At 63.7% G+C, this 55,663-nt stretch carries 58 protein-coding genes (1 of these 58 only partly in view); 36 read left to right on the forward strand and 22 right to left on the reverse strand.

Features of this window, described 5'->3' with window-relative positions:
• The 3 genes in view from GH663_RS16060 to GH663_RS16070 are tightly spaced (at most 14 nt apart) and all read right to left on the reverse strand, a layout consistent with a single transcriptional unit that may run on beyond the window.
• A protein-coding gene (locus GH663_RS16060) for a hypothetical protein (protein WP_153132702.1) crosses the window boundary here: on the reverse strand, positions 1–68 show its 5' portion. 76 nt of this gene lie to the left of the window's left edge; 68 of the gene's 144 nt are visible here — the first part of the coding sequence; it begins with the start codon at positions 66–68; its stop codon lies beyond the left edge, outside the window.
• 1 nt (position 69) lies between these two features.
• On the reverse strand, positions 70–1,077 hold the full coding sequence (locus tag GH663_RS16065; protein WP_153132703.1) for an inorganic phosphate transporter: 1,008 nt from the start codon (positions 1,075–1,077) through the stop codon (positions 70–72).
• 14 nt (positions 1,078–1,091) lie between these two features.
• Positions 1,092–1,730 (reverse strand): DUF47 domain-containing protein, encoded by a 639-nt coding sequence (locus GH663_RS16070; RefSeq protein ID WP_153132704.1) that lies wholly within the window; start codon positions 1,728–1,730, stop codon positions 1,092–1,094.
• 108 nt (positions 1,731–1,838) lie between these two features.
• Here GH663_RS16070 and GH663_RS16075 point away from each other — a divergent pair, with 108 nt between their 5' ends.
• From GH663_RS16075 to GH663_RS16085, 3 genes are read left to right on the forward strand one after another with little or no spacing between them, the layout of a single operon-like run.
• Positions 1,839–2,168 (forward strand): hypothetical protein, encoded by a 330-nt coding sequence (locus GH663_RS16075; protein ID WP_153132705.1) that lies wholly within the window; start codon positions 1,839–1,841, stop codon positions 2,166–2,168.
• A 27-nt stretch (positions 2,169–2,195) separates the two neighbouring features.
• Positions 2,196–3,245: an aldo/keto reductase gene (locus tag GH663_RS16080; RefSeq protein WP_153132706.1), complete on the forward strand. Its 1,050-nt coding sequence runs from the start codon at positions 2,196–2,198 to the stop codon at positions 3,243–3,245.
• A complete protein-coding gene (locus tag GH663_RS16085; protein WP_153132707.1) occupies positions 3,242–4,039 on the forward strand; it encodes a ferritin-like domain-containing protein in 798 nt (265 codons plus the stop codon). The genes GH663_RS16080 and GH663_RS16085 overlap by 4 nt, the downstream gene beginning before the upstream one ends.
• Here the strand turns inward: GH663_RS16085 and GH663_RS16090 are convergent.
• Positions 4,036–6,867 carry a response regulator gene (locus tag GH663_RS16090; RefSeq protein ID WP_153132708.1) on the reverse strand — a complete coding sequence of 944 codons (2,832 nt, stop codon included), beginning with the start codon at positions 6,865–6,867 and terminating at the stop codon, positions 4,036–4,038. The genes GH663_RS16085 and GH663_RS16090 overlap by 4 nt on opposite strands.
• A gap of 433 nt (positions 6,868–7,300) precedes the next feature.
• On the opposite strand from GH663_RS16090, the gene GH663_RS16095 reads away from it, so the two are divergent.
• A complete protein-coding gene (locus GH663_RS16095) occupies positions 7,301–9,109 on the forward strand; it encodes a DEAD/DEAH box helicase (RefSeq protein WP_153132709.1) in 1,809 nt (602 codons plus the stop codon).
• Between the two features lie 129 nt (positions 9,110–9,238).
• Here GH663_RS16095 and GH663_RS16100 read toward each other — a convergent pair whose 3' ends face one another.
• Genes GH663_RS16100 through GH663_RS16110 form a run of 3 tightly spaced genes read right to left on the reverse strand, consistent with a single transcriptional unit; the run spans position 9,239 to position 11,176 of the window.
• Positions 9,239–9,601 (reverse strand): cytochrome b5 domain-containing protein, encoded by a 363-nt coding sequence (locus GH663_RS16100; RefSeq protein WP_153132710.1) that lies wholly within the window; start codon positions 9,599–9,601, stop codon positions 9,239–9,241.
• Positions 9,598–10,851, reverse strand: coding sequence for a ferric reductase-like transmembrane domain-containing protein (locus GH663_RS16105; RefSeq protein ID WP_153132711.1), 1,254 nt, complete (start codon positions 10,849–10,851; stop codon positions 9,598–9,600). Before GH663_RS16105 ends, GH663_RS16100 begins: the two co-directional genes overlap by 4 nt.
• A gap of 19 nt (positions 10,852–10,870) precedes the next feature.
• On the reverse strand, positions 10,871–11,176 hold the full coding sequence (locus tag GH663_RS16110) for a hypothetical protein (protein ID WP_153132712.1): 306 nt from the start codon (positions 11,174–11,176) through the stop codon (positions 10,871–10,873).
• A 277-nt stretch (positions 11,177–11,453) separates the two neighbouring features.
• Here GH663_RS16110 and GH663_RS16115 point away from each other — a divergent pair, with 277 nt between their 5' ends.
• From GH663_RS16115 to GH663_RS16145, 7 genes are all read left to right on the forward strand, one after another.
• Positions 11,454–11,663 carry a hypothetical protein gene (locus GH663_RS16115; protein WP_153132713.1) on the forward strand — a complete coding sequence of 70 codons (210 nt, stop codon included), beginning with the start codon at positions 11,454–11,456 and terminating at the stop codon, positions 11,661–11,663.
• On the forward strand, positions 11,647–12,087 hold the full coding sequence (locus GH663_RS16120) for a hypothetical protein (protein ID WP_153132714.1): 441 nt from the start codon (positions 11,647–11,649) through the stop codon (positions 12,085–12,087). The genes GH663_RS16115 and GH663_RS16120 overlap by 17 nt, the downstream gene beginning before the upstream one ends.
• Positions 12,088–12,233: 146 nt before the next feature.
• Positions 12,234–12,500 (forward strand): hypothetical protein, encoded by a 267-nt coding sequence (locus GH663_RS16125; RefSeq protein ID WP_083518363.1) that lies wholly within the window; start codon positions 12,234–12,236, stop codon positions 12,498–12,500.
• 12 nt (positions 12,501–12,512) lie between these two features.
• A complete protein-coding gene (gene rpsD, locus GH663_RS16130) occupies positions 12,513–13,130 on the forward strand; it encodes a 30S ribosomal protein S4 (protein ID WP_153132715.1) in 618 nt (205 codons plus the stop codon).
• A 15-nt stretch (positions 13,131–13,145) separates the two neighbouring features.
• Positions 13,146–13,364: a hemin uptake protein HemP gene (gene hemP, locus GH663_RS16135; RefSeq protein ID WP_153132716.1), complete on the forward strand. Its 219-nt coding sequence runs from the start codon at positions 13,146–13,148 to the stop codon at positions 13,362–13,364.
• A 244-nt stretch (positions 13,365–13,608) separates the two neighbouring features.
• Positions 13,609–15,666 (forward strand): TonB-dependent receptor, encoded by a 2,058-nt coding sequence (locus tag GH663_RS16140; RefSeq protein WP_153132717.1) that lies wholly within the window; start codon positions 13,609–13,611, stop codon positions 15,664–15,666.
• Between the two features lie 85 nt (positions 15,667–15,751).
• Entirely contained in the window at positions 15,752–16,258 is a 507-nt protein-coding gene (locus tag GH663_RS16145; protein WP_153132718.1) for a hypothetical protein, read from the forward strand.
• Between the two features lie 17 nt (positions 16,259–16,275).
• On the opposite strand, the gene GH663_RS16150 is transcribed toward GH663_RS16145, so the two are convergent.
• Positions 16,276–17,997: a GGDEF domain-containing protein gene (locus GH663_RS16150; RefSeq protein ID WP_153132719.1), complete on the reverse strand. Its 1,722-nt coding sequence runs from the start codon at positions 17,995–17,997 to the stop codon at positions 16,276–16,278.
• A gap of 121 nt (positions 17,998–18,118) precedes the next feature.
• Here GH663_RS16150 and GH663_RS16155 point away from each other — a divergent pair, with 121 nt between their 5' ends.
• The 4 genes from GH663_RS16155 (at position 18,119) to GH663_RS16170 (ending at position 23,118) form a co-directional block, all read left to right on the forward strand.
• Positions 18,119–18,895 (forward strand): hypothetical protein, encoded by a 777-nt coding sequence (locus GH663_RS16155; protein WP_153132720.1) that lies wholly within the window; start codon positions 18,119–18,121, stop codon positions 18,893–18,895.
• A 121-nt stretch (positions 18,896–19,016) separates the two neighbouring features.
• Positions 19,017–19,856, forward strand: a complete 840-nt coding sequence (locus tag GH663_RS16160) for a phosphate/phosphite/phosphonate ABC transporter substrate-binding protein (RefSeq protein ID WP_153132721.1) — start codon at positions 19,017–19,019, stop codon at positions 19,854–19,856.
• 8 nt (positions 19,857–19,864) lie between these two features.
• The gene (locus GH663_RS16165; protein WP_153132722.1) at positions 19,865–22,273 is read left to right on the forward strand and encodes an ATP-binding protein; all 2,409 of its coding nucleotides are present in this window, start codon (positions 19,865–19,867) and stop codon (positions 22,271–22,273) included.
• A gap of 179 nt (positions 22,274–22,452) precedes the next feature.
• Complete coding sequence (locus GH663_RS16170; protein ID WP_153132723.1) at positions 22,453–23,118, forward strand: hypothetical protein; 666 nt, start codon at positions 22,453–22,455, stop codon at positions 23,116–23,118.
• 12 nt (positions 23,119–23,130) lie between these two features.
• On the opposite strand, the gene GH663_RS16175 is transcribed toward GH663_RS16170, so the two are convergent.
• From GH663_RS16175 to GH663_RS16190, 4 genes are all read right to left on the reverse strand, one after another.
• A complete protein-coding gene (locus GH663_RS16175; protein ID WP_083518365.1) occupies positions 23,131–23,403 on the reverse strand; it encodes a DUF3325 domain-containing protein in 273 nt (90 codons plus the stop codon).
• Positions 23,400–24,863: a PepSY-associated TM helix domain-containing protein gene (locus tag GH663_RS16180; protein WP_153132724.1), complete on the reverse strand. Its 1,464-nt coding sequence runs from the start codon at positions 24,861–24,863 to the stop codon at positions 23,400–23,402. The genes GH663_RS16175 and GH663_RS16180 overlap by 4 nt, the downstream gene beginning before the upstream one ends.
• Positions 24,860–25,132 (reverse strand): hypothetical protein, encoded by a 273-nt coding sequence (locus GH663_RS16185; protein WP_153132725.1) that lies wholly within the window; start codon positions 25,130–25,132, stop codon positions 24,860–24,862. The genes GH663_RS16180 and GH663_RS16185 overlap by 4 nt, the downstream gene beginning before the upstream one ends.
• Before the next feature lie 78 nt (positions 25,133–25,210).
• Positions 25,211–27,184 carry a TonB-dependent receptor domain-containing protein gene (locus GH663_RS16190; RefSeq protein ID WP_170291443.1) on the reverse strand — a complete coding sequence of 658 codons (1,974 nt, stop codon included), beginning with the start codon at positions 27,182–27,184 and terminating at the stop codon, positions 25,211–25,213.
• Between the two features lie 147 nt (positions 27,185–27,331).
• On the opposite strand from GH663_RS16190, the gene GH663_RS16195 reads away from it, so the two are divergent.
• From GH663_RS16195 to GH663_RS16270, 16 genes are all read left to right on the forward strand, one after another.
• Entirely contained in the window at positions 27,332–28,345 is a 1,014-nt protein-coding gene (locus GH663_RS16195) for a helix-turn-helix transcriptional regulator (RefSeq protein ID WP_153132727.1), read from the forward strand.
• A 128-nt stretch (positions 28,346–28,473) separates the two neighbouring features.
• Complete coding sequence (locus GH663_RS16200; protein ID WP_153132728.1) at positions 28,474–29,781, forward strand: DUF2325 domain-containing protein; 1,308 nt, start codon at positions 28,474–28,476, stop codon at positions 29,779–29,781.
• Between the two features lie 87 nt (positions 29,782–29,868).
• The gene (gene hemP / locus GH663_RS16205) at positions 29,869–30,045 is read left to right on the forward strand and encodes a hemin uptake protein HemP (RefSeq protein ID WP_066883260.1); all 177 of its coding nucleotides are present in this window, start codon (positions 29,869–29,871) and stop codon (positions 30,043–30,045) included.
• 107 nt (positions 30,046–30,152) lie between these two features.
• Positions 30,153–30,791 (forward strand): energy transducer TonB, encoded by a 639-nt coding sequence (locus GH663_RS16210; RefSeq protein ID WP_153132730.1) that lies wholly within the window; start codon positions 30,153–30,155, stop codon positions 30,789–30,791.
• 2 nt (positions 30,792–30,793) lie between these two features.
• Complete coding sequence (locus tag GH663_RS21390) at positions 30,794–31,549, forward strand: MotA/TolQ/ExbB proton channel family protein (RefSeq protein WP_153132731.1); 756 nt, start codon at positions 30,794–30,796, stop codon at positions 31,547–31,549.
• Positions 31,550–31,969, forward strand: coding sequence for an ExbD/TolR family protein (locus GH663_RS16220; protein WP_066882980.1), 420 nt, complete (start codon positions 31,550–31,552; stop codon positions 31,967–31,969).
• Between the two features lie 124 nt (positions 31,970–32,093).
• Positions 32,094–32,639, forward strand: a complete 546-nt coding sequence (locus GH663_RS16225) for an iron transporter (protein ID WP_066882981.1) — start codon at positions 32,094–32,096, stop codon at positions 32,637–32,639.
• 2 nt (positions 32,640–32,641) lie between these two features.
• Entirely contained in the window at positions 32,642–34,114 is a 1,473-nt protein-coding gene (locus GH663_RS16230; RefSeq protein ID WP_153132732.1) for a carbohydrate porin, read from the forward strand.
• A gap of 8 nt (positions 34,115–34,122) precedes the next feature.
• Positions 34,123–34,455: a cupredoxin domain-containing protein gene (locus GH663_RS16235; RefSeq protein WP_066882983.1), complete on the forward strand. Its 333-nt coding sequence runs from the start codon at positions 34,123–34,125 to the stop codon at positions 34,453–34,455.
• 24 nt (positions 34,456–34,479) lie between these two features.
• A complete protein-coding gene (locus tag GH663_RS16240; protein ID WP_153132733.1) occupies positions 34,480–35,283 on the forward strand; it encodes an FTR1 family iron permease in 804 nt (267 codons plus the stop codon).
• A complete protein-coding gene (locus GH663_RS16245) occupies positions 35,276–36,673 on the forward strand; it encodes a 4Fe-4S binding protein (RefSeq protein ID WP_153132734.1) in 1,398 nt (465 codons plus the stop codon). Before GH663_RS16240 ends, GH663_RS16245 begins: the two co-directional genes overlap by 8 nt.
• A gap of 34 nt (positions 36,674–36,707) precedes the next feature.
• Positions 36,708–38,651 (forward strand): ferrous iron transport protein B, encoded by a 1,944-nt coding sequence (feoB, locus tag GH663_RS16250; protein ID WP_153132735.1) that lies wholly within the window; start codon positions 36,708–36,710, stop codon positions 38,649–38,651.
• A 2-nt stretch (positions 38,652–38,653) separates the two neighbouring features.
• A complete protein-coding gene (locus GH663_RS16255) occupies positions 38,654–38,911 on the forward strand; it encodes a ferrous iron transport protein A (protein ID WP_153132736.1) in 258 nt (85 codons plus the stop codon).
• A gap of 72 nt (positions 38,912–38,983) precedes the next feature.
• Positions 38,984–39,469 (forward strand): bacterioferritin, encoded by a 486-nt coding sequence (bfr, locus tag GH663_RS16260; protein ID WP_153132737.1) that lies wholly within the window; start codon positions 38,984–38,986, stop codon positions 39,467–39,469.
• A gap of 9 nt (positions 39,470–39,478) precedes the next feature.
• Positions 39,479–39,961 (forward strand): bacterioferritin, encoded by a 483-nt coding sequence (gene bfr, locus GH663_RS16265; protein ID WP_153132738.1) that lies wholly within the window; start codon positions 39,479–39,481, stop codon positions 39,959–39,961.
• A 151-nt stretch (positions 39,962–40,112) separates the two neighbouring features.
• Positions 40,113–41,222: a YeeE/YedE family protein gene (locus GH663_RS16270; RefSeq protein ID WP_153132739.1), complete on the forward strand. Its 1,110-nt coding sequence runs from the start codon at positions 40,113–40,115 to the stop codon at positions 41,220–41,222.
• 19 nt (positions 41,223–41,241) lie between these two features.
• Here the strand turns inward: GH663_RS16270 and GH663_RS16275 are convergent, their stop codons facing one another.
• A complete protein-coding gene (locus GH663_RS16275) occupies positions 41,242–42,468 on the reverse strand; it encodes a hypothetical protein (RefSeq protein ID WP_246181616.1) in 1,227 nt (408 codons plus the stop codon).
• A 248-nt stretch (positions 42,469–42,716) separates the two neighbouring features.
• On the opposite strand from GH663_RS16275, the gene GH663_RS16280 reads away from it, so the two are divergent.
• A complete protein-coding gene (locus tag GH663_RS16280) occupies positions 42,717–44,255 on the forward strand; it encodes an MltF family protein (protein WP_153132740.1) in 1,539 nt (512 codons plus the stop codon).
• Positions 44,256–44,313: 58 nt separating this feature from the next.
• Positions 44,314–45,084: a substrate-binding periplasmic protein gene (locus GH663_RS16285; RefSeq protein WP_153132741.1), complete on the forward strand. Its 771-nt coding sequence runs from the start codon at positions 44,314–44,316 to the stop codon at positions 45,082–45,084.
• Between the two features lie 81 nt (positions 45,085–45,165).
• Here the strand turns inward: GH663_RS16285 and GH663_RS16290 are convergent, their stop codons facing one another.
• The 9 genes from GH663_RS16290 to GH663_RS16330 all read right to left on the reverse strand — a co-directional run bounded on the left by GH663_RS16290 (position 45,166) and on the right by GH663_RS16330 (position 52,708).
• Positions 45,166–45,789 (reverse strand): rhodanese-like domain-containing protein, encoded by a 624-nt coding sequence (locus tag GH663_RS16290; RefSeq protein WP_211371181.1) that lies wholly within the window; start codon positions 45,787–45,789, stop codon positions 45,166–45,168.
• The gene (soxB, locus tag GH663_RS16295) at positions 45,786–47,507 is read right to left on the reverse strand and encodes a thiosulfohydrolase SoxB (protein ID WP_153132742.1); all 1,722 of its coding nucleotides are present in this window, start codon (positions 47,505–47,507) and stop codon (positions 45,786–45,788) included. Before soxB ends, GH663_RS16290 begins: the two co-directional genes overlap by 4 nt.
• A gap of 57 nt (positions 47,508–47,564) precedes the next feature.
• Positions 47,565–48,200: a sulfur oxidation c-type cytochrome SoxX gene (gene soxX, locus GH663_RS16300; protein WP_153132743.1), complete on the reverse strand. Its 636-nt coding sequence runs from the start codon at positions 48,198–48,200 to the stop codon at positions 47,565–47,567.
• Between the two features lie 12 nt (positions 48,201–48,212).
• On the reverse strand, positions 48,213–49,028 hold the full coding sequence (gene soxA, locus GH663_RS16305; protein ID WP_153132744.1) for a sulfur oxidation c-type cytochrome SoxA: 816 nt from the start codon (positions 49,026–49,028) through the stop codon (positions 48,213–48,215).
• A 69-nt stretch (positions 49,029–49,097) separates the two neighbouring features.
• Positions 49,098–49,409: a thiosulfate oxidation carrier complex protein SoxZ gene (soxZ, locus tag GH663_RS16310; RefSeq protein WP_153132745.1), complete on the reverse strand. Its 312-nt coding sequence runs from the start codon at positions 49,407–49,409 to the stop codon at positions 49,098–49,100.
• 36 nt (positions 49,410–49,445) lie between these two features.
• The gene (soxY, locus tag GH663_RS16315) at positions 49,446–49,913 is read right to left on the reverse strand and encodes a thiosulfate oxidation carrier protein SoxY (protein ID WP_066882996.1); all 468 of its coding nucleotides are present in this window, start codon (positions 49,911–49,913) and stop codon (positions 49,446–49,448) included.
• Positions 49,914–49,938: 25 nt separating this feature from the next.
• A complete protein-coding gene (locus GH663_RS16320; RefSeq protein WP_153132746.1) occupies positions 49,939–51,012 on the reverse strand; it encodes a c-type cytochrome in 1,074 nt (357 codons plus the stop codon).
• A complete protein-coding gene (soxC, locus tag GH663_RS16325; RefSeq protein WP_153132747.1) occupies positions 50,996–52,342 on the reverse strand; it encodes a sulfite dehydrogenase in 1,347 nt (448 codons plus the stop codon). The genes GH663_RS16320 and soxC overlap by 17 nt, the downstream gene beginning before the upstream one ends.
• Positions 52,343–52,375: 33 nt before the next feature.
• Complete coding sequence (locus GH663_RS16330) at positions 52,376–52,708, reverse strand: ArsR/SmtB family transcription factor (protein WP_153132748.1); 333 nt, start codon at positions 52,706–52,708, stop codon at positions 52,376–52,378.
• Between the two features lie 192 nt (positions 52,709–52,900).
• Here GH663_RS16330 and GH663_RS16335 point away from each other — a divergent pair, with 192 nt between their 5' ends.
• The 3 genes from GH663_RS16335 (at position 52,901) to GH663_RS16345 (ending at position 55,377) form a co-directional block, all read left to right on the forward strand.
• Positions 52,901–53,206, forward strand: a complete 306-nt coding sequence (locus GH663_RS16335) for a c-type cytochrome (protein WP_153132749.1) — start codon at positions 52,901–52,903, stop codon at positions 53,204–53,206.
• A 12-nt stretch (positions 53,207–53,218) separates the two neighbouring features.
• Positions 53,219–54,496, forward strand: a complete 1,278-nt coding sequence (locus GH663_RS16340; RefSeq protein ID WP_153132750.1) for an FCSD flavin-binding domain-containing protein — start codon at positions 53,219–53,221, stop codon at positions 54,494–54,496.
• Between the two features lie 401 nt (positions 54,497–54,897).
• Positions 54,898–55,377 carry a hypothetical protein gene (locus GH663_RS16345; protein WP_153132751.1) on the forward strand — a complete coding sequence of 160 codons (480 nt, stop codon included), beginning with the start codon at positions 54,898–54,900 and terminating at the stop codon, positions 55,375–55,377.
• Positions 55,378–55,663: the final 286 nt, after the last annotated feature.

Genomic DNA, 55,663 nt, shown 5'->3' on the forward strand with positions numbered 1-55,663 from the left:
AGCATCGGGAACTGCCAGACCACTCCTGCCAGCAGCGCCAGCAGGAGCAGATAGCGGAAAAATTTCAAATCAGAGAACCAGGCGGCCGATATACCAGGCAATCGCCGCCATCGCCGCGCTGCACGGGATGGTCAGGATCCACGCCCAGACGATGCCGCCGGCGACGCCCCAGCGAACGCGGCGGGCACCGCGCGTCGAACCGACCCCGGCAATGGCGCCGGTAATGGTATGCGTCGTCGACACCGGAATGCCGAGTGCCGTCGCCAGGAACAGGGTGATCGCGCCGCCGGTGTTGGCACAGAAACCGCGCGGTTGATTGAGCTTGGTGATGCGATTGCCCATGGTCTTGACGATGCGCCAGCCACCGAACATGGTACCGAGGCCCATCGCGGTATAGCAAGAGAACACCACCCAGCCCGGAATGGCGGCATGAGGGTCAGACATGCCGGCGGCGATCAGCAGCATCCAGATGATGCCAACCGTTTTTTGCGCGTCATTGCCACCGTGGCCAAGGCTGTAAGCCGCTGCCGAGAGTAGCTGGAAGCGGCGGAAATGCTTGTCCACCTTTCTGGGCGCAACGTTGCGGCAGATCCATGAAACCGCCACCATCAGGCCGCCACCGATCACGAAGCCGAGGAAAGGCGCGATGAAGATGAAAGCGATGATCTTCAGGACCCCGGCCGAAATCAGGCCGCCCACTCCGGCCTTGGCAATCGCCGCCCCGACCAGGCCGCCGACCAGCGCGTGCGAAGAGGAGGACGGAATGCCGTAGTACCAGGTGATGATGTTCCAGATGATGGCGCCGACCAGCGCCCCGAAAATCACGTAGTGATCGACGATGCTCGGGTCGATGGTGCCTTTGCCGATGGTGCTGGCCACCTTGAGCTGGAACAGGAAGTAGGCGAGAAAATTGAAGGCCGCGGCCCAGATCACCGCCTGATGCGGCTTGAGAACGCGGGTCGAGACGATGGTGGCAATCGAGTTGGCGGCATCGTGGAAGCCGTTCATGAAATCGAACAGCAAGGCAACGACGACCAGCGTGATGACCACGCCGAGACTGATTTGTACGGTATCCATACCGAGCTACCCGCTCAGGAGTTTTCTAGAACGATGGCCTCAATCGTGCCGGCGACGTCCTTGCAGCGATCGCTCACCGATTCGAGCAGTTCGTAGATTTCCTTCATCTTGACCACCTGGCGCACATCCGGCTCTTCGCGGAAGAGCTTGGACATCGCTTCGCGCAGCATGCGATCGGCGTCGGATTCAAGATCGTTGATTTCATGGCAGTGCCTGAGGATGGCCGGCGCGTTTTCCATGCTGTGCAGCAGCTTGACCGCCGACTGCACGCAGACGCAGCAACGCTCGGTGACATCGGCCAGCAGCTTCGCTTCGGCCGGCACGCTATGGACGTCGTAGAGGGCCATCGACTCGGCGACATCCTGAACGATGTCGAGAATGTCATCCATGCCGTTGATCAGCTGATGAATCTCATCGCGGTCGAACGGGGTAATGAATGAGGTGTGCAACTGCGCCAGCGTGCTGTGGGTGATTTCATCCGCCTTGCGCTCAATGACGTCGATTTCTTCGGCACGCTTTTCAGCATGCTCCGGCGCATCGACCAGCGCCCCGATCAACCCGGACAGCGCTTGGCCGCCCTGCACAATCAACTCGGCGTGCGCGTTGAAAAGATCGAAATACTTGCCCTCCCTGGGCATCAAGCGACCGAACATGACAGTCCTGTGAAGTTATTGTTACAGCCCGGCATTCTATCACGCGGGACTGATCGACCCGCGATCAAGCGCGTCGGCCGGGCATGCTTGCCGCTAAAATGTCGCACGATGAGCAACACCCTGCCGGCCGATACTTTCGGCGACCCCTTTCTTCTCGATGACCTGCCGCTGCCGCGCCAGCCGGCCGGCTACGCGGTCCAGCGGCTCGACACCGATACCCTGCTCGACCGCCATTCCGGCGCTTTCCTGCCGGTTCGTTCGCCCGAACTGGCGGGGCTGTTCCCGACCTTCGACGCCGCCCATGCCGCAGCCAGCGCCTGGGTCACGCAGCACTGCCCGCCGCCGGCCGACCACTGCCTGGCCATCGTCCCGGCCGGCTTCGACCCCTTTCTCAACCGCCACGTGCTGATCTACGGCGTGCTCTGCGGTCAACCCTGATTTCCGGCCCATTTTCGGAGAAACACCATGTCCCCATTCCAGCAACGCCCCCTTGGCAACAGCGACCTGATCGTTCCTGATGTCTGCCTCGGCACGATGACCTTCGGCGAACAGACCGCTGAAAGCGACGCCCACGCCCAACTTGATTACGCACTGGCCGCCGGCGTCAATTTCATCGATGTCGCCGAGATGTATCCAGTGCCGGCCCGCGCCGAAACCTGCGGCGCCTCGGAGCGCATCGTCGGCAACTGGCTGGCCCGCCAGGCCCGCGACAAGATCCTGATCGCCACCAAGGTAGCCGGCCCCAGCCGCAACCTGAGCTGGATCCGCAGCGGCCCGCCGGCCATGGACCGGGCCAATATCCGCGCCGCCATCGACGGCTCGTTGCAACGCCTGCGCACCGACTACATCGACCTCTATCAATTGCACTGGCCGGAACGCAACCAGCCGATGTTCGGCCAATGGCACTTCGATCCGGCCAACGAACGGGAATGCACGTCGATTCGCGAGCAACTGCAAGCCCTCGGCGAACTGGTCAAGGAAGGCAAGGTGCGCCAGATCGGCGTCTCCAACGAACACGCCTGGGGCTTGATGCAGTTCGTCCGCCTCGCCGAGGAAGCCGGCCTGCCCCGCATCGTCTCGACGCAGAACGCCTACAACCTGCTCAACCGGACCTACGAGACATCCTTGCTGACCGAAATCGGCCATCGCGAAAACATCGGCCTGCTCGCCTACTCGACGCTGGCCTTCGGCCACCTGACTGGCAAGTACCTGGCCAATCCGGACGCCCCGGGCCGGATCACCCAGTGGCCCACCTTCGGTCAGCGCTACACCAAGCCCAACGTCCAGCCCGCCGTCGCCGCCTACGCCGCGCTGGCCGCCAAGCACGGCCTGACCCCGAGCCAGCTCGCCCTCGGCTTTGTCCGCTCGCGCTGGTTCGTTGCCAGCACCATTGTCGGTGCCTCGTCGCTAACGCAACTGCAGGAAACCCTGCCGGCGACCCAGACCGCGATTTCTCCCGAACTGCTGGCTGAAATCGACGCCCTCCAGTTGCGATACACCAACCCGGCACCATGAGTCGTTCGCTGTTCGCCGCCTTGGCCGACGCGCTGGCCGCCACCGAAATCGAGCAAAAACTGGCGTTGACCGCAGGCATCGCCGCCGACTGGCAAGCCGGCCGGCTGGACTGGCGCGACCAGCCCGGGGTCGCCCTGCACTGCGGCCTTCCGGCCCGACCGGAACTGGTTTCACCCCGACGGGTGCCGAAACGCAATCCGAAAAGCCCGGAAGGTCGCGCCCGGCTGGTGCACGCCATCGTCCATATCGAGTTCACGGCGATCAATTTGGCGCTCGACCACGCGGCGCGCTTTCCCGGCATGCCGGCGCAGTATTACGCCGACTGGATCGGCGTCGCCGCCGAAGAGGCCTACCACTTTACGATCCTGCGCCAGCGCCTGCAGGCGCTCGGTCACGACTATGGCGATTTTCCCGCCCATGCCGGTCTGTGGGCGATGGCCGAGAAGACAGCCGGCGACGTCCTCGCCCGCATGGCGCTGGTGCCGCGCCTGCTCGAAGCGCGCGGCCTCGATGCGACGCCGCCCATCCAGCAGAAGCTGGCGGAATGCGGCGATGAGGAATCGGCTCGCCTGCTCGACATCATCCTGCGCGACGAGATCGGCCATGTCGGCCTCGGCGACCAGTGGTTCCGCCAGCTTTGTGCCGACCGCCAACTCGAACCGGAAAGCACCTATCGCCGCCTGCTCGACGACTACGAAGCGCCTTGGCCACAGGCGCCAATGAACGAAGCGGCCCGCCTCGCCGCCGGCTTCAGCACCGGCGAACTGGCCGAACTGGTCGCGGCCCGCGCCTAGCGGGCCGGCAGCCAGTTCAGCAAGGCGGCATAGAGCAGATCGGGATCGACCGGTTTGGCGACATGAGCGTTCATGCCGGCCTCCAGGCAGATCGCCACATCATCTTCAAAAGCGTTGGCGGTCAACGCCAGAATCGGCACGTTTTCATAGCCGGGCAGCCGGCGAATGCGCCGCGTCGCCTCCAGGCCATCAAGCACCGGCATCTGGACATCCATCAGGATCAGGTCATAACGCTCGCTGGCGGCGCGCGCCAGCGCCTCGGCGCCATTGTCGACCATATCCAGTTCCAGCTCGACGCTCGACAACAATTCGCTCGCCACCTCACGGTTGATCTCGTTGTCTTCGGCGAGCAGGATGCGCTGGCCGGCGTGGCGTTCAATCAGCAACCTACCGACCTCGGCCGCCCCGGCCACGGGCGCCTCGGGCGCGCGGCCACTCAGCCGCAGCAGGGTGTCGTACAGGCATGAGGCGGAAACCGGCTTGGCCAGTACGCCATGAAAACCGGCCGGCGCCCACAATTCACGCCCCAACTCGTTGTCGTAGGCGGTGACCAGCAGATGCAGCGGGCGATGCTGCAAAGGCATCCGGGCCAGCGCCGCAGCCGCCTCCAGTCCATCCATGCCCGGCATACGCCAGTCGAAGAGGACGATCTCGAATGGCTCACCGAGGCGGTCGGCCTCGGCGATCATGCCCAGCCCCGCCTCGCCACTGGTCGCTTCCGTCGCCCGCATACCCTGCTGACGCAGCATCTCGACCAAGACCAGGGCGGCTTCCGGATGATCATCGACCACCAGCGCCCGCCGACCAGCCAGTGCAGAAAGTGCCGGGCGTGGCGCCAGCTTGCTACCGTCGCGCCCGAGTCGGGCGGTAAACCAGAAAATACTGCCTTTTCCGGGCGCGCTTTCAACGCCGATCTCGCCGCCCATCATCGCCGCCAGCCGCCGGCTGATCGCCAGGCCCAGCCCCGTCCCGCCATACTGCCGGGTGGTCGAACTATCAGCCTGCTCGAAGGCCGAAAACAGACGCGGCAAAGCCGCTTGATCGATACCGATGCCGGTATCGCGCACCTCGAAGCGGGCCAGCACCTGTCCATCCCGCTCCTCGACGACTGCAGCCCGGATGACGATCGAGCCCTGCTCGGTGAATTTCAGGGCATTGCCGGTGAAATTGAGCAGGATCTGCCCGAGGCGCAGCGCATCGCCCTGGAAGGTACCGGCCAGCGCCGGCGCGACATCGCGAATCAGTTCGACACCCTTGGCACTGGCCCGCTCGGCGGTCATCGCACAGACGCCATCGAAGACCGTGTCCATGTCGAAGCTGCTGTACTCGAGGTGCAGCTTGCCGGCTTCGATCTTCGAAATATCGAGAATGTCGTTGATGATCGACAACAGGTGATGCGCCGCATCATTGATTTTCTTCAGACGCTCGACCTGACGCGGGTCGCTCAATTCCTTCTGCAACAGATGGGTCAGGCCGACGATGGCATTCATCGGCGTCCTGATTTCGTGGCTCATGTTGGCCAGGAAAGAACTCTTCGACTGGTTGGCCCGCTCGGCCGCATCGCGCGCCATGGCCAGGGCGTCGTTGGCTTCGGCCAGGTCGCGGGTGCGCTGCGCCACCTTGAGATCGAGTTCCTCGCCCCAGCGCCGCAAGGCACCAGTCTGCTCGCCGATGGTGTCGAGCAGTTGATCGAAGAGCTGGCCGAGCGCCACCAGCTCGTCATCCCCCGGCATTTCGCCGACCCTTGCTGCAAGCTCGCCCTGACTGACCGCCCGCATTGCCGTATCGAGCCGCGCCAGCGGATGCAGGATGCCGCGCGCCAGGCGCCAGGAGACCCAGGTCGCCAGCATCGCGGCAATCGCCAGCGACAGCATCAACAGGCCGATGGCACGCCAGCGAAAAGCGGCGAATGGCGCCTCCGGAATACCGACATAAAGCATGCCGACCCGTTCACCGTGATAATCGAGCAGCAGCTCGTACGCCGTCACCGCCCAGTGATCAACGACAAAAGCCCGGCGTATCCAGGTTTCGCCGCGATCGAAAACCGCCTCCTTGACGCTCTGCGAGACCCGCGTGCCAATGGCGCGCTCGCCCCCGGCACGGCGCACGCTGGTCGCAATCCGCACATCGCCGAGAAACAAGGTCACAGCGCCGCTCGCACCAAGTTGGCGCAAACCGCTGGCCGAAACAATTTCCGACAGGTAATCGACAAAAGCAGCCTGCCGGTTGAGCAAAGTGCCGCCGACGACGGTGGCGATCACCATTCCCGCTTCATCGCGCATCGGCGCCGCGGCCACCACCACCAGCCCGCGTTTTTCTTCCGTAAGCGGGCTCGGCGTGGCCAATGGCGTATCGATCAGGCTAAGCGCCGCCCGGACCGGCAACGTCGCCGACAGTTGCAACAGCTTGTCCGCCGGCAGAACCTCCAGCCCAACCCGCTCATCGGCATTGCGCAACGCATCGCCGAGCACCTTCAGGTCAACATAAGGATCGCCCGCCACCAGGCCTTCACTGGCCGCCAGGACGCTGCCCTGCGGATCGACAATGGCAAGAAAGTCGAAGCCGACATTCTCCTGGCGAGAAGCCAGCACCTCGGCCAGCCCAACATCATTCGCCTCGCGGCGGAGCAGACTGCGTATCCGCCGGGAATCTGCCAGGCTCTGCGACGAAGCCAGCGCTTCACGCTGGATGTGCACGAGATGACTGCGCGCCATCGCCAGATCACCGGTCACCTTGTGGGTCAGCAAGCGGTCGAAATACTCGTTGCCAAAGTAGAACAAGATGCCGCCCAGCACCGGCAGAGCCAATAGCGGAAAACCCGCCAGCACCCAGAGACGCCATTTCAGAGAACCCGGCCGCAAACGCTGGAGCAGGGTTCGTCGCGTGCTAATTTCCTGAATGATGCTCTCTCCCGCTTTTCCCGAGCCAAAGCCGCGATTGGCGATTCGGGGAATATTTATTTTATTGGGGAAGATGATGCGCCGATGCGGGTATTAAGGCAATTACCCCGCCCTCAGTCGCCCGTGCCCGTTTCCGAGCGGGCGAAAATAGAGTAAACTAATAATATCAATGCGTTGATCCATCGCCCGCAGGGCTCCCGAGCAGCTACCGCTTTACCCCTCGTTTGCAGTTCACTTTGCAGGTCTCACCATTGAATCGCCCCCTAGGCATAGCTGCGTCAGGGGAACTCAGGCCGCCCGACCATCGGGCCAACACGTCGCAAGCAAACAAAAGCAAGCAGCGGCGTCGAAAGGAAACAGCATGACATCACCCGTCGAAAGCTTTGCCGACCTCGGCTTAGGCTCCGCCCTACTCAAAGCCCTGGCCGATATTGGCTATGAAACCCCGTCGCCGATCCAGGCGCAGTGTATTCCCATCCTGCTTGAAGGCCACGATCTGATCGGCATGGCCCAGACCGGCACCGGCAAGACCGCCGCCTTCGCGCTGCCGCTGCTCGAAAAGATCGACGTCAAGATCAGCAAGCCGCAGGCCCTGATCCTGACCCCGACCCGCGAACTCGCCATCCAGGTCGCCGAAGCGCTGCAAAGTTACGCCCACGGCCTGCCCGGCTTCCACGTCCTGCCGATCTACGGCGGCCAGAGCTACACCATCCAGCTCAAGCAACTGTCGCGCGGCGCCCACATCATCGTCGGCACCCCGGGTCGCGTCATGGACCACCTGGAGCGCAAGACGCTCAACCTCGACAACCTGAAGACCCTGGTCCTCGACGAAGCCGACGAAATGCTGCGCATGGGCTTCATCGACGACGTCGAATGGATTCTCGAACGCACCCCGGCCGAGCACCAGACCGCACTGTTCTCGGCCACCATGCCGGAACAGATCCGCCGCGTCGCCCAGAAGTACCTGGTCGAGCCGCGCGAAATCAAGATCAAGTCGGCCACCGCCACCGTTGCCGCGATCCGCCAGGTGTACTGGCAGGTTTCCGGCATGCACAAGCTGGACGCCCTGACCCGCATCCTCGAAGTCGAGGAAGACTTCGACGCCGCCATCATCTTCGTCCGCACCAAGACCGCTACCGTCGAACTGGCCGACAAGCTGTCGGCCCGCGGCTATGCCGCCGCCGCCCTGAACGGCGACCTCAACCAGCAGATGCGCGAACGCGTCATCGAGCAGTTGAAGTCCGGCGCCCTCGACATCGTCATCGCCACCGACGTTGCCGCCCGCGGTATCGACGTACCGCGCGTCAGCCACGTCGTCAACTACGACATTCCGTACGACACCGAAGCCTACGTGCACCGCATCGGCCGTACCGGCCGCGCCGGCCGCAACGGCAACGCCATCCTCTTCGTCGCACCGCGCGAAGTCCGCATGCTGCGTACCATCGAACGCGCCACGCGCCAGCCGATCGCGCCGCTGACCCTGCCCAGCCGCGCCGACGTCACCAACAAGCGGGTCGCCGGTTTCAAGGAAAAGGTCGCCGAGGTGCTCAACGCCGAAGGCCTCGATTTCTTCGCCAACATCGTTGCCCAGATCAGCGAAGAACATAACGTCGGCCCGGAAGAAGTCGCCGCCGCACTGTGCCTGATGGCTCAGGAAGGCAAGCCGCTGCAAATCGCCGGTGAAGACCCGGCACCGCCGCGTCCGATGCCGGCCGACAGCCGCGATGCGCGTCGCCCGACCAGCTTTGGCGACCGCGAGCGCAAGCCGCGCTTTGAAGGCGGCGACCGTCCGCGTTTCGAAGAGCGTGGCGACAAGCCCCGTTTCGAAGACAAGCAGCGTCGCCCGGCCCCGGCTGGCGACATGGTGCGTTACCGGATCGACGTCGGTCGTGACCATGGCGTCCAGGTCAAGGACATCGTCGGCGCCATCGCCAACGAAGCCGGCATCGAAAGCCGCTTCATCGGCCGCATCGGTCTTTACGACGAATCGAGCACCGTCGAACTGCCCGCCGGCATGCCGGCCGAAGCTTCCAACGCGCTGAAGCGCACCCGCGTCCGCGGCGTGCCGATCAACCTGCGTCCGGACGAAGGCCGCCCGGATGCCGGCGGTGAGCGCAAGTTCGAAGGCGATCGCGGCGGTTTCAAGAAGAAGAAATTCGGCGACCGCTGATTCTTCGCCAGTAAGATTTTCAAAAAGCCACGGCCTGTCCGTGGCTTTTTTTCGTCGGCGATTTTTGCCATTTCTGACCGGTCCACCGCAGGAGTCGGCCTGGCAGCGCCAAGCGCAGATGAAGGCGCCCTATTCAGCCAGCAAGCGGCCAATGCGATAGGCCGGCAACAACTGGTCGGCCGCCGGTGAATGCGCCCGGCCCTTGGTCTTGGTCCGGTAGGCGTCGGACGCCTCCCGACCGCACCAGGGCAGGATGATGCTCGGTTTGGATGGATGCTCGGGCAGGTAGCCGGTCAAGTCGTACACCTGCCCATCGATGGCCATCCAGCAATCGTTCTCCGCGCCATGGCGGGCGACCTCGGTCAGCGCGTAGGTTTTCTCGGCGAGCGGTAGCGGCGGTTCGGACATTGGCGCGCTGCGGGCCAAGAGCCAGAGTCCCAGCACCACCGCCCAGAACAGCACCGTCGCCAGCAGGAATAGTTTGCGCATCATCGGAAATCGAAGCACTCGAAGTGGATGCTCGCCGGCGCCATGCCCCGCTGCCCAAGAATTTCGGCCGTACTGCCCAGCAACCCCGGCGGACCACAGAGAAAGGCGATACGCCCCGCCAATGCCGCTGAATCCGGCAACAGCCCGGCCAAAGTCGCCGCATTGAAATCGCCGCAATGCACGTGCAGGGTCAGCGACGGCTGCCGCGCGGCCAGGGTTCGGAGTTCTTCGACATAGGCCCCATCTTCAGGCCGGCGATAGAAATAGAATAACTGCGTTGGCTGCATCAGACGCTCGTCGCGCAGCACGGCGAGAAACGGGGTGAGGCCGATGCCGCCGGCCAGCCAGAATTGCGGCAAGGGAGGCCGATCGAGCAGAAAATCGCCAAAGGGCCCCTGCACCCCGACCGGGACGCCGATTTCCACCGTTTGCAGATGTCGCGTGCAATCGCCCAATGCCTTGATGGAAATGCGCAGATGCCCCTCGGGATCGACCGCGCAGATCGTGTACGGATGGCATTCGCCGCAGCCCCGGAAAGTATCGCCATCGCCGAAGCCAACCAGCACGAACTGGCCGGGCCGTGCCGTAATCGGCATGCCCAGTGGGCGAAGGGCGATTTCGACGATGTCGGCGGCAACCCTTTGTACCTGACTGACCAGATAAGGCCGGGCCGCCAGGCTGCTGTCGATACGCAGGAAACGCCAGCCGAGAAAAAGCAGGCTGAGCAAGAGCATGAAGAAGAAGCTCGGCCCCAGGCCAAGCAGCCACAAATGCAGGCAACCGAACAGGATGGCGACAGCCAGCAAAGCATGTAGCCCGCGCCAGAGCGGGTACGGCAGACGCCGCGAGAAGCTGGCCACCATGCCCAGCATCAGGCAGAGCAAGCCCAGCCAGCCGAACCACAACGGCCAGCCCTGAGTCAGCGGCGAGACCAGCGCCCAGGCCAGGGCCGGTGATTCGGCCAGGTTATCGACCGCCAGGGCCAGCGGATGGGCAAGCAGCAGGAGATAGGCCAGCGTACCGAGCACATGATGCCAGGCGTACATGCGCTCCAACCCGCCCAGACGTTCGGCCAGCCAGCTCTCACGCAACATCAGTAACAGGCTGGCCAGCAGCAGGCCGCAGCCGGCCCAGCCGAGCACGATACCGAGACTGCGCCAGAGCGGCAGGCCGGCCGGCCAGGCCCAGACGACGGGCAGGCCGAGCAGGATCGCGGTCAGCAGGGGAATCGACAGGAGACGAGGTAGCTTCATTGGCCTAACCCGCCGCCGCTCAAGGCCTGGCAGCCGACGGACGCAGGTGGTCGCAAATATCCCGCCCCCCGGTACTCAGTTGCCGCCCCTGACGGGCGGCCCGCTCCAACATCAGACGGTGATGCGCCTGCTGATAGGCCTCGCATTCATCCAATCGCTGAAAACTGCGGATCCTGGCCTGATGCTCGACCCGCTCTTCCGGCGTCATCAATTGCCAGCCCCGGGTATTTTCTTCGCTGGCCCGCCACGGACCACGGGCCTGTACCGCGCCACTGGCGGCGATCAGCAACACGACAAGCAATAGACGAAATGGACAGCGAGACATGCCGCCTCCTGTATGCGATGTACCAACCATTCATCATAGGCCCTTCCCCGCCTATTGTCCGGTATGACGCATGCGATACCGCACATTCAGAAATTCATTTGGGGTATTGACAACAATTCTTATTTACAAAAACAAAAACAGTCCATATTATGAGAATCATTCTCAATAACCAAACACCGGAATGCGTAGCCTGCTTCTCAATACCTCACTGGCCGGCCTGTTGCTCTGTCTTCTGCTGGCCGGCATTTCAACCTGATCTTGCTGCAAGGGAGTGGCCATGCCATCCAGCGAACTGTGGGCCGGGGCCTTGAGCCTGCTGCTCATCCACCACGAAACCGGTTGCCCGCATTCGGCACTGAATGCTGTCCGCCTGCTCGAACGCCTTTGCGAAATGGATGGCGTCGATGCTGAAACCCGAAACCTGTGCGAGCGCGCCAGCGCCCGCCTGAGCCGGCAACAGGAAACACGCCATGCTTGCACCGCTTAAAGACCGCAGCATTCTCGAACGCGACGATGGCGATCCGCTGGCGCCAGCGGTCGATACCCGGCAGATCGCCCGCCTCGAATCGGAGATCGGCGCCTTGCGTCAGGCTCTGCGCCAATCGCGCCAAACCCAGCGGCGCAGCGCCACCCTGGCCGCCCGCCAGATTGTTGCGCAAACCAACGAGATCAGCCGCCTGCAGGAAATCAATGCCCAGCAGCGCCAGCGCCTGGCCAAGCTCGAATCCGGCCAGGCCATGATCGAACTGGGTCGCAAGCTGATCGAACTGAGCGATGCCAACGACCACCTGGCCGGCACCGCGCAGCGGGTCTGGTTTCTCGAAAAGACCATCGCCGCCGCCCATGCCGAATACGAACGACTGTCCCGCGAGCGCGATGGGCTGGCCGCTTGCCGCATCAATCGGCGTTGACTTAGCCAGCGCAAGGCCCAGCCATTCCCGATTCACCACCCGGACTCACCCGGCGCCAGCCGGCGTGACTCCGTCTTCCCCTGACCCAGCCAGCCATCCGGAGATCCGGCCAGCCAGCCAGTTTTTCAAAACCTCTGGAGCGCCTCATGGATAACTCCGACATGCCGGTCGACCTGCGACTGGCCGCCGTCATTCACCTGCTCTCGTCCTCCGCCTTGCGCGGCGCCACCCTGAACAAGACCGAGGCCCTGCGTGCGCATCTGCGTGGCATCGCTGCACAGGATGGCCTCAACCCCTACCTGAAAAGTACCTTGCAGGAAGTGTTGGGCGGCTGGGAAGCGGTGCAGTGTCACCCGAACTCGGTTCCTGTCGATTTTTACCCGTTGACCGCGCCCGGTTGCCACGTTCACTGAAAGAGAGAAAAGATGTCCCGTTACACCGGCCCCCGCCTCAAAGTCCTGCGCGCCCTCGGCATCGACCTGCCCGGCCTGTCCCGCAAATCGATGCAGGAGCGGCCACAGCCGCCCGGCCAGCACGGCGCCCGTAAGCTGAGCAGCCGCAAGTCCGAATTCGGCTTGCAACTTCTGGAAAAGCAGAAGCTGCGCTACAACTACGGCCTCTCCGAGCGCCAGTTGCGCCGCGTCGTGCTCGATGCCAAGAAGGATCGCGGCGCCACCGGCGACAAGCTGGTCGAGCTGCTCGAACGCCGCCTCGACAACCTGGTCTTCCGCGCCGGTTTCGCACCGACCATCCCCGCCGCCCGCCAGCTAGTCAGCCATGGCCACATCGCGCTGAACGGCCGCCGGGTAACGATTCCGTCGATTCGCATCCGGGTCGGCGATGCCTTCGGGCCGACCGAACAGAACCGCCAGCTCGCCTTCATCCGCGCCACGCTGGACAACCCGGCGCTGGAACGGCCGGAATGGATCGCCCTCGACAGGACGACGCTGACCGCCCGCCTCAGCCACCTGCCGGATGGCAACTCGGCCCCCTTCCCGCTCGACCTGCAACGTATCGTCGAGTATTACGCCACTCGAATGTAGGTCCAGGAGTCGCTCATGCAAACCAGTAAACAAGGCATCCGAGCTCCGTTTCTCGGGCGCCAGTACAACGCCCTGGCCGAAACGCCCGGCGCCATTCCTGTCGCGGCATCCGCGCCGCCCAGTTTCACCAGTCACGAGCTGTTTGGCGCTCAGAACGAGATCAGCATCGTGCATCGCGGCGAACGCTACAGCCTGCGTATCACCGGCCTCGGCAAACTGATCCTGACCAAATAGGGCGCTGCGCCGGTAGACGGCGCCGCGCAATGCCCGCCCACGCTCTGCCGTCGGCGGGATTTTTTTTGCTCTGCCCCCCGGTTTTTGCCTTTTTCCGAGCGTCGACCGCAGGCCTGCGCCGCACCGGGAAAAACTGACTTTAATCAAATCAACAATCATTCTCATTTGGCAGAATACTAATATTCTCTGATTACCATCAGGCGAGCCAGCCCACGCCAGCCAGCCCTCTTCACTGGAGTTGTTCATGGACTTGCCTCGCCTCAGCCCCGTTGCGGCCGCCCTGCTGATCGCCTTTTCGACGGTCAATGCGCAGGAAAGCACGCTTTCCCCGGTTAACGTCACCGCCAAAGGTTACGCCGCCGCCGATCTCGAAACCCCGCTGGCGACGACGACGCTCGACCGCAGCGAAATTGCCCGGCGCAATGCCACCAATGTCGGCGACGCGCTACGCGGCGAGCCGGGCATCGCCGTTTCAAACGACAGCGCCCAGGGCCAGAACCCGGTTATTCGCGGGCTGGGCAAGGAGAGCATCGTGCTGCTGGTCGATGGCATGCGCTTCAACTCGGCGCAGCCAGCCGGCGCCATCGCCTCCTTCATGTCCTTCGGCATGGCCGAACGGGTCGAAGTGGTCAAGGGCGGCGCCTCGGTGCTCTACGGCACCGGCGCGCTGGGCGGCGCGCTCAACGTGCTGCTGCCGCAAGCGAAATTCGTTTCCGGCGTCGGCGTCGAAGCCGGCGCCAGTTTCGACAGCGCCAGTCAGGGCCTGCGCGGCACCGCCGTGATGAATGCGAGCAGCGGCGATCACGCGCTGATGCTCGGCGCCTCGCTGGCCCGGATCGACGACTACAAGTCGCCGGAAGGCACGGTGGCGCGCACCGGCTACGACTCCGACAGCTTCATCGGCCAGTACCGCTTCCGCCTCGACAGCCAGCAGCAACTGCGCCTGTCACTGCAACAGCACAAGGACGAGGACGTCTGGTATCCCGGTTCGACCCGGCCGCACGCCAGCCCGCTGGTCGGCAGCACGACCGTCCATTCGCCGACCCAGGCACGCCGTCTGCTCGAACTCGGCTACAGCCGCCAGGGCAGCGGCGAGGCGCCGCTCAATGTCGATCTGCGCGTCTATCGCCAGGACATGGAGCGCCAGATCTACTCGTGGGCCAACAAGCTGAACCGCGACATCGCCACCAACCAGGTCACGTTCGAGACCACCGGCATCGACGCCAAGGCCGACTGGCTGGTCCATCCGCAGCACCTCGTCTCATTCGGCCTGAATGCCTGGGAAATGACCGGCAACCCCGACCGCTACATGGCGAGCGGCGCCCCCTTCGTCACGCTGAGCGCCAACAACCCGTTCCAGAATGCCCGCCTAAAGGCAGTCGGCGTCTATGCCCAGGACGACATGCGCTTCGGCCGCCTCAACCTGCTCACCGGCCTGCGCTACGACACGGTCAGCGGCGACGCCGACAGCATGAACAACGGCGCCCGCAAAACCGGGCTCGATAGTTCGGACAGCGCCGTTTCCGGCAGTCTCGGCGCGATCTATGAAGTGGCGCCGCTGTTCCGCCCCTACGCCAACTACGCCCGCGCCTTCCGCGCCCCGGGCATGCGCGAGCGCTACGAATCGGGCCTGCGCGGCGACGGCTATTACTACGCCGGCAGCCCGGAAGTCGAGTCGGAGAAGGCCGACCAGTTCGAACTCGGCGTCAAGGGTGCCAGTGCGGCGGTCGACTACGGCGTTTCGGCCTATTACAACCAGATCGACAACTACATCACCGGCCAGATCCTGACCGGCAGCGCCGCCACCGCCGCCTGCGGCGCCGCCAATGCCGCCAACTGCAAGAAGACGATCAACCTCGGCAGCGCCACCATCAAGGGCTTCGAAGCCCGCGCCCGCTGGCAGTTCGTCGATGGCCACTGGCTGAGCGCCGGCTATTCGCGGCTGCGCGGCACGAACGACGATCTCGACGAGCCGCTGTTCCAGATGCCGGCCGACGAAGTATCACTGGGCTGGCTCGGTCGCATGCTGCCCGGCGTCAAGGCCGACTTCACGCTGCGCCTGGTGGACCGCCAGGACCGCGTCGCCAGCAAGTTCAGCAAGGGCAGCGAGAATGCCACCGCCGGCTTCGTCACCGCCGACCTCGGCGCCAGCTGGCAGATCGACAAACGCAACAGCCTGCGCTTCGCGATCAAGAACCTGGCCGACAAGACCTATCACGAACACCTGACCGAAGGCGTTTCCGGCAGCGAGATCAAGGCCCCCGGCCGCAGCGTCCAGCTTGCCTGGCGCGGCAGCTTCTAAGCCGCTTTCCCAATCACCCCAGCCCAAAGCCATCATGAAAATTGCCCTTTTTGACCCGTCGACCGCAGGGTCAGCCGTTATCTCTATGGTCGCCGGACCCGGCAAAATCCGCGGCCTGGCCGCGCTCGCCCTCACCGGCCTGCTCCTCGTGCCGCTGGCCGCCATCCCGGCCGACCCGCACGCCGGCCACGGCCAGGAAGCGGCGGCCGACAGCCGCCACCCGATCCCGCTCGATGCCCGCGAGAAGAACTTCCTGCTCAGCGAAATGCGCGAATTCCTCGCCGTCAGCCAGCACATCCTGGCCGCCAGCCAGGCCGGCGATATGAAGGCGGTCGCCGCGGCGGCGCGTAGCGTCGGCCTGAAGGCGCATCGCGACGACTTCACCAATCCGGCATCGATCGTGCAGGGCATCCGCAAGAAGGCGCCGCAGGAGTTCTTGCCGCTCGGCAAGGCAACCCACGCCGGCTTCGATGAAATCGCCGACATCGCCGAGCAGATCGGCGACAAGGATGCGGTGAACAACCTGCTGGCCGACAACATGCGCCGCTGCGTCGCCTGCCACGCCGGCTACCGGGTGGCCGACGGCCACTGAGCGGGGCTGGCCGGCAATCAGGCCGGCGTCAGTTCGTCCGCCGGCGCGGCCAGGCGGACGACGTTGCGGCCGGCCGCCTTGGCGGCATAGAGCGCCGTGTCGCCACGGTGCAGCAGGCTGTCGAGATCCTCACCTTGGCGGGCCAGCGCGCCGCCGATGCTTACACTGAGCGGGACGGTGCCGCCGGCCGGATCGAGTACCGTCCGGCAGTTCGCCACCCCGCTGCGGATTCGCTCACCGAGTGCCGCCAGCACGTCGGCGCCGGCCGGTTGCAGCATGACCAGGTACTCGTCGCCGCCCCAGCGCGACACCACATCGTAGCGGCGCAATTCGGCCTCGATGATGCCGGCGATGGCTTTCAGTGCCAAATCGCCGGTCGCGTGGCCATATTGATCGTTGATCTGCTTGAAGTGATCGACATCGAGCCACAGGATGCCGACCGGCCGGTCCTCGCGGGCCATGCGCACGAGTTCGGCCTCGAGCCGTTCGCTCATGCCGCGCCGGTTGAGCAACTCGGTCAGCGAATCGGTCTTGCTCAGGCGGTCGAGCGCCTGCGTCCGCTCCTGCACTTTACCCTCCAGATCGTGCCGCGCCTCGCTCACGGCGCGGGCCATCTGCATGAAGCGACGCATCAGGCTGGCAATTTCGCCACTGGCCTGCCGGTCGAGACTGTCCGGCACCTGGCCGCCGGTTTCGACCAGCGCCATCGCCGCGTCGAGCTTGCTGAGCGGCCTCAGCACCAGACGGCTCAGCGTCATGTTGAAGAGGACCAGAATGCCGAGCAGGCTGACCGCGTAGAGCAGGATGATTCCCGAAAACTGGCCGAAGGGCAGCAGCACATCGAGGTCGAGCAAGGTGATTTCATACCAGTCGATTTCCGGCAGATAGACCAGGCCGGCCAGATGGCGCTTGCCGCCCATATTGACCAGTTCGGTGACCACCTTGCCGTTCTGCACCTCAAGTAACTTCATCGCGGCGTAGATCGCCTTGCGGTCGGCACTGTCCTCGAACAGCAGGTCGATCGTATTGCGTTCGCCCGGCCGCTTGCTGACCGAGCCATAGTCGATCAGCGCCTGGTTGCGATGCAACTGGATGGCGCCGGCCCGATCGATGAACAGGCTGGTCACGCCCGGCACTTTCTCTTCGACGACATTGCCGATGAAGCTGCCGAGGTCGAGCCCGGTGCCGGCAATGCCGACGATCTCGCTGCCATCGCGGATCAGGACGTCGATCCACAGCTTGGTGATGCCCAGCTCGGGATCGGGATTGACGTTGATATGGATATCGCGGCCCTGGCGGATCAGCTCGTAGAACCAGGCATCCTTCGGCTGCTTGGGGTTCAGGGTGTAGCGATACTCGCGGCCGGCGAACTCGTTTTGGGCGTTGTTGAAGTAGTAGCGCCCGTTGCCCTTGAGGGCGACAAAATAGTTGTGGTCCTGAAAATTCTGGCGATAGCTTTCCATCTCGGCTACCGCGTGCCGGGTCGCCTCGTCATCGTCGGGCTGTCGCGACCACTCGCGGATGTACTGCGAATTGGCCAGTTGCCGGGCCAGCGCCACCTCGCGCAGGATCGGCTGCAGCGTGCGCTCCTTGTCGTAGAGCACTTGTTTTTCGGCATAGCGCACCGCCCACTGCTCGACAATGCCCTCGGCCAACGTGCGCACGGAAAGCCAGACCGGCACCGCCGAAATCACGAAGAAAAACAGGGTCAGCAGATGAAAGCGTAGGCGCAGGCTCATTCCGGGCAATCAATCAAGGTGGGAAACGGGTGAGGCAAAACGGGCCGGAATCAGGCGAATAGCCTTGCCGGGCAGGCACCACACCGTCATGATACGAAATTCCCGGCGCATACCACCAGCCATGTTTCGTAAATTCCGCATCCTGATCCTGCTCATCGTCCTCACCACCGTCGGTCTTGGTGCCTGGCGCGCCAACAACCGGTTGACGGCGTGGGAGCACAGTGTGCACATCGCCATCTACCCGATTGCCGCCGACGATTCGCCGGCCACGGCCCGCTTCGTTGGCGAACTGAACAACGACAGCTTTGCCGAGATCGGCGAATGGCTGCAGGAAGAAAGCAGGCGTTACGAGCGCACCGTGCTGCAACCAGTGATGCTGCACCTGGCTCCGGCGCTCAATGAAAAACCGCCCTTGCCGCCCAAGCCGGGCAGCGCCCTCGACATCCTGCAATGGAGCCTGCAACTGCGCTGGTGGGCCAGCCGACACGACGCCATCGCCGGGCCGAAACCGCAGGTCCGCCTCTTCGTGCTTTTCCACGACCCCGAGCGGACGCCGGCGCTGCCGCACTCGACCGGCCTCAGCAAAGGCCAGCTCGGCGTCATCCACGCCTTCGCCAGCCGCCAGCAGCGCAAGCAGAATCTTGTGGTGATCTCCCACGAACTGCTGCATACCTTCGGTGCCAGCGACAAGTACGACCCGGCGACACTGCAGCCGATCTACCCGCAGGGCTATGCCGAGCCGCAACGCCAGCCCCGCCTGCCGCAGGTCTTCGCCGAAATCATGGGCGGCCGCACGCCGCTCACGGCCGGCGAGTCCGAAATCCCGGCCAGCCTGGCCGAGACCCTGATCGGCCGTGAAACAGCGCAGGAAATCGGATTGCTGCGGTCGACACCCTGAAAATGGCAAAAACCACCAAGATCGCAGGCATAAGCCCCGGCCAGCCCGTGCTGAAGCCGGTCCGCCAGCGCTGGTGATGTTGTAATCTATCGCCTTTCGACTCTTGAACGACGGCTACCCGATGCTCCGCAAACTGTGCTGGCTCCTCGCCTTTTTCCTGAGCATACCGGCCGCCGCGCTGGCTCAGGGGACGACCTATCGCTTTTCACCGGTCAACCAGTGGGACATCAACAAGACCGCCGCCTACTGGAACCCGATCATCAAGTACGTCAGCGATAAAAGCGGCGTCAGGATGGAACTGAAAATCGGCCGCACTTCGGCCGACACGACCGCCTATGTGCTGACCAAGGAAGTCGAGTTCGTCTTTTCCAACCACCTGTTCAGCCCCGAGCGCGAGCAACTCGGCTGGAAAGTTTTCGCCCGCCGCTGGACGCCCCCACTGCTTGGCGAAATCGCGGTACCGGCCGATTCGCCGATCAACAAGATCGAAGACCTGAAGGGCCAGGAAGTCGTCTTCGCCGGCCCGGAAGCCTTCGTTGGCTACAAGGTGCCCTACGCCCACCTGCTGTCGCGCGGCATCGACGTCAAGGTCGTCTTTGCCGGCAACCAGAATGCCGCCTTCGCCCAGCTGTTTGCCGGCAAGGCCAAGGCGGTCGGCAGCAATTCGGCGCTGGTCGATGGCTACACCCTGCGCGAAGGCAAGAAGTTCCGTGTGCTGTGGACCTCCGAGGGTTACCACGATCTGGCACTGATGGCGTCGAGCAAGGTGCCGGAAAAGGACGTCAAGGCAGTTGCCGCCGCCTTTATCGGCATGCATCGCGACCCGGCCGGCAAGGCCATCCTGCTCAAGGCCTCGGAGGAAGTCGGCCTCGATCCGCAAGCCTACTTCCTGCCCGCCACCGGTGCCGACTACGCCTCCTACCGCCGCTTCTTCCAGTCAGCCCCGGCCGCCCTGCGCTGATCCGTTTCGTGAACATCTTCGGCCGCCTGCTGCCGCGCTCGCTGATCGGGCGCGTCTATGCGCTCTACTCGGTCGCCCTGCTGCTGTTCGTCGGCGGCAGCCTGATACTTTTCTACAAGTATCAGTACCTCCAGGCGGTCGAGGAAGCGCAACAGTCGGCGACCATGCTGATCGAGGTCACCGCGCAGACGGTGACCGACAGCGCGGTGATCGGCGACTACGACACCATCAAGCGCACGCTGGACAAGGCGATCCTGCGCTCGCAATTCGAATCGGCCATTTTCATCGATCTCGCCGGCGGCGCCATCCAGAGCGGGAACACGACCCCGGCCGGGGCGCATGCGCCCGCCTGGCTGCAGCAACTGATCGCCGAACAGCTTTACGACGTCAACCGCACCATCTCGGTCGGCGGCCGGGATTACGGCGTGCTGCGCCTGTCCTTTGCTGTCGACAGCATCGCCGATGGGCTCTGGCAACTGATCCGGACCGCGGTCGGCCTGGCCTTCGCCAGCCTGCTCGGCGGCCTGCTGCTGATCTGGTTCCCGCTCCGCCACTGGCTCGGTACGCTGGACCGCGTCAACAGCTTCGAGCGCGATTTCCGAGGGGATGGCCAGGCTGCCAACGCGGCGCTGATCGACGACGTCCCGCTCGAATTCCGGCCTGCTTTCGAGGTTCTGCAACGCACGGCGAACAGCCTGCGTAATGAGCTGGAAGCGCGGGAGCAGGCGCTCAACGCGCTGCGCGAGGTGGTGGCCAGCCTGTTGCCGGCCAGCGAGCTCAAGCCGGAACCGGGCAGCGACGACATTACCGTGCTCTCGAAACGGATTGCCCGCCTGGTCGCAGAGCGTGAAGCCGACCGCGTCGAACTGCAGCACGCCAAGGAAGCGGCGGAAGCGGCCAACGGCGCCAAGAGCGAGTTCCTGGCCAACATGAGCCACGAAATCCGCACCCCGATGAACGGCATCATCGGCATGACCGACCTCGTGCTCGATTCCGAACTCAATCCGGAGCAGCGCGAGTTCGTCGGCATCGTCAAGACCTCGGCCGAAGCACTGCTGACCATCATCAACGACATCCTCGATTTCTCCAAGATCGAAGCCGGCATGCTCAGCATCGAGCAGGTCCAGTGCAACCTGCAGCAGACGATCAGGACCATGCTGCAGCCGATGGCCCTGCGCGCCAAAGAGAAAAACCTGGCGCTGCATTGCGATCTGGCCGCCGATCTGCCGAGCCGCTTTGTCTGTGACCCGGTCCGCCTGCGCCAGGTGATGGTCAATCTGCTCGAGAATGCGATCAAATTCACCGAACAGGGCGAGATCAAGGTCGGCGTCGCCCTGCTCAGCGACGCCGCGGCAGCGCCCATGCTGCACTTCTCGGTGCGCGACAGCGGCATCGGCATCCCGCCCGAACGCATCGAACAGATCTTCGAAGCCTTCACCCAGGTCGACAGCTCGACGACGCGCAAGTACGGCGGCACCGGGCTCGGCCTGACCATCACCCGCCGCCTGGTCGAACTGATGGGCGGCCGGCTTGAAGTGGATAGCCAGCCAGGGATCGGCAGTTGCTTCCACTTCACGCTGCCCTGTCTTTTGGACGCCGCTGACCAGGCGATACCGGAAGCCGGCCAGGATCGCCCCCACCAGCCGACTGGCGGGCTGGCCAGCACGGCCCCTGCGGCAAATGCCGGCCCCGCCATCCTGCTCGTCGAAGACAACCCGGTTAACCAGAAGCTGGCCAAAGTACTGCTTGAACGCCGCGGCTACCAGGTAACGATCGCCGAAAACGGTCAGCAAGCCCTCGCCGCCATCGCCGGCCAGGCCTTCGAAATCGTATTGATGGACATGCAGATGCCGGTGATGGGTGGCGTCGAGGCGACACAGCGAATCCGCCAGCGTGAAACCGAGCAGGGCTTGCCGCGTCTGCCGATCGTCGCGATGACGGCCAACGCCATGCAGGGCGACCGCGAAACCTGCCTGGCGGCCGGCATGGACGACTACCTGACCAAGCCGATCAAGGCCGCCGACCTCGAAGCCAAGCTGCACCTGCTGCTCCGCGCCCCGGCCGGCCAGCGCGATGCCGCGCCGCTGGCGGCTTTCGACTACGGCGCGGCGGTCAGCAGCATGGATTCGGAAATCATCGAAATCATCGCCCCCGCCTTCCTCGAACACTACCGCCGAGAGCTCGATGCGCTGCGCCAGGCCATCGCCCACCAGGACAGCGCCACCACAGAACGGCGCGCCCATGCCCTGAAAGGCACGCTGGCCGCCTTCGGAGCTCAACCCGCCGAGTATTGCGCTGCACAGCTCGAGAGCCTGGCCAAGGCCGGTGCCCACGCCCGGCTTGATGCGCTCTTCGCTGACCTGGCGGCGGAAATGGAGAAGCTGGCCAGCGCCCTGTCCGCCTCCCCGTTACCCTGAGACGCAGCCCCCCGGCCGGCACCGCCCGATGCCGGCGGTCAACCCGCTCGAAAGCGGCATTTTCACCAACTGGCGGCGGTCACGTTGCGACTTGGCAAGACCGTGCAAATGGCGACAATGTGGTCATCGGCCACTCACCTTTTCCGCCCAGGCCGAACACCATGGAGATTGCTGCATCAGTGTCGTACCGCTCCCTGCCCCTACTCTGCCTGCTGGGCCTGCTCACCGGCACCGCGCTGGCCGACGAATGCGACCAGCTGCCGCCGCCCGCCGTCACGCTGCAGCGGCTCGACGCCCCGCTCGGCATGAACCTGCAGTACGGCTACAAGACCCTGACCAACCTCGGCGCCGAACTCGGCCCGCCCGGCAAGGCGGTGCTCGGCCTGACCCGCGGCAACGCCATCGTCAAGTTCGAGATCAGGATTCCGGCCTTCATCGCGCCGGGCAGCCGGATGGAGTGCGCCAGCCCGCAGATCAACGTGGTCTACGGCTTCAAGCCGATGACGGTCTATGTCGCCCGGGAATTTCCGGCCGGCAGTTGCGCCTACAAGGAGATTTACGAGCACGAGCTGCGCCACGTCAAAACCTACCAGGACCACCTCGCCAGCATCGAGAAAGACATCGCCACGACGCTGAGCAAACGCTTCGCCACCGGTAGCCCGTGGCGCGGCCCGGTCGGCGAAACCCGGGCGCGCCTGCAGGACGAACTCGACAATCGCTGGCTGCCCTACATCAGCCGCGAAATATCCCGCGTCAAGACGGCCCAGGCCCTGATCGACACGGCGGAAGAATACGCCCGCGTCGCCGAGAGCTGCGACGGCGAAATCAAGCGGAAAATCCGCTAGCGACAGCGCCATTCAACGGTCGCGCGCCAGATAGAGCGCCACTGCGATCACCCCGGCCGCCAGCAGGCCACTCCACAGCACGATGCCGATCGCCACGCCCCAGCCGGCGACGCAGGGCAGCAGGGCCAGGCCGAGCAGCAACCAGCCGGCACCGCGCCACCAGTGCAGCACGCCGGCCGCCGGCGGGTGCCGGAAAACCGCCTGGAAATGGCGCGCCATGCCCAGCGCCAAACCGGCCATGCCGGCGACGATCAGCAACAAGGCCACAATAAAGAGCAGCGTCATCGCTCTGCCTCCCCTCCGAAGAAGCGCCAGCCGATCAGCAGCAGCAAGCCGCCGAGCAGCACGGCAGTCAGATCGAAGCCCTGGCGCATGACATCCGGCCCGCCGCCGGTGAACTGGTCGAGCGGCAGGATCAGCACGGCAAGCAGCCCGGCCAGCATGAACTGCTCACGCCACGCCGCCCAACCGCGCCAGCCGGCATGGGCCAGCGCCGCGGCCCAGACCGTGAAAAAGGCGACGACCTCGTAGCCGGCCCGGCCATCCAGCGCCACCGGCAGCAGCCGGTTGCTCCAGAAATAGCCGAGACAGGCGAGCAGGCCGCCGCTGACCGAGGCAATGCCGAATGCTTCCAGCCAGCGCTGGCTGCGCCCGGCGCCATGCCGCTGGCGGCGCTTGCGCAGGAAAAGCACGGTGCCGGCCGCCATCATCGCCGCGCCGAGCAGGCCGGAAATGAAATACAGCCAGCGCAGCGCCGAGCCGCCGAAATGCACGACATGCAGGCCGACCTGCGCCCGGTAGGCGTAGGCCATCGGATTCCAGTCCACCTGTTTGCCGAACACTTCGCCGCTCACCGCATCGAAGGTGACGTGGTCGGCCACCGCCGACAGCCGGTCGTTGACGTGGCGATAGGCCTGGACCAGGCCGTTGCGGTCGGCGGGATGGCGGATCAGCAGGTTGCTGATCGTGCCCGCGCCCAGTTCGCGCTCGGCGGCGGCGAGGTGCTCGGCCAGCGGCAGCAACTGGCCCGCTTCGCCGCTCGCCTTGCGCTCGAAGGTTTTCAGCACCTCGGCTCGATTGGCGCGCGGCTTGCCGTCGTAGAGCGCGTAGGTGGCGGCCGGCATGAAGGCTTCGGCGAGGATGACGACGCCGGTGTAGGTGATCATCAGCAGGAAGGGCAAGGTCGCGACGCCGACCAGGTTGTGGACGTCGAGCCAGGCCCGGCGGCGGTTGGCGCGCGGCCGCAGGGTGAAGAAGTCGCGCAGGATGCGGTGATGGATCAGGACGCCGGAAACCAGCGCCGCCAGCATGAAGATGCCGACGGCGCCGACGATCCACTTGCCCGGCGCTTCGAGCAGCAGTTCGGCGTGCAGGTCGGTGAAGAAATGCCCGCCCCTCGTCGCCCGCACTTGCAGTGGCTGACCGCTGACGGCTTCGAGGGTTTCTTCCTGCAGGGCGCGCGGGTTCTCGCCCCAGCCGATGCCGATGCTCGGCGCCCGCTCAGTGGGCAGGCGCAGCCGCCAGACGGCGGACTCGGCCCCGACCTGGCGCAGGCGGGCCTCGCCAAGCATGGCTGCGGTCGACTGTGAAAAATCGGCAAATTTCACTTCCGGCCGCATCCAGTGGCTGATTTCCGGCTCGAAGACAGCCAGGCTGCCGGCGATGAAAATCGGCACCAGCAGCCACGAAAAGACCATGCCGCCCCAGGCATGCAGCCCGAGCAGCGCCTTGCCGAGCGCATTCATGCCAGCCACCCGAACAAGGCGATGGCGGCCGCCCAGAGCAGCGGCCAGCCCAGCGCCCGCCCGGGCGAAGGGATGATGAAAGCCCAAAGCAGGACGCCGACAAAAGGCAGCGGCGCCAACTGGCCAGTCAGGTACCAGACGGTGGCCTTTTCATACGGCAGCCAGCTGCACAACAGATAGAAAATCGCCCAGCACAGGGCGTAGCCGCCGAGCGCGGCGGCCAGGATGCGCAGGCACAGGTGAGCCTTGTCAGCGGAAAGGAAAGGCATGGAAATTCCCATTGAGCGTGCCGGAAATCGCAAAAGCCCCCGGCCGTCGGGCCGGAGGCTGTCGCCATTGCAAAAGGTTCAGAACTTCCAGCTCAGGTCGAGACGGACGTCGCGGCCCGGTTCGGCATAGCCGTAATAAACCGTGCTGCCGGCGTTGTTCAGATAGGCGTAGGTGCCCTGGTCGTAGTAGAACTTGTCGAACAGGTTGCGCACGCTGAAGGTGACCCGCACCCGGTCCTTGCCGAGCGGCTGCCAGTTGGCGTAGATGTCATGCACCGCGTAGCCGTCCTTCGACTTCTCGACCTTCGACATATCGGTGTACTTGTGCTCCTCGACCAGGCGGCTGGTCCAGCCGAGATCAAGATTCCACGCCGCGATGTCGTAGCCGAGGTTGAGGTTCCAGCTACGGCCGGTCGACACGCCGAGACCATCGCTGGTTTCACTGAGGTCGTAGCCGTTCAGCTTGGGCTTGGCATAGGCGACGCCGGCGCCGACGCGGAAGGCGCCGCTGCGCCAGCCGCCGCCCAGTTCGTAGCCCTTCGAGACCATGTCGCCGACATTGGTGATCGAAGTGCCGCTGCCGGTCGTGATGAAGTCCTCGATGTTCAACCGGAAGACGGAACCTTTCAGGCTCCACGGGCCGCTGCCGTAGTTGAAGCCGAGTTCGTAGTTGCTGGCCTTTTCTTCCTTCAGATTGGGATCGTTCTTCCAGGTCGTGCTATCGACGTAGAAAGCCTCCTTCAGCCCGGCCCCGCGCATCGTCCGCGAGGCGGCGGCGCGGAAGCTGAGCGCCTCGGTCGCCAGCCAGGTCAGGCTGCCGTTCGGGCTCAGGCCGTTGCTGGAGAAATCCTGGTTGTGGTTGTCGGTGTAGCTGTACCAGTCGTAACGGGCGCCGGCGCCGAGGATGAACTGCTTGGCGAGCGGCAGGCTGCCTTCGAGGAAAAGACCGCTGACGCCGCTTTCCTCGTTGCCGGTACTGGTTTTGTCGACGCGCCGGGAATTGATCGCGTTCGACTCGAAGCGGTGGTGGTTCAGGCCGTAACGGACGGTCGCCTCGCCCAGCTTCGAGGTCAGCAACAGGTTGGCGCCCTGGGCATCGATCTGTTCGCCCCAGGTGTAGCCGGCCGGCTTGTTGAAGCGGGCCTGCGCCGTCGGCGTCGTCCGCTCGACTGTCATCTTGTCGGAGAAAACATTCAACTCGACGGCCGGCGCACTGCCGTTACCGTCGTAACGATAGGTTGCGGTCAGCGTATCGCGCTCGCTCTTCTGCGGCATCGCCGGCCCATTGTTGGCCCCCAGCCCCCACATGTTCGGGCGCAGGAAGCGGACGCCTTCGTCCTGCACGCTCTGGTAGCCGACCGCCAGGCTATGCCCCGGCGCCATCCGCCAGTTGAACTTGGCCAGCCCGCTCTTCTGCGTCGAGCCGCTGTTGACTTGCGTCTTGCCGTTGCCGTCCTGGTAGTCGTCGGTATTGATGCGGTTGCCGGAAAGCAGGAAATCGAAATCGTCGCCGGCCAGGCCATACAGCGAAGCGCCGAAGCGCTCGCCCTCATTCGAGGAAACGCCACCGCGGACGATACCGCCCAGCTTCTGGTCCGGTCGCAGCAGGTCGCGACCATCCTTGGTCGTCATGCGCAGTGAACCGGCCAGCGCACCCGGCCCGGCACTGGCCGCCGAACTGCCGCGATCCAGTTCGATCTGCTTGATCAGGTCGGGGTCGATCATCAGCCGCGACTGGTGATGGAAGGCCCGGCCGGTCTGCGGCGCACCGTCGAGCGTCGTGCTCAGCATCGAGTCCTCGACGCCGCGCACATAGATTTTCTGGGCAATCGCCGGCCCGCCGCCGACTGTGACACCCGGCTCGTCCTGCAGCACTTCGCGCAGATTGCGCGCCGCCCGCTGCTCGATCGCCTCGCTCAAAATGACCGAAGTCGCTTCCGGCACCTGCTTCTCGCTGACCACCATCGGGGCCAGCGTCGGCTCCTCGGCGGCCACCGCCGACAGCGAGAAAACCCCCAACAAAGCCAGCGCGATCGGCTTGATGCGCGGCATACCTTTTCCTACTGACTGCATGCGAACCCCCCTGAAATGCAAACGCCATTAAAAACCCGGCGGTCAATTGCGAATAGTTTTCATTTGTAACAAAGGGCGCTAGTATCGCAAAAACCTCCGAATCATTTGTTTGCGGGAACAACGAAGATGTTTGCTGCCAAGAAAATTTACCCACCGCCCTTCCAGCCCGGCCAGCCGGCGCCGCTGCCGTCAACCACGGCCCTCGACCTGGCGATGCTCAGCCAGCGCATCGGGCTCGGCCATCAGGCGGAAAGCAAGGAGCTGGCGGCCGGCGCAGCCGTCCTCGAAGGCAGCTTTTCGCTGGCCCGGCTGCGCGAAGGATTCTTCCTGCATTGCACGAACATCACCCATCTGCACGACATGACTGCCCGCTTCCCGCTGCTCAAGCCCGGCATCAAGGTGCTGCTCAAGCTCGAAGGCAATGCCGAGGTCAGCTTCGGCGGCACGCCGCTCCACCTCGACGCCGGCCAGGGGGCCAGCGCGACGCCGCGTGGCGCCGTGGTCACGCTCAGCCAACCGGAGGATTTCGAACGACGCAGCCGGGCCGGTACCCACGAGCGCATGGTGGTCATCACCCTGACCGCCGACTGGTTCGCCGCTGCCGGACTCGATCCCGAGCAGTTCACGCCGCACCTGTCGATCCGCCACTGGCAGCCGTCGGCCCGCGCCATTGGTATTGCCGAACAACTGGTCCGGCCGAGCACTTTCGCCGGACCGATGCACGCCCTCTACCAGGAAAGCCGGGCCCTCGAACTGGTCGCCGAAGCCCTCGCCCAGGCCGACAGCCAGCCACGGGACATCCCGGCCGGCCTGCACCCGGGCGAATACCAGCGAATCTGCCGCCTGCAGCAATTGATCGACAGCGGCGCCGCCAATCAGCTCGACATGGCCGCCATCGCCCAGCAAATGGGCTGCAATCCGAACACGCTGCAGCAGCAGTTCCGGCTGGCTTTCGGCCAGACCATCTTCGACTACCGGCGCCAGCGCCGGCTGCAACGCGCCGCCGCCGAACTGCAGCGGAGCGGCATCAGCGTCGCCCGCGCCGCCGAAATCGCCGGCTACAGCAGCCAGGCCAATTTCTCGACGGCTTTCCGGCGCCATTTCGGCGTCGCCCCCAAGCAGGTCCGCCTGAAGATCTAGGCCGTCTGAAAATGATCGAGGCATTTTCCGCTTGACCTTCGTTGGCGATTAAATAATAATAATTCTCATTAACAGCAAGCCAACCGGATCTCCGGCCAGCCAGCGATACTTCGCCAAGGAGCTTAGAGATGTCCGATATCCCCTTCCATGTCGCTGGCGGCGTGTTCACCGCCGGCAAAGCCAAAACCGCCGACGGCTTTGCCCAGTTGCTGCCCAAACCGACGCCCGCCGAGCCGGCGCCGGCCGCCAGCCAGGGTTCGCAGCGGCGCAAGCTGTGGGGCATCCCGCACAAGTTTCATTGCCCGGTAATCGGCGTCTGTTTCGGCGTCGATGAATTGCGCAGCCTGATGGCCAAGGTCATGCACTTCCCGCGCGACACCACCGATTTCGTGCTGCATACCACGGCCGTCGGCGCCTGCGAAACCCGCAGCCAACTGGCCGAACTGCTGCACAAGACCATGGAAAAACGCTTTCAACTGGTCGTCCGCCGCTTTGCCGAAACCAAGGATGGCGAAGGCTTGCGCCAGCTATGGCGGGAAGCGGTGCGGGCCGGCATCGAAATTCCCGGCGCGCTGTGGGCGAGTTGGACGCATCCGGCCTGCGATGCGCTGCTCGAACAGGAAATCTATGGCGACATCCACATGATCCAGCACCAGATCGGCACCGGCACCCGGGCCGAACTGAACGCGTTGAAATCCCTGCAGACCGAGAACCTGCAACTGCGTCGTCAACTCGACGCGGCACGCAGCGAAGTCGAAGCCCAGCGCGGTGAGAAATCGCGGGAAACCCGCAGCCTCGGCCAACGCGTCGCCGATCTGCGCATCGAACTGGCCGGCAAGGAAGCCCATGCCGCCAACCTGACCGGCCAACTCGACACACTGCGCCAGACCCTGCCCGAGCTCAAGGACCGGCAGGCCCTGGCCCGCCGGGCGAGCGACGCCGAAGGCCGCGCCACGGCGCTGACCGCCAGGCTGAATGATCTGGAGGAAGAAGTCGAACGGCTGCGCGAACTGGCCCGCCATGCCGACGAAACCATCCGCCACCTGCTCGCCGCCGGCGACCAGGCCGCCGTCGCACCGCACTCCGCTGACGACGAGCAGGCTGCCAACCTCTCCGGCAAGTGCATCCTCTGCGTCGGCGGTCGTTCGGGTGCGGTGGACGCCTACCGGCAGATCGTCGAGCAGCGCGGCGGCCGCTTCCTGCATCACGACGGCGGCCTGGAAGAAAGCCTGCACCGGATCGACGCGGCGCTGTCGGCGGCCGACCTCGTCGTCTGCCAGGCCGGCTGCATCAGTCACAACGCCTATTGGCGGGTCAAGGAACAGTGCAAGCGCAGCGGCAAGCAGTGCGTCTTCATCAAGGGGGCCGGCGTTTCCAGCTTTGGCCGCATTGTCAGTGCGGCCTGCACGCCGACGGAGACCATCACGGTCGCCTGAAGTTCCAGGCTTTGCCAAACAAGTTGTTGACAGCAATTCTCAATTACAAAATAATACGATCCATTCTCGTTTGCATTCATGCCACCAATGAACACTCAGCCGAAAGCCATCCCCACGCCCCCTCCCGCCGAACTCGGCCCGGCCCGGCCGCGCGTCGAAAGCGAGGAAATCCTGCGCGGCAACAGCGCGGTTGAAATCGACCATGCCGGCCAGCGTTACCTGTTGCGCGTCACCCGCGAAAACAAGCTGATCCTGACCAAATAAGTTTTTCTCCGTTGTAAATCTCTCGTTCCCGTAGCCAGCAAGCTTATCGCCAGCGAGCCAAGGGTTTTTTCCCTGATGGCGACTGGCGCAACCTGAAAAACACCGCCATGAGTTACGCCCTCTCCCGTCCTTCCCCCTTCCAGCGCAGCGGTCTGCTCGGCGTTGTCATCGGCCTGCATGTCGGCGTTTTTCTGCTCGTCCTGGCCGCCAAGACGGTGATGCCGCAGATCATGGAAATGCCGCTGGTCGTCGATCTGCTGCAACCGCCGGAGGCTGAAAAGCCGCCGGTCGCCAAGCCGCTGCCGATGGTCAAGCCGCAGCCGGTCAAGCAGCAGCGCACGCCGACCCCGAAAGCACCGACCCCGGTCATCGAAGCGACCAACAGCAATGTCCCCGCCCCCGCGGCGCCGGTCGTCGCCCCGGCCGAGCCGAAGCCGGCCCCCATCCCGGCCGCCGAGCCGGTCAGCCAGGCCCGCTTCGACGCCGATTACCTGAAGAACCCGGCCCCGTCCTACCCGCCGCTGTCGCGCCGGATGGGCGAGGAAGGCAAGGTCATCCTGCGCGTCCTGGTCAATCCGCAAGGCACCGCCGACAGCGTCGACATCAAGACCTCCTCGGGCAGCGTCCGTCTCGACGAGGCGGCCCAGAAAACCGTTCGCAACTGGAAATTCATACCGGCCAAGCGCGGCGACACCGCCGTCCAGAGCTGGGTCCTGGTCCCCATCATTTTCAAATTGGAGCAATAAAAATGCAGGAAAACATTCAGGAAACGACGCAAAACGCCTTCGGTTTTGCCCACCTGTGGGCCAGTGGCGATGCCATTTCGCACAGCGTTGCGGTCATTCTCGCCCTCATGTCGATTGCCAGCTGGTACCTGATCCTGGCCAAGGCCTGGGACTGGTGGACGATGCGCCGCGCCGCGCAGGCCGTCGGCAAGTTCTGGGCGGCGACCAGCGTCGGCGAAGGCATAGAGCGCCTGCGCGAAGCTGGCGCCGACAGCCCCTACGCCCAACTGGCCGAACAGGCCAACTGCTGCAACCATGAATGCGAAGCCGTCACCGGCCGCCTCGCTTCCCGCTTCGACCCGGCCGAACAGATGGAACGCGCCCTGCGCCAGCAACTGTCCGGCACCCAGGCCGGCATGGAAAACGGCCTGACCCTGTTGGCGACGACCGGCGCCACCGCCCCCTTCGTCGGCCTCTTCGGCACCGTCTGGGGCATCTACCACGCCCTGGTCGCGATCGGCATCTCCGGCCAGGCCGCCCTGGAAAAGGTCGCCGGCCCGGTCGGCGAAGCGCTGATCATGACCGCCGCCGGCCTCGCCGTCGCGCTGCCCGCCGTCTTTGCCTACAACGCCTTCACCCGCGCCAACCGCGTCATCCTGGCCGATCTCGATGGTTTCGCCCACGACCTGCACGCCTTCTTCACGGTCGGCAAGCCGTTTGCCGCCAACAGCGCCCAGATTCACCCGATGCGCGCCCGTGCTGCGGCGGAGGTGGCCTAAATGGCGATGGGCAGTTTCAATTCGCAAAGCCACCAGATGCCGACGGCGGAAATCAACATGACGCCGCTGGTCGACGTGATGCTGGTGCTGCTGATCATCTTCATCATCACCGCACCGCTGATGACGCATTCGGTCAAGGTCGATCTGCCGCGCGCCGCCAGCACACCGACGCCGGAAAAGCCGATGACGCTGCAGGTGGCGATCAACGCCGAGAACGCCGTTTTTGTCGGTTCCGAGACGGTCGACCGCAGCGCTCTCGAACAGAAGTTCCGTGAGGCCGTCGCCCAGGATGCCAACGTCGAAATGCATCTCAAGGCCGACCGTGCCACCCGTTACGAGACCGTTGCCGAGACGATGAGCGCCGCCCGCCGGGCCGGGCTGACCAAGATCGGCTTCGTCACGCAGCCGGGCAACGAATAGTTACCCGTCGCCCCGTCGTTTTTGCTTCACCAACCATCCTCAAGCCAGCGCCAGCCAATTAGCCAGCCCCGATGAGGGGCGGCTTTTTTTGGTCGGCCAGCCAGAGACTTTCAGGGAGTCAACAATGCTGTCCACCAAAAAAATCATCAGCGCACTCGTACTGGCCGCCGCCTTCGCCAGCTCGGCCCAGGCCCTCGAATACCCGATTGGCGTGCCGCAGCACCGCGCCGGCATGGAAGTCGCCGCCGTCTATCTGCAACCGGTCGAAATGGAGCCGGAAGGCCACATGCGCAAGGCGTCGGAATCCGACATCCACATCGAAGCCGACATTCACGCCCTGGCCAACAATCCGAACGGTTTCGAGGAAGGGGCCTGGATTCCCTACCTGCTGGTCAAGTTCGAAGTTTCCAAGATCGGCGGCGACTACAAGGTGGCCGGCGATTTCATGCCGATGGTCGCCAACGACGGCCCGCACTACGGCGACAACATCAAGCTGGCCGGCCCCGGCAAGTACAAGGTGAAGTACACCGTGCTGCCGCCGTCGGAAAACAAGCATGCCCATTTCGGCCGCCACACCGACCGCGCCACCGGCGTTCGCCCGTGGTTCAAGCCGTTTGAAGTCGAGTACGAATTTACCTACGTCGGGATCGGCAAAAAAGGCGGCTACTGATCATGCGCTTCGCCAAACTGACCGCTGCGCTGGTCGCGGCGGGGCTGGCCCTGCCTGCCCTGGCCGCCCCGACCGAGAGCGCATTGCTTGAAAAACTGGCTGCCCGCCTGGAAAAACTGGAAGCCCGCAACGCCGACCTGGAAAAGGAAGTGAAGGCGCTGAAGGGTGAAAACGAACGCGTCGCCCAAGGTCTCGACAGCCCGCGCCTGTCGCAATACGAACCGGAACTGACGGTACGCCTGAAGGCGGTCGAAAAAGACGCGCTGGAAATGAAGAAGGCCTCGAAGATCGCCGAAGGCCTGGAAGGCATCAAGGTCGGCGCCTCCCTGGCCACCGTCGGCCAGCATGCCTGGGGTCTGCCCAAGGATATCGACAACGGCAGCAGCCAGCTCAACTACCGGGCCGATGTCTCGGTCGAACTGCCGCTCGCTCCGGTTGGCGACATCGACCACAAGCTGTTCGCCCATCTGCGCATGGGCCAGGGTCTCGGCCTCAATGCCGCTTTCTCCAATCTCGGCCACTTCGCCAGCGCCCCCAATGCGCTCGCCTTCCGCGCCTCCGGCGCCAGCCCGGACGACTCGGTGACCATCCTCGGCCAGGCCTGGTACCAGGCGGCGATTCCGCTGCCCTTCCTCGGTTTCAAGCCCTACTCGCGGGAAACCCTGGAGCTGACCTTCGGCAAGATGGACATCTTCGGTTTCTTCGACCAGAACGCGGCGGCCGGCGACGAATCGAAGCAATTCCTGAACTCGGTCTTCGTCCATAACCCGCTGCTCGATGCGGCCGGCGAAGTCGGCGTCGATGCCAACGGCTTCCAGCCCGGCTTTGTCGCCTCCTACCTGAACTACTTCGACAAGCCGCAGCCGTGGCGCCTGTCGGTCGGCGTCTTCGGTACCGGCGACAAGGGTGCCAACTACCAACGCAGCCTCTCTTCGCCGCTGTTGATGGTGCAGGCCGAGAAACAACTGCGCTTCGACGGCCTGCTCGGCAACTATCGCCTGTATGGCTGGAACCGCAGCCAGGGCGTCGATTACGACGGGACGCTGAACAAGCATACCGGCATCGGCGCTTCGATCGACCAGCGGGTCGGCGACGGGGTCCGGCTGTTCGCCCGTTACGGCAAGCTGGTCAAGGGCGAACTGCCGTTCAACCAGGCGGTTACCGCCGGTGCCGAGTTCTCCGGCAGCTACTGGAGTCGCGGTGCCGACGCCCTCGGTATCGCCGGCGCCTGGCTGCAGTCGGGCAAGGGCTACCGGACGAGCACGGCCAGCGCCTGGCTCGACGACAACCAGTCGCTGCTGGCCTACAGCTTCACGCCGCAGGGTGCCGAGCAGGTCGCGGAAGTCTATTACCGCTATCGCGTCTCGTCGCAGTTCGAGCTGTCGCCGGACTTCCAGTATGTCACCAACGGCGGTGGCAATGCGGATGCCAAGTCGGTCAAGGTCTTCGCCGTGCGCGCCAATATCGCTTACTGAGGAATCATATGAAACACGCTCTCCATTCCGTGGTTTTTGGCCTTTTTCTGGCGTCGACCGCAGCAATTGCCGACGACATGCCGACCATCAAGCTGTTGATGAAGGACGGCCGTCTTTTCCCCGAAACGCTGGAAGTACCGGCCAACACCCGCTTCCGGCTGGAGGTGAAGAACGAGGGGCCGGGGGCCACGGAATTCGAGAGCCTGGAATTGAAGAAGGAACTGGTGCTGGCCCCGGGCGTCACCCGCAACCTGGTCTTCTTTCCGATGAAACCCGGCACTTACAAGTTCTTTGACGATTTCCACCCGGAAACGGGCCAGGGCAAGATCGTCGCCAAATAAAAACAAGCCGCAACGGAGCACAGCATGGGTAACGCCTTTTTCGTAGTCTGGCGGGAAAGCCTCGAAGCCTTCCTGATCGCCGGCATCCTCTACGCCTGGCTGCAGGCCAACGACAGCAGCGGCAAGGGCAAGCGCGCCCTCTTTGCCGGCCTGGCCGCCGGTGCCGGCCTCGCCCTGCTGCTCGGCTGGGCGCTGCTCTCGGTGCAGGACGAACTGACCGGCGAGGCGCTGGAAATCTTCCAGACGGCGACGCTCTTCGTCGCCGCCGGCCTGATTACCCAGATGGTGCTCTGGATGCGCAAGCATGGCCGTCAAATGAAGGCCCGGCTGCATGCCGACCTCGCTTCGGCCCGCGACCGCTCCGGCTTCCTCGGCGTCGCCGTCGTCGCGGCGCTGGCCGTCGCCCGCGAAGGGGCGGAAACGGTGATCTTCCTCTACGGCCTGGCCCAGGGTGGCGAGATGTCGGCGCTGGCCTTCGGCAGCGTCACCGGCTTCGCCGCCGCCGGCTTCACCGCCTGGCTGGCCGCCCGGAGCCTGGCAAAATTGAATATCGGCCTGCTCCTCCGCTTGTCCTCGATCCTGCTGCTGATCCTCGCCTCGGCCCTGCTGATCGCCGCCATCGACCGCCTGATCGGCGCCGGCTGGCTGCCGCCGCTGCTCGACCCGGTCTGGGACAGTTCGCTGCTGATCGACGACACCACCAAGGCCGGCAAACTGATCGCCGACTTTTCCGGCTACCGCGCCCGCCCCGCCCTGAGCAGCCTGCTCGCCTGGGCCGCCTACTGGGGCGTCGTGCTCTTCGCCTGGCGGAGAACCGGTCGTGGCTGAGCAAGTCATCCAGTTCCACCCAAGTAGGCTCGCGCCCCGTACTCGACTGGCAAAAGTCGGCCTTTTCCTGAGGAAAAACCGCCGCCCTATCATCGCCCTCCAGTGGCTGATCGTCATCCTCTACGCCGCGATGGTCATCATCCCGGCGTTTTTGCCTTTGCCGCCGGAAAGCGCCCACATCTGGGACAACCTGCGGCTGTTCGCCCAGTTCTGCTTCTGGGGCCTGTGGTGGCCGGGGGTGATGATCGCCACGGTGACCATGGGCCGCGTCTGGTGCGGCCTGTTCTGCCCGGAAGGTGCGATTTCCGAATGGGTCAGCCAGTACGGCCGCGGCAAGGCGTTGCCCGGCTGGCTCAAATGGTCGGGCTGGCCTTTCGTCGCCTTCATCTGCACCACGGTCTACGGCCAGCTGGTCAGCGTTTATGAATATCCGCAGGCCGCGCTGCTGGTCCTTGGCGGCTCGACCATCGCCGCCATCGTCATCGGCCTGCTTTACGGCCGCGAGAAGCGCATCTGGTGCCGCTACCTGTGCCCGGCCTCCGGCGTCTTCGCCGTGCTGGCCAAGATCGCCCCGCTCCACTACAAGGTCGACCGCGCCGCCTGGGACCGCCATCAGGGCGATTTCGAGCCGGTCAATTGCGCCCCGCTGCTCGACGTCCGACGCATGACCAGTGCTTCCGAATGCCATAGCTGCGGCCGTTGCGCCGGCCAGCGCGACGCCGTCACCTATGCCGCCCGCTCGCCGTTCAGCGAAATCCTCGATTTCAACAACCCGGCCAAGACGCCGGATGCCCTGACCCTGGTTTATGGCGTACTCGGCGTCGCCACCGCCGCCTTCCAGTGGACGCTCAGCCCGTGGTTCCTGCACGCCAAGCTGGCGCTGGCCGAATGGCTGGTCGAGCATGACCATTTCGCGCTGCTCGACAACGATGTGCCCTGGTGGCTGCTGACCCATTACCCGGAAGCCAACGACCTGTTCACCTGGCTCGACGGCGCCTTGATCCTCGCCTACCTGCTCGGCGGCGGCTTCCTGCTCGGCAGCCTGCTGCTGGTCGGCCCTGCCCTGGCCAGCCGCCTGCTTAAGCACAGTGCCTTGAGCTGGCAGCGTTTCACCCTCGCCCTGACGCCGCTCGCTGCGGCCAGCGTCATCCTCGGTTTGTCGATGCTCACCGTCACCCACCTCAAGGCCGAGCATCTGTGGCTCGGCTGGCTGCCCGGGTTCCGCATCGCGCTGCTCGCTGCCGGCTGCCTGGGCAGCCTGTGGCTGGTGCTGCAGCTAGTCCGCCGGTCAACGGCCCAAAAATGGCAAAAAGCACTGGCCGGACTGGTCATGCTGTCGCCGCTCGGGCTGATGGCGACGATCTGGAGCCTGGTTTTCTTCATTTGGTAGGAAAATCACGGGCAACCGTTATCACGACAAACCAATGACGCTTTCCGCCAGCAACGCCATCCTCCTCGTCGGCCACCCCAATGTCGGCAAATCGGTGCTCTTTCACCGCCTGACCGGGGCTTACGTCAACGTTTCCAACTACCCCGGCACCACCGTCGAAGTGACCCGGGCCAGCGCCCGCTTCGATCATCAGGTCGCCTTGCTCGACACGCCGGGCGTCCTTGCCCTGCCCTCGCGCAGCGACGACGAACGGGCGACGATGCGCGCCCTGCTCAAGGAGTCGACGCGCAGCCTGGTCCAGGTCGGCGATGCCAAGAACCTGCGCCGGACACTGACCCTGACCGCCCTGCTCGCCGAACTCGGCGTGCCGATGGTGCTCGCCCTGAACATGCACGACGAAGCGGCAGCGCGCGGCGTCACCGTCGACATTGCCGCCCTCGGCGAAGAACTCGGCATGCCGGTACTGGCCACCGTCGCCACCGGCGGCGAAGGCATCGGCGAACTGACGGCCAGCCTGGGCCAGGCCCGGGCGCCGCAAGCCCTGCTCCGCTACGACGCGGCAATCGAGGACGACATCGGCCAGGTCAGCACCTGGATCAGCCGCCATGCCGCCCACCCGCACCTGGCAGCGCGCGGCCTGGCCATCCTTTATCTCGGCGGCGATTCGGAAGTCGCCGACTGGTTGCGCGAAACGGCCGGCGAACAATTTGCCGAACTGGCAGCACTCCGTCAGGCAGCGGCCAGCCGGGCGGAAGGCGACCTGCCGACGCTGCTTGCCCGCGAACGCACCGAGGCGGCCGATGCGCTGGCCGCCAGCGTCATCCAGCGCGCCGTCAAGAGCAGCCCGCTGCTCTCGCAACGCATCGGCCAGTATGTCGTGCATCCGCTGTGGGGCATTCCCATCCTGCTCGGCGTGCTGTTCGCCGTTTACGAATTGGTCGGCGTCTTCGGCGCGACGACGCTGGTCGGCCTGATGGAAGAGGATCTCTTCGAAGGCATCCTGAACCCGGCCTTCACGCATTTCGTCACTGCTGCGGTCGACCTCCCCTGGTTGCAGGAATTGCTGGTCGGCCAGTACGGCCTGTGGACGATGGGCATGACCTACGCGCTGGCGCTGATCCTGCCCATCGTCACCACCTTCTTCTTCGCCTTCGGCGTGCTCGAAGACTCGGGCTACCTGCCGCGCCTGACGGTGATCGCCAACCGCCTGTTCGCGATGATCGGCCTCAACGGCCGCGCCGTGCTGCCGATGGTGCTCGGCCTCGGCTGCGTGACGATGGCGACGCTGACGACACGCATCCTGCATTCGCCGCGCGAACGGCTGATCACCATCTTCCTGCTCGCCCTCGCCATCCCGTGCTCGGCCCAGTTGGGCGTCGTCCTCGGCATGTTGGGCGGCGTCTCCTTCACGGCCGTGCTGGTCTGGGCCCTGGCCATGGTCGGCGTCCTGCTGCTGGCCGGCTTCCTCGCCGCCCGGCTGATCCCCGGCCGGCGCATTCCGCTGGTCACCGAATTGCCGCCGATGCGCCTGCCGATCCTCGGCAATGTGCTGAAAAAGACCGGCGGCCGGCTCAAGTGGTACCTGATCGAAGTCATCCCGCTCTTCCTGCTCGGCACCTTCATCATGTACGCGCTCGACAAGACCGGCGCCCTGCCCGCCATCATCGAAGCCGGCGAACCGCTCGTCACCGGCTGGCTCGGCTTGCCCAAGGAAGCCTCGGCCGCCTTCGTCATGGGCTTCCTGCGCCGCGACTTCGGCGCTACCGGCCTGTTCGCGATGGCGCACAGCCTGTCGCCGATCCAGGCCGTGGTCGGCATGATCACCATCACGCTGTTCATCCCCTGCTTTGCCAGCCTGATGATGATGGTCAAGGAACAAGGCGCCAAGACGGCACTGCTCATGGTCGGCCTGATCGTGCCCTTCGCCTTCTTCATCGGCGGCCTGTTCAACATCGCGCTGCGCGCCCTCTGGAGCTGAGCATGTCAGCCAAACACGAAGCCCGCCTGCCGCTCGCCTTCATTCAACCGGGCAGCGAAGTCCGCCTGGCGGCGCTCGGCGACGAAATCGACCCGCTCCAGCGCGAACAACTGACTGCCTACGGCCTGGCCGAAAACCGCCCGCTGCGGGTTTTGCAGCAGCGGCCGATGACGGTCATTCTGGCCGACGAGGTGGAACTGGCGCTCGAACATGCGGTCGCAAGGCATATCTGGGTGGAAAAGGATGTTGCCAACGCCTAGAATGGGCGCTCGGGCCAGCCAGCCGTAAGCCGCCAGCCAGCCGCCAGTTTCCAACGAACTCCGGAGAACTCCATGAAGGGCGACAAGAAAATCATCGACATCCTCAACGGCCTGCTGGCCGGCGAGCTGACCGCAGTCGACCAATACCTGATTCACGGCGAAATGTACGCCGACATGGGCCTCAACCACCTGGCCGAGAAATCCATCCACGAATCCGACCACGAGCGCCAGCACGCCCGGGCGCTGATCCAGCGCATCCTGTTCCTCGAAGGCAAGCCGGACCTCAGCAAGCGCGACGCCCTGAAGATCGGCAAGACCGTTCCGGAGATGCTGAAATCCGACCTTGCCGTCGAATACAAGGTCGATGGCGAGCTGAAGAAAGCCATCGCCGCCTGCGAAAAAGCCCAGGACTACGTGACCCGCGAAATGCTGGTCGTCCAGCTCGACGATACCGAGATGGACCACGCCTACTTCCTGGAAAAGCAATTGAAGCTGATCGAACTGGTCGGCCTGGAAAACTACCAGCAGAGCCAGATGGGCTCGGGCAACCCGGCTTAAGGAGCAGGCATGAAAGGCGAAAAGAAAGTCATCGAAGCCCTCAACAAGGTGCTGAAGAACGAACTGACCTCGATCAACCAGTATTTCCTGCATGCCCGGATGTTCCGCAACTGGGGCCTGGAAAAGCTCAACGACTACCAGTACAAGCAGTCGATCCGCGTCATGAAGGAAGCCGACGAGGTCATCGAACGCATCCTCTTCCTCGAAGGCCTGCCCAACCTGCAGAACCTCGGCAAGCTGCTGATCGGCGAGAATGTCGTCGAATGCCTGCAGGGCGACCTGAAGTACGAGCAGACCATCCAGCGGCCGCTGCTGATCGAAGCCATCGCACTGTGCGAGGAACTGCAGGACTACGTCAGCCGCGACCTGCTCGAAGAACTGCTCGAACACTGCGAAGAAGCCATCGACTGGCTGGAGACGCAGCAGTCCCTGATCGACAACGTGACGCTGCCAAACTACCTGCAAGCCCACATGGAGCCGGGCGAAGGCTGATTCCCCTCCAGCCCCCAAAAAGCCGCAGCCCGTCTGCGGCTTTTTGCTGCCCGTCGGCCCGGCATCCATTAGCCGACGCTGATCGAGCCGGTGCTAAACTTGCCGCTTTCGGCCGAGCCCGGCGGTCGACTGCTCCAGCAAGGCAAAAACCATGGATTTCGACAGCCTGACAGACTTTCTCGGCGAAAAAGCCAGTATCGCGCTGGCCGGCCTGCTGGTCGGCCTGCTCTTCGGCATCTTCGCCCAGCGCTCCCGTTTTTGCATGCGCTCGGCAGTCGTCGAATTCTGGAACCGCCACGGCACCGCCAAGCTCGCCATCTGGCTGTTCGCCTTTTCAAGCGCGCTGATCTCGACCCAGACTTTCATCAGCCTCGGCTGGCTCGACGTCGGGCAAGCCCGCCAGCTCTCGGCCACCGGCAGCCTCTCCGGCGCCCTGCTCGGCGGGCTGCTGTTCGGCATCGGCATGATCCTGGCCCGCGGTTGCTCGTCGCGCATGCTGGTCCTCGCCGCCAACGGCAACCTGCGTGCCCTGCTCACCGGCCTGATTTTCGCCGTCACCGCCCAGGCCTCGCTGAACGGCCTGCTCTCACCGCTGCGCCAGTGGCTGGCCAGCCTATGGACCATCGCCGGCGGCAGCGCCCGCGACCTGCTCGCCACCTTTCATCTCGGCCACGGCGGCGGCATCGTCTTTGGCCTGCTCTGGCTCGCCGCCGCCATCCATTTTGCCCGGCGCAGCCGGCTGCACCACCTGGAATGGCTGGGCGGCATCGGCGTCGGCCTGATGGTGGCGCTGGCCTGGCTGCTCACCTACCAGTTCGGCAGCCAGTCCTTCGAAATCATCCCGGTACAGAGCCTGAGCTTTACCGGTCCCTCGGCCGACACGCTGATGCTGGTGCTGTCGCCACCCGGCCAGCCGTGGGATTTCGACAGCGGCCTGGTGCCCGGTGTCGTCCTCGGCTCCTTCCTCGCCGCGCTGTGGGGCGGCGAACTCAAGCTGGAAGGTTTCAAGGACGGCCACAGCATGCGCCGCTATATCGCCGGCGCCATCTGCATGGGCTTCGGCGGCATGCTGGCCGGCGGCTGTGCGGTCGGCGCCGGCGTTTCCGGCGCTGCGGTCTTCGCCCTGACGGCCTGGATTTCACTGCTCGGCATGTGGCTCGGTGCCGGCCTGACCAACCACCTGTTCGACCGGCCGGCACGGCAGAACCTCACGACCACACCCACCCCTGCCCTGAACGGAGAATCGCCGGCCCAGCCCTGAATGCGCCGAGCGGATGCCGCTAGAACAGGATGCCGAACAGCCGCTTGAGCAGTTCTTCGAGCGGCATCATGGTCAGCAGCAGCGGCGCGATCGGGACTAGCGCGGCGGCCGCTAGACGAACAATGGCGTCCCTGGTCACCGGCGCAATACGCATGCCGCGCACCACCTCGTAGCTGTTGCCAAGATCGGCCAGCGACTGGATATCGCCGCTGCCGATCAGCGGCTCGTCGGCCGGCGCCCCGCCGCGCAGCCATTTGCGGTCGAATTCACGGACATAACGCTCGGCCAGCATGCCGAATTCGCGCCCGCCGCGCCGCCGGGCCTGGGCCAACTGCGCTGAAAAGGCCAGTAGGGGGCAGAAGACCAGGCAAAGCAGGAAGACGACCAGGAGAAAAATCTCGGCCTTGAATTCGGGCAAGGCGGCACCGACGAAGAAAATGCGATTGGCGAGCTGGCCGGCAACCAGGGCGCCGTGCGCAACAGCGAGCACGGCAAAGGCGTAGACCGTATTGGCCAGAAAACCGAGGCCGCCCAACCGGTCGGGATGTGCTGGCAGCAGGCACAACTCGATGCGCGACACCTGCCACAGGAAACGCGCCCAGATGAAAAGGCGGAAGTACCAGCGGATCAACAGGAACTGGAAGACCGGCAGGCTGACGTAGCCGTACCAGATGCCGGCCAGCGACAGCTTCGACTCGCCGGCCGAGGGCAGCGAATACCAGCTCGCTGCATCGAGGGCGATGTAATGGCGCCAGATGACCAACACCCCGAGACCGTAGACCAGGCTGATCAGGATAACTTCGGCGAGCACCGAATTGCGCAGCCGGAAAGCCGCGTTGATTGCCGCATCGAACTGCCCCCTGGCCGCGTCCGGAATCAGGTTGCGTTCGAGGAAGGATTGCACGATGGGGCGCATGCGCTGGTGCACGACCAGTTCGGCAACGATCAGCAGCGGCATCGCCAGCAGGAAGCGGGCGTGTACCTCGATATCCCAGAGAAACGGCATGGCGACGCTGCCGCCCCAGACGTGCCCTTCGAGCGCCGCAAGCAGCAGCAGCGGCAGCCAGGTAAAGAGCGAGAAGGCGACGATGCGCTGACGCACCATCAACAGCGCATCGTCGGACAGATGCGCCCGACGCAAAAGCTGGAAAAGCGGACCGCCGATGACCAGGGAGAAGTTCTGCGCATCCCGGAACGCACTGTCGCCGGCACTCATTTGCGGTCGGGTGCTTTCGTCATTGCTCATGATCGTCCATCCCTTTCCTTCTGGCGACGCACTGGTAGCAGGCCATCCTTCCGGCCTGTTGCCTATACCGTGGGGATAAGACAAGCATAGCCTCATGTCCGCTCCCTTCCAAGGCAGCCTGCACCTGCATCCGCGTATTGACCGCAGGGCCGGCTTGACTACACTGAAACCGTGGACCGGACGGGAAATGGGGCCGAAGAACGGGCGAAGCTCGGCTTTTCATTATAAAAAGCCAAGGAGTGCTGATCATGTTGAAGGATGACTGCCGGCCAGCGGGCCGTTCTGCTGATTCTCCTGTGCGCTTCTGGCTGTTCATCCTCGCCTTTCTCGCCTTGGCCGGCCCGGCCTATGGTGCAGCCGATCCCAAAGCCCCAGCCGAGAAGGCGCCACGCCAACAACTGCGCATCACCACGCAAGAGTTGATGCAGCCGCAGACCGACGACCTGGACGGGATGCTGAAGCGGGGTGTGATTCGGGTACTGACCACCTACAGCAAGACCTTCTATTTCGTAGACAAAGGTGTGCAGCGCGGGGCAACCCACGATTTCACCCGCCTGTTCGAAGCCGATCTGAACAAAAAACTGGCCAAGGACAAACAACTCAAGCAAAAGCATCTCAAGCTGCGTGTGGTGCTCATTCCGGTCGCCAGAAGCGAGTTGCTCCGCGCACTGGCAGCCGGCAAAGGCGACATCGCAGCAGCCAACCTGACGATTACCGAGGAGCGCCAGAAACTGGTCGATTTCTCCACTCCGGTCTATCAAAACGTCAGCGAATTGGTGTTATCGGGTCCGGCTTCGCCGGCGTTGACCAGCGTGAACGACCTGGCCGGAAAGACGGTCTTCGTCCGCAAGTCCTCCAGTTATTTCAGCAGCCTGCAAGCCCTCAACCAACGCTTCGCCAACGAGAAAAAGCCGCCGGTGATCCTCAAGGAAGCCCCGGAAACGCTGGAAGACGAAGACCTGATCGAGATGCTGAATGCCGGGCTGATTCCGCTCATCGTCGTGGACCGCCACAAGGCCCTGTTCTGGCAGCAGGTCTTTCCCGGCATCAAAGTCCATGAGGACATCGCGCTGCGCACCGGCGGCAGCATTGCCTGGGCGATCCGCAAGAATAGTCCGCAACTGAAAGCCGCCGTAGACGACTTCATCATCCGCAATGCGGCGGGCACGGCAGCCGGCAACACGATTCTGACGCGCTATCTGAAATCGGCCAAATACGTGAAGAATGCCGCCGCCGAAACCGAACGCCAGAAGTTTCTTGATCTGGTCGGCTATTTCCGAAAATATTCCGACCAATACGAGGTCGACTGGCTGTTGATGGCGGCCCAGGGCTACCAGGAGTCGCAACTCAACCAGGCTGCCCGCAGCCGCGTCGGGGCAATCGGCGTCATGCAGGTCATGCCGGCCACCGGCAAGGATCTTGGCGTCGGCAACATCGTCGAAACCGAGGCCAACATCCATGCCGGCATCAAGTACATGCGCTGGATGATCGACCAGTACTACGGCAAGGAACCGATGAGCCAACTGGATAAGGCGCTCTTTGCCTTTGCCTCCTACAATGCCGGGGCCGGGCGCATTGCGCAGTTACGCAAGGAAGCCGCCAAGCGCGGCCTCGACCCCAATATCTGGTTCCATAACGTCGAATATGTCGCAGCCGAGAAGATCGGCGCCGAGACCGTGACTTACGTCAGCAACATCTACAAGTACTACATCGCCTATCACTTGGTGATGGAAGCCAGGGCAGAGAAAGAAAAGGCCATGGAAAAAATGAAGGGGACGAGTAAATAAGGATTCCTTAAACTACCCCTGTGCCGACACCGCCCGCAAGCCGAAGCAAGCCAAGCTCATGACCGCCCTCACCTACCTGCAATCGACAGCCAAACTCGCCAGCCAACTCGCGCTGGCGGCGCTGCTTGTCGTCGGCGGGGTCTGCCAGGCTAACGACAGAACCTATCGGGTGGCCGTGATCGGCTATTCGCCGCCGCTGTCTTATACCGACGAAAGTGGCAAGCTGACCGGCTTCAACATCGAAGTGGCGCACGAACTGTGCGCAACGATGCAGATTCGCTGCCAGTTGCAGCCCATGCCCATTGAAAGCATCGTCGACTCGGTCGCCGCCGACGACAGCGCCTTTGCCGTGGTCGGCTTCATTCCAACCCCCGAGCGGCAACAGCGCGTACTGTTCTCGAAGGCTTATTTCCACTCGCGCAGCGTCTGGCTAGCCAGGCCGGGTGTGGCGCTCGGCCATTCGCAGAAGCCGGTGGCCGTCATCAAAGGTTCGGCACAGGCCCGCCACGCCGAGGCAATGGGCTGGAAAAGCATCGCGGTCGTCACGCAAAACGAAATCCCGGCCCTGCTCGCCACCGGCAAGGCCGATGCAACCCTGATGCCGATGCTTGGCGCCCTGGCGCTGCTCCGGGATAAAAACCTGCAGCCGCTGCTGCTTGAATCGACCATCCTGACCGATCCGACAATGAGCGGCCCGCTGCACATGCTGATCAGCCCGAAAGAGGCGGCCCTCGCCGAGCGGCTCAATGCCGCGATCGACCAGATCAAGCGCGACGGGCGTTTCGACCGCCTCAACTCGCAGTTCATGCCGTGGTTCAAGATCCAGTGAGCGCGGCTTCCCGCCAAGCGGCGGACCGGAAAAAACGAATCCCCGCCGCAGCGGGGATCGTTGCCTTCAGGTAAGTCGCTTTCAGCGCGGGAAATACATCCGTGCCTTGTCCAGCTTGTAGGTCCACGGCAAATTGGCGTTTTTCCAGCCGTTGACCGCACGTTGCCCGTCTTTCGGGCCACCTTTGACGGTATCGCCTTCCACCCCTTCGGCGACGCTGTAAACCTTGCTGTAACCCGCCATCTGCAGGCGATCCTGCGCCTTTGAACTGCGGTCGCCGGAGCGGCAGATCAGGATGATGGTGGCGTCCTTGCCCAAGCCCATTTCCTTCAGGCGACGCTCCATTTCCGGCACGAAATCCTGGTTCGGCTCCAGCTTGTACATGAAGCGCTTGTCGTCCCACTCGGTCATCAATTCGGGGTGCTCGACAAAAGGCACCAGCGCATCGGCATCGCTTGGCCAGCCGACGTACATCGCTTCGGCCCGGGTCCGGACGTCGAAGAAGGCTACGCCTTTCGGGTCTTTCTTCTTCATGTCGTAGGCCTGCTGCGGCGTCAGGTAGAGGCCGAGCTTCGATTTCTTGACCTCGGGCAGCTTGTCCCAGTCGGTGCTGCCCGGCGCCCAGTCGGCGGCAAAAGCCGCCGAGGACAGCGCAAGCAGGCTGACGGCCAGCCATTTGTGCAGCGAAATTCCCATTTTCATCATGCCATCCCCGGGTTGTTGGCGGCGCCTTTCAGCGTCGGCAGGTTGAGATTGACCGGCTTGACCGTCTTGATGTCGCGCAGATACCTGGCGACGACCTCCCAGATCGGTTCGCCGGCATTCTTCGCCTCTTCGGACACCGGCGCCCAGCCCGCCACCTTGTAGATTTTAGCCGGATCGATCGGTTGACCGCGCAGCATCATGTTCTGGATGCGGCTGCCCATCTTGCCGGTCGGATCGCAGGTGTATTGCAGGCCGCCGACACGCACCATGTCGCCACCCTGCTGGTAGTAGGGGTCGGGGTTGAACAGGTTGTCGCAGACATCTTCGAGCACGGTCTTGATCATTTCGCCGCTCATGTTGGTCACCGTCGTCCACGGATAGGTGATGGCGGTCTGGTCGAGTACGTGTTCCATCAGGATCGGCTGGCCGGGCAACAGCGAGGTGCCCCAGCGGAAGCCCGGTGAGAAGGCGATTTCGGCGTCCTTGACCTTCATCAGCGCGTCGAGGATGACCTGGTCGAAGGTGCCGTTGAAGTTGCCACGCCGGTAGAGCAGCCCTTCGCTGACCGCCAGTTTTTCGTTCAGTTTGGACAGGTACGGGGCGCGGGCCTTGTCGATCAGCGTCTGCATGGCCTTGTCGGCCGGCAGCAGGTTGGCGAAGACGGGCAGCAGCTTGTAGCGGAAGTCGGCGATCTTGCCGTTCCTGACGTCGAAATCGAGCACGCCAAGGTATTTGCCGTTGGAGCCGGCGTTGGTGACCAGCGTCTGGCCGCCGGCATTCTTGACGACGACCGGCGCCGGCATGCCGTCGTGGGTGTGGCCGCCGAGGATGGCGTCGATGCCTTTGACGCGCGAAGCCATCTTGAGGTCGACGTCCATGCCGTTGTGCGACAGCACGACGACGACCTGCGCCCCGGCGGCACGGGCTTCGTCGACGGTCTTCTGCATGTTTTCTTCCTGGATGCCGAAGCTCCAGTTCGGCGTCTGCCAGCGCGGGTTGGCGATCGGCGTGTAGGGGAAGGCCTGGCCGATGATGGCAACCGGCACGCCGTTCATCTTCTTCATGACGAAGGGCTTGAACACGGCGTCGCCGAAGTCGGTGGTCTTGACGTTCTGGGCGACGATGTCGATCTGGCCGGCGAAGTCCTTTTCCTCGATTTCCTTGACGCGGGCCTCGCCGTAGGTCGACTCCCAGTGCAGGGTCATCACATTGACGCCGAGCGCCTTGCAGGCATCGACCATGTCCTGGGCGTTGCTCCACAGCGCCGTGCCGGAACCCTGCCAGGTGTCGCCGCCGTCGAGCAGCAGCGCGCCGGGGCGATTGGCCTTCATGCGCTTGACCAGCGTCGCCAGGTGGGCGAAGCCGCCGACCTTGCCGTAGGTTTCGGCGGCCTTTTCGAAATTCAGGTAGGTGTAGGCGTGCGCCTCGATGCTGTTCGGCTTGAAGCCGAAGTGCTTGAGCAGATGGTCGCCGACCAGGTGCGGCACCTTGCCGAACTGGTCGCCAAAGCCGAGATTGACGTTCGGCTCGCGGAAGTAGATGGGCAGCAGCTGGGCATGGCAGTCGGTGATGTGCAGCAGGCTGACATTGCCGAACTTGGGCAGGTCATACAGCTTGGCCGCGCCCTTTTCGGCCAGTGCGAAATCACTATGCAGCGTCATGCCACCGGCCGCGGCAACGGCCATGACCTGCAGGAACTCCCGGCGATTCATGCTCATTTTCTTATCCTTGAAAAACGCCCGACCGAAGCGCCGGCCGGGCTAACGACACAAGTCTCAGTCTTTATTGACCGGCGATTCCGGGTCCATCAGGAAGGCCACGATGTGGGTGATCTGCTCCGGCGTCAGCCAGCTGTGCAGGCCGAAACGCGGCATGTTGGTGCAGGCCGTGAAGGCGTTGGAGTTGTAGATCTTGTCGTAGGCGTACTTGATGATTTCGTCGGAATTGCCGCGGATCTTGGCGAAGTGGTTCAGGCTCGGCCCGATCGTGCCGTAGGCGACTTCCTTCTTGGCCAGTTCGTGGCAGGCGTAGCAGTTGCCGCCGCGCACCCGGCCGGCCGGGTCGGGCTGAATGAAGCCGATATGGCCGCCAGTGCCGACCGCGGCGAGCTTTTCGCCTTCCTTCCAGTCGCCGATCAGCTTCCCGTCCACCGGATAGCGGATGCTCGCCTTGTTCAGCTTTTCCAGCTTTTCGCCGATCTTGCGCGGCGGGTTGTCGCGATACTCGCCGCAGGTTTTCATCGTCTCGTCCTGCTCCAGCCGGCTCATCCAGTATTTCGGATTGTCGGCCCGGAACGAGGCGCGGAACATCTGCTCGGCTTCCCTGGCGTACTTGCCGCCGGGCGCTTCGGCCAGGGCAGAACCGGCAAGTGCTGCGGTACACAGGCCAAAAAGGGCAATTTTCAGTTTCATGGTCATCCCCTCTTAGCGCTTGATACCCGGCGTTTCCATCACGGTGCCGGTCGCGGTTTTTTGCAGGTAGGTTTCCAGCGCAATGATCGAATCGGCCAGGTAGTTCGGCTCCGGCCAACGCGCCTGGCGCATGCAGTCGATCAGGCGGCGCTGCATGGTCCACACCGCGCCTTGCGAGACGCGGTAGGACGGCCAGGTCTTCATCGCGAAGCCGGCGCCGTCCTTGGTCGTCAGGTTGCCGAGTTCCTGCAGGCGGATGCGCTTGCCTTCCTGGCCATGGCAGATCGAGCAGGAAAAATCCTGCGGGCCGGAGCGGCGATAGAAAATGTATTCGCCCATCTTGGCCATCTTGGCCTCGGCCGGATGCGTCGCCGGGACGTTGATTTTGACGCCGTTCGACTTGGCGCCGATGAAGGTGACCAGTGCCTCGATGTCGGACTCGGTCCCTGGCTTCGAATACCAGTTCCTGGTTACCTCTTCCGGCTTGAAGCCCTGCAGTGTCACCATGCAATGGACGAGACGGGACTCGACGTCCATCACTTTGTTGGTGTCCTTGAAATACTTCGGCAACTGGGCGTAGGCCCCTTCCAGCTTGCCGGGGCCGAGGCCCATGTCGCACTGTTCGAGCGAGGTGTTCTTCGGGCCGCGTTTTTCCGACCACAGGCCTTCGCCCTTCACTTCCAGCAAGTCGGCCGGGTTGCCGTCGGCCAGCGCTTCGCGATACTTGGCGATCTCGTCGCTCACCTTGCTGTCCTGGGCCAGCAGCGGGCCGGCAAAGAGGCCGGCGACAGCGGCGCCGGCCAATGTCTTGATCAAACCTTGGATCATTCTCTATTCCTCCGGGGAAAAACCAGCGGCAGCTACGGTCTACGCCGTCTGGCTGCCGTTTTTCAGGCTTCAGCCAATAGCGGCTTCGTCGGTGCGGCTATCGCCCTTGTTGTCTTTCCAGGAAACAATGATCTTGTCGCCCTTGGCGCCGCCCTTGAAGCGGAAGGCCAGGTACGGGTTCTTCGACACCGAAGGCCCGAACTCGCTGCTCAGCACCAGCTTGTCGTTGTGCTTGGCGGTCAGTTCGGTAATGAACCAGGCCGGCACCAGTGCGCCGGCAGCATCCTTGCGCTGGCCGGTTTCCATTTCGTGGCTGATCAGCACTTTGACTTCGGTAACGCCATCCTTGTTGGCGGCGCGGATTTTCATCGGATTTGCCATGTAGTACTCCTTGAATTCTTTAAATGTCGTGACCGATTAGCCGCCGCAGCCGCCGAGCGTGACCTTGATCTCTTTCGTGGCCATGAAGAACTTGCCGTCCGACTTGACCAGGGCATAGATATTCGAGGTCTGGCCCATCTTGATACGGGTCTGGACATTGGCCTCGGTGCCTTCCGGCAGCACGAAGGTGGCGGCCAGGGCATTCGGATTTTTTTCGACCAGGATGGCGACCATCGTGATGTTGGGCAGCGTCGAGCTGACGCCGACCGGCACGACGGCGCCGTTTTCGGCGATATCCGGACCGGTGACCTGGACATCCTTGCTGTCGGCCGGGGCACCGGCACCGAGCGCCTTCAGTGTATCGGCCATGCTCTTGGCGTCGAAAGCCGTCTTGTTCCAGTCGGCCAGGGCCATGCCCGGGGTGATGATCCCGGCAGCAGCGAGAACGCTCATCAGGGCAGCGCCCGAACCGGCCTTCAATACATTGCGACGTTGATTGTTCATAACTTCTCCTCTGTAGAAATGGGTGTTACTTGGCACCGGACAGAATCCACTGCACCAGCGTCTTGACGTCCTCGTCCTTCAAATGCGCATTCGGCGGCATCGGCACCGAGCCCCAGACACCCTGCCCGCCAGCCTTGACCTTGCCGATCAGGCGCGCCTCGGCGTCGGTCTGCCCGGCGTAACGGGCGACGACTTCGTTGTAGCCGGGGCCGACGATCTTGCTCTTGATGCCGTGGCAGGCCATGCAGCCGCTCTTCGTCGCCAGTTCCAGCGTGCCGGCATCGGCCGCCTTTTTGGCGGCCTCGGGGCCGAGCGTGCGGGTACCGCGCACCGGGCCGAAGCTGCGGTTCTGCTCGGCCAGTTCGCCGTGTGCCGTACGCGCGTACTCGGGCAGGGTCGAGCCGATCTGCACTTCCTGCTTGCAGTTCTTCATACAGGCCTTGTTGGCCGTATCCGGCACACCACCGTTGCCGATACCACCCTTTTTGGCCGGGGCGCCCGGCCACATGCCGTGCTCGGTCGTCATACCGTTGCGGTTGGGCAGCAGCTTCTGAACCTCGGCAATGTTCTTGTCGGACAGCACGAAGTCGGCCGGCACCATTTCCGACAGGTTCAGCATGTAGGCCAGGATGGCGTAGACCTCGTCCGGCTTCAGCGACTTCGGCGCCGTCCACGGCATGGCGCGCTGGATGTAGTCGAAGACCGTCGAAATCGTCGCCACCTTGGTGAAGGTCGTGCGCTGCGGCAGTTCGCCGGAAGACAGGCCCTTGACCCGGCCGGTCTTCATGTCGTCCTTGGTCGTGCCACCCACCAGCGGCGTGAACACTTCGTTCGACTCGCCGAAGGTGCCGTGGCAGGAGGCGCACTTGGCCTCGAACAGTTCCTGCCCCTGCTCGACCGAACCCGAGCCTTTGGGCAGGCCCTTGAAGTCGGGGCGGACATCGATGTCCCAGGCCTTCACTTCGGCCGGGGTCGCCGGGCGGCCGACGCCCTTGAAGTTGTCGAAGGCGAGTGCTGCGGTCGACGCGGAAAAAAGGGCAAAAACGAGAAGGGTCTTAGTGCCACGAAGGCAAAAGCTGGCACTAGAGAACTTGAACATTGCTGACCTCCCCGCTTTCGATGATCTTCCAGGACTGGATGGCGTTGTTGTGATAGATCGATTTGGTGCCGCGCACCTTGCGCAGTTGTCCGTAGGTCGGCTGCACATAGCCGGTTTCGTCCATCGCCCGCGACTGCAGGATGGCCGGTTTGCCGTCCCACACCCAGTTGATGTTGAAGCGGGTCAGCGCCTTGTTCTGGATCGGCCCTTCGAGGCGTGCCGTCTGCCAGTTGATGCCACCGTCGAAGGAGACATCGACCTGCTTGATCTTGCCGCGCCCCGACCAGGCGAGGCCGGAAACGTTGTAGAACCCGTGGTCGAGCAAGGTCTGACCGCCGGACGGCGTGGTGATCACCGACTTGGCTTCCTGGATCGAGCTGTACTGGCGATGCAGGCCGTTCGGCAGCAGGTCGATGTAATGCACCGCTTCGTCCTTGGTCGCATACGGCTGATCGCCGACTTCGATGCGGCGCAGCCACTTGACCCAGGAGACGCCCTGCACGCCGGGCACCACCAGGCGCAGCGGGTAGCCGTTTTCCGGCCGCAGCATTTCGCCGTTCTGACCGTAGGCGACCATCACTTCGCCGCTTTCCACCATTTCCATCGGGATGGTCCGCGTCATCGACGAACCGTCGGCGCCTTCGGCCAGCACGTAGCGGGCCTTCTTGTAATCGACGCCACAGTCGTCGAGCAGGTATTTCAGCGGCACGCCGGTGAATTCGGAACAGGACAGCATGCCGTGCGTGTATTGCACGGTGGGCACTGCGACATTGCCCCACTCGAGGCCGGTATTGGCGCCGCATTCGATGAAGTGGATGCGCGAGGCCGAGGGCAGGCGCATCAGTTCGTCGAGCGTGTAAACCTTGGCCTTCTTGAGCAGGGAATCGTCCGAGCCATTGACCATCAGCCGGTGCTTGGACGGATCGATGTCATGCCAGCCCTGGTGGTGGCGCTCGAAGTGCAGGCCGGACGGCGTGATGATGCCGAACAGGCCCTGCAGCGGCGCAAACGACACCGAAGCACCGCCGACCCGGGCCAGACCGGGCGATTCGCGGCGCAGCAACTGGCTTTCGTATTGCGACGGCAGGCCATAGGGGCGGGTTGCCACCGGCTGACCGAGCGAGGTCGTCCACGCCGGATTTTGCAGGATATTCGGGTCGCCTTCGCTGGCCCGCGCCGCCAGCGGCGCTGCCAGTGCGGCACCGGCAGCGATAAAGCTCCGGCGCAGGAAATCGCGCCGGCCGCTGCCGACTGCCTTGACCTGTTCGTCCGACAGGAAATTTTCCGGTGCAGGCCGCAAACGTCCCGGCTGCTTGACAATATCCACCATAGAGATGACTCCCCTCCGTTGTTTGAATTCCAACTACCGCTTCGCCTGGCCGGCAACGCCCATCTGCTCGCCGAGATCGCGGCTGGCCACCGTGATGCTGACCGTCCGGCAGATGTCGACGAAATTGGGATCGACCACGCGATACAGAACCGAGCTGCCCTCCCGCCGCCGGTCAACGACGCCCGCCCGATACAGAATGTTCAGGTGGCGCGAAATGTTGGCTTGCGTCAGGCCGATTTTTTCAACGACTTCATGGACCGGGCGCTCATCGGCGCACAAACAAGAGAGAATGCGCAACCGCGTTGGATCAGCCAGTAATCCGAAGTAATGAGCGACCTGCTCGTAGACCTGCTGTGCCTCGTCCATGTCGTTTTTTTGATTTGAATTAAGAATCAATGTATAACTACGTACTTATATAGTCAACTACTAATATTGTTGCGATGCAGCATGCATTTTGTGACAAAGGCCTATACCCTTCGTCTTGCGCTGATACGCACAAATCACTAAGAATTTCTGGCTATATAGTCCGTATCTACATCATTCAGAGGAGATGTCTTGATGAAAATGCTCACCACCGTCGCCACGGTGTGCCTGCTCGCTGTCGCCAGCGCCGCACATGCCGCCGACCCCAACCTCGCGCGCAACCTGGCCGCCACCTGCGCCAATTGCCACGGCACCAACGGCAATGCCGTCAAGGGTTCCGGCATGGATTCCCTGGCCGGCATGGAAAAGGCCAAGACGCTGCAAAAACTGGCTGATTTCAAGAGCGGCGACAAACCCGCCTCGATCATGCACCAGATCTCCAAGGGCTATACCGACGAGCAACTGGACCTGATCGCCACCTATTTCGCTGCGCAAAAGTAAGGGGAAAACACCATGATGCTGATGAAAAGACGTGATTTCCTCAAAGTCGGTGCGGCAAGCGGTGCCATGGCTGCGCTGTACGGCTGCGCCGGTGGCGGCAAGGCGAGCGGCCACGTGGTCGTTGTCGGCGGTGGCTACGGCGGGGCGACCATCGCCAAATACCTGCGCATGTGGAGCGAAGGCGGTGTCCAGGTAACGCTGATCGAGCGCAACCCGACCTTCATCTCCTGCCCGATTTCCAACCTGGTCATCGGCGGCAGCAAGACCATGGAAGACATCACCGTCAGCTACGACGGCCTGAAGAACAAATGGGGCGTTCGCGTCATCCAGGACGACGTTGCTGCGGTCGACGCTGCAAAAAAGACGATTTCCCTGAAAGCCGGCGGTGCCATGAGCTACGACCGTCTGGTGCTGTCACCGGGCGTCGATTTCATGTGGGACGAAATCCCCGGCCTGAAGAGCGCCGACGCCCAGAGCAAGATCCTGCACGCCTGGAAAGCCGGCCCGCAGACCGTTGCCCTGCGCAAACAGCTGGAGGCGATGAAGGACGGCGGCACCTACGCCATTTCCATCCCGAAAGCCCCCTACCGCTGCCCGCCCGGACCCTACGAGCGCGCCTGCCTGGTTGCCGACTATTTCAAGAAGAACAAGCCGAAATCGAAGGTCGTCATCCTCGACGCCAACGAAGACGTGGTCTCGAAGAAAGGCCTGTTCATGAAGGCCTGGGGCGATCTCTACAAGGGCACGCTGGAATATCGCAACAACGCCGAAGTGAAGGATGTGGACGTCGCCAGCAACACCGCCATCCTCGAATTCGACAAGTTCAAGGCCGACGTGCTGAACGTCATCCCGCCGCACCGCGCCGGTGATATCGCCCACAAGTCGGGCCTCAAGCTGATCAACAACCGCTGGGTGGACATCAACTGGCTGAGCATGGAATCGACCAGCATGCCGGGCATCCACGTCCTCGGCGACGCCATCTTCCCGGCCCCGACCATGCCGAAGTCCGGCCACATGGCCAACCAGCACGGCAAGCTGGCCGCCGCCGCCATTCTCAACCAGCTGGCCGGTCTCGAACCGAGCCCGACCCCGGTGGTGATGAACACTTGCTACAGCTTCGTCGATGCCAAGAACGTCATCCACGTTTCCTCGGTCCACCAGTACGATGCCGCGACCAAGACCGTGCAACCGGTCAAGGGCGCCGGCGGTGTTTCCGCCGCCCGCAACGAACTGGAAGGCAAGGTCGCCATCGGCTGGGCGAAGAACATCTGGGCCGACATGCTGACCTGAGATTCATCGCTCCAAATGAACAAAGGCCGCGCTTGCGGCCTTTGTTCATTCTGCGGCACCAGCCGCCTGCGGCAAGGCGCCCTGAGCGGGCGCACTGCTTATTTCCGCGGGGGGCCAATGCCGCGCGCCGCGAGCCAGAGAATGGCAATCACGACAAGGGCGCCAAGGATGCTGATCAAGCCAATGCTCATGGGGCGATGAATCCTGAAACGGGTAGCGCACCGATTGGCTACCGTATGAACAGCTTAGTGGATACGAAGCCACGCCGCCTTTAGGGTTATCCCGCTTCTCCGGCGCGCGAACCGACCTTAAGCCCCCCTTAAGATTAGCCAACTAAATTACTCAGGTATCGCGAATCTCGCGACAGATTCCGCCTTTCACTCCCGTTCAAGGAACTCATGATGAAAACGAAACTCGCCGTCCTGCTTGCCTCCCTCCTCCTCGGCATCTCTGTTGCCGCCCAGGCCGCCGCCCCTCATGAACATCACGCCCATGGCAGTCCGGAACCACAAAAGCTGCAACTGAACGCTGGCCAGAAATGGGCGACCGACGCCCCACTGCGCCAGGCGATGAGCGAGATCAATCAGGCCATGGCAACAGCCCTGCCCCGCATCCACAAGAATCAGTTTAGCGAGGCCGACTACCAGGCGCTGGCCGGGACGGTCAGCCAGAAAGTGGCCTACGCAGTGGCGAACTGCAAGCTGGAGGCCAAAGCCGACGCCATGCTGCATCTGGTGATTGCCGACCTGCTGGCCGGCGCTGAAGCCATGGAAAGCAAGCAGCCGGAAACCCGTCACGACGGCGCCGTCAGCGTGCTGCACGCGCTGCAGGCCTACGGCAAATATTTCCAGCACCCGGGCTGGAAGACGGCCAGAGGCTGAGTCGGTTCGCAAAAGGAGCCGTCCCTGCAACAAGCTGATTGCATGAAGTTTTTTTTCCTGGCTACCTGGGTGGTTTAACCCAGGCAGCAGGTCAGCTCCACAATATTCGATCGAGTCCTTCCACTTTGCCGATCACATTCGCATAGTCTGAACTACACTGATCAATGGAAGACAATGGCGAGCCACCACCTTTTCAGGCGTAATCCAAAGGGCACAACAAATGGATTTAAAGGGCTCGCCAACAATCAGAGTGAATCAACGCGAACTGCTTATTCTGTGGAGGAGT

The organism is Dechloromonas hortensis, from assembly GCF_009469765.1.
In the GTDB taxonomy this organism is placed as follows: Bacteria; Pseudomonadota; Gammaproteobacteria; order Burkholderiales; family Rhodocyclaceae; genus Azonexus; species Azonexus hortensis.

Coding starts and splice junctions, on each gene's coding strand:
- GH663_RS16065 (WP_153132703.1), bottom strand. CDS start 1,077: ATGGATACCGTACAAATCAGTCTCGGCGTGGTCATCACGCTGGTCGTC.
- GH663_RS16070 (WP_153132704.1), bottom strand. CDS start 1,730: ATGTTCGGTCGCTTGATGCCCAGGGAGGGCAAGTATTTCGATCTTTTC.
- GH663_RS16075 (WP_153132705.1), top strand. CDS start 1,839: ATGAGCAACACCCTGCCGGCCGATACTTTCGGCGACCCCTTTCTTCTC.
- GH663_RS16080 (WP_153132706.1), top strand. CDS start 2,196: ATGTCCCCATTCCAGCAACGCCCCCTTGGCAACAGCGACCTGATCGTT.
- GH663_RS16085 (WP_153132707.1), top strand. CDS start 3,242: ATGAGTCGTTCGCTGTTCGCCGCCTTGGCCGACGCGCTGGCCGCCACC.
- GH663_RS16095 (WP_153132709.1), top strand. CDS start 7,301: ATGACATCACCCGTCGAAAGCTTTGCCGACCTCGGCTTAGGCTCCGCC.
- GH663_RS16100 (WP_153132710.1), bottom strand. CDS start 9,601: ATGATGCGCAAACTATTCCTGCTGGCGACGGTGCTGTTCTGGGCGGTG.
- GH663_RS16105 (WP_153132711.1), bottom strand. CDS start 10,851: ATGAAGCTACCTCGTCTCCTGTCGATTCCCCTGCTGACCGCGATCCTG.
- GH663_RS16110 (WP_153132712.1), bottom strand. CDS start 11,176: ATGTCTCGCTGTCCATTTCGTCTATTGCTTGTCGTGTTGCTGATCGCC.
- GH663_RS16115 (WP_153132713.1), top strand. CDS start 11,454: ATGCCATCCAGCGAACTGTGGGCCGGGGCCTTGAGCCTGCTGCTCATC.
- GH663_RS16120 (WP_153132714.1), top strand. CDS start 11,647: ATGCTTGCACCGCTTAAAGACCGCAGCATTCTCGAACGCGACGATGGC.
- GH663_RS16125 (WP_083518363.1), top strand. CDS start 12,234: ATGGATAACTCCGACATGCCGGTCGACCTGCGACTGGCCGCCGTCATT.
- rpsD (WP_153132715.1), top strand. CDS start 12,513: ATGTCCCGTTACACCGGCCCCCGCCTCAAAGTCCTGCGCGCCCTCGGC.
- hemP (WP_153132716.1), top strand. CDS start 13,146: ATGCAAACCAGTAAACAAGGCATCCGAGCTCCGTTTCTCGGGCGCCAG.
- GH663_RS16140 (WP_153132717.1), top strand. CDS start 13,609: ATGGACTTGCCTCGCCTCAGCCCCGTTGCGGCCGCCCTGCTGATCGCC.
- GH663_RS16145 (WP_153132718.1), top strand. CDS start 15,752: ATGGTCGCCGGACCCGGCAAAATCCGCGGCCTGGCCGCGCTCGCCCTC.
- GH663_RS16150 (WP_153132719.1), bottom strand. CDS start 17,997: ATGAGCCTGCGCCTACGCTTTCATCTGCTGACCCTGTTTTTCTTCGTG.
- GH663_RS16155 (WP_153132720.1), top strand. CDS start 18,119: ATGTTTCGTAAATTCCGCATCCTGATCCTGCTCATCGTCCTCACCACC.
- GH663_RS16160 (WP_153132721.1), top strand. CDS start 19,017: ATGCTCCGCAAACTGTGCTGGCTCCTCGCCTTTTTCCTGAGCATACCG.
- GH663_RS16175 (WP_083518365.1), bottom strand. CDS start 23,403: ATGACGCTGCTCTTTATTGTGGCCTTGTTGCTGATCGTCGCCGGCATG.
- GH663_RS16180 (WP_153132724.1), bottom strand. CDS start 24,863: ATGAATGCGCTCGGCAAGGCGCTGCTCGGGCTGCATGCCTGGGGCGGC.
- GH663_RS16185 (WP_153132725.1), bottom strand. CDS start 25,132: ATGCCTTTCCTTTCCGCTGACAAGGCTCACCTGTGCCTGCGCATCCTG.
- GH663_RS16190 (WP_170291443.1), bottom strand. CDS start 27,184: ATGCCGCGCATCAAGCCGATCGCGCTGGCTTTGTTGGGGGTTTTCTCG.
- GH663_RS16195 (WP_153132727.1), top strand. CDS start 27,332: ATGTTTGCTGCCAAGAAAATTTACCCACCGCCCTTCCAGCCCGGCCAG.
- GH663_RS16200 (WP_153132728.1), top strand. CDS start 28,474: ATGTCCGATATCCCCTTCCATGTCGCTGGCGGCGTGTTCACCGCCGGC.
- hemP (WP_066883260.1), top strand. CDS start 29,869: ATGAACACTCAGCCGAAAGCCATCCCCACGCCCCCTCCCGCCGAACTC.
- GH663_RS16210 (WP_153132730.1), top strand. CDS start 30,153: ATGAGTTACGCCCTCTCCCGTCCTTCCCCCTTCCAGCGCAGCGGTCTG.
- GH663_RS21390 (WP_153132731.1), top strand. CDS start 30,794: ATGCAGGAAAACATTCAGGAAACGACGCAAAACGCCTTCGGTTTTGCC.
- GH663_RS16220 (WP_066882980.1), top strand. CDS start 31,550: ATGGCGATGGGCAGTTTCAATTCGCAAAGCCACCAGATGCCGACGGCG.
- GH663_RS16225 (WP_066882981.1), top strand. CDS start 32,094: ATGCTGTCCACCAAAAAAATCATCAGCGCACTCGTACTGGCCGCCGCC.
- GH663_RS16230 (WP_153132732.1), top strand. CDS start 32,642: ATGCGCTTCGCCAAACTGACCGCTGCGCTGGTCGCGGCGGGGCTGGCC.
- GH663_RS16235 (WP_066882983.1), top strand. CDS start 34,123: ATGAAACACGCTCTCCATTCCGTGGTTTTTGGCCTTTTTCTGGCGTCG.
- GH663_RS16240 (WP_153132733.1), top strand. CDS start 34,480: ATGGGTAACGCCTTTTTCGTAGTCTGGCGGGAAAGCCTCGAAGCCTTC.
- feoB (WP_153132735.1), top strand. CDS start 36,708: ATGACGCTTTCCGCCAGCAACGCCATCCTCCTCGTCGGCCACCCCAAT.
- GH663_RS16255 (WP_153132736.1), top strand. CDS start 38,654: ATGTCAGCCAAACACGAAGCCCGCCTGCCGCTCGCCTTCATTCAACCG.
- bfr (WP_153132737.1), top strand. CDS start 38,984: ATGAAGGGCGACAAGAAAATCATCGACATCCTCAACGGCCTGCTGGCC.
- bfr (WP_153132738.1), top strand. CDS start 39,479: ATGAAAGGCGAAAAGAAAGTCATCGAAGCCCTCAACAAGGTGCTGAAG.
- GH663_RS16270 (WP_153132739.1), top strand. CDS start 40,113: ATGGATTTCGACAGCCTGACAGACTTTCTCGGCGAAAAAGCCAGTATC.
- GH663_RS16275 (WP_246181616.1), bottom strand. CDS start 42,468: ATGAGCAATGACGAAAGCACCCGACCGCAAATGAGTGCCGGCGACAGT.
- GH663_RS16280 (WP_153132740.1), top strand. CDS start 42,717: ATGTTGAAGGATGACTGCCGGCCAGCGGGCCGTTCTGCTGATTCTCCT.
- GH663_RS16285 (WP_153132741.1), top strand. CDS start 44,314: ATGACCGCCCTCACCTACCTGCAATCGACAGCCAAACTCGCCAGCCAA.
- GH663_RS16290 (WP_211371181.1), bottom strand. CDS start 45,789: ATGATGAAAATGGGAATTTCGCTGCACAAATGGCTGGCCGTCAGCCTG.
- soxB (WP_153132742.1), bottom strand. CDS start 47,507: ATGAGCATGAATCGCCGGGAGTTCCTGCAGGTCATGGCCGTTGCCGCG.
- soxX (WP_153132743.1), bottom strand. CDS start 48,200: ATGAAACTGAAAATTGCCCTTTTTGGCCTGTGTACCGCAGCACTTGCC.
- soxA (WP_153132744.1), bottom strand. CDS start 49,028: ATGATCCAAGGTTTGATCAAGACATTGGCCGGCGCCGCTGTCGCCGGC.
- soxZ (WP_153132745.1), bottom strand. CDS start 49,409: ATGGCAAATCCGATGAAAATCCGCGCCGCCAACAAGGATGGCGTTACC.
- soxY (WP_066882996.1), bottom strand. CDS start 49,913: ATGAACAATCAACGTCGCAATGTATTGAAGGCCGGTTCGGGCGCTGCC.
- GH663_RS16320 (WP_153132746.1), bottom strand. CDS start 51,012: ATGTTCAAGTTCTCTAGTGCCAGCTTTTGCCTTCGTGGCACTAAGACC.
- soxC (WP_153132747.1), bottom strand. CDS start 52,342: ATGGTGGATATTGTCAAGCAGCCGGGACGTTTGCGGCCTGCACCGGAA.
- GH663_RS16330 (WP_153132748.1), bottom strand. CDS start 52,708: ATGGACGAGGCACAGCAGGTCTACGAGCAGGTCGCTCATTACTTCGGA.
- GH663_RS16335 (WP_153132749.1), top strand. CDS start 52,901: ATGAAAATGCTCACCACCGTCGCCACGGTGTGCCTGCTCGCTGTCGCC.
- GH663_RS16340 (WP_153132750.1), top strand. CDS start 53,219: ATGATGCTGATGAAAAGACGTGATTTCCTCAAAGTCGGTGCGGCAAGC.
- GH663_RS16345 (WP_153132751.1), top strand. CDS start 54,898: ATGAAAACGAAACTCGCCGTCCTGCTTGCCTCCCTCCTCCTCGGCATC.